Origin of the sequence: Acetobacter sp. DmW_043, assembly GCF_002153485.1 — a bacterium.
In the GTDB taxonomy this organism is placed as follows: Bacteria; Pseudomonadota; Alphaproteobacteria; order Acetobacterales; family Acetobacteraceae; genus Acetobacter; species Acetobacter thailandicus.
Window position 1 is genome coordinate 1 of sequence record NZ_JOMN01000013.1, and the last position, 57,671, is coordinate 57,671.

48 protein-coding genes and 1 pseudogene (1 of these 49 running past the window's edge) are annotated in these 57,671 nt (G+C 51.7%); 19 read left to right on the forward strand and 30 right to left on the reverse strand.

Annotated elements, in window-relative coordinates; all coding sequences use genetic code 11:
- Positions 1 to 167 precede the first annotated feature (167 nt).
- Positions 168 to 698: an HdeD family acid-resistance protein gene (locus tag HK11_RS04130; protein ID WP_086554085.1), complete on the reverse strand. Its 531-nt coding sequence runs from the start codon at positions 696 to 698 to the stop codon at positions 168 to 170.
- Between the two features lie 342 nt (positions 699 to 1,040).
- Here HK11_RS04130 and rpsD point away from each other — a divergent pair, with 342 nt between their 5' ends.
- Together rpsD and HK11_RS04145 are read left to right on the forward strand one after the other, a co-directional pair.
- On the forward strand, positions 1,041 to 1,658 hold the full coding sequence (gene rpsD / locus HK11_RS04140; protein WP_086554087.1) for a 30S ribosomal protein S4: 618 nt from the start codon (positions 1,041 to 1,043) through the stop codon (positions 1,656 to 1,658).
- 98 nt (positions 1,659 to 1,756) lie between these two features.
- On the forward strand, positions 1,757 to 3,307 hold the full coding sequence (locus HK11_RS04145) for a peptide chain release factor 3 (RefSeq protein ID WP_086554088.1): 1,551 nt from the start codon (positions 1,757 to 1,759) through the stop codon (positions 3,305 to 3,307).
- A gap of 220 nt (positions 3,308 to 3,527) precedes the next feature.
- On the opposite strand, the gene HK11_RS04150 is transcribed toward HK11_RS04145, so the two are convergent.
- The 5 genes from HK11_RS04150 to HK11_RS04170 all read right to left on the reverse strand — a co-directional run bounded on the left by HK11_RS04150 (position 3,528) and on the right by HK11_RS04170 (position 10,471).
- A complete protein-coding gene (locus HK11_RS04150) occupies positions 3,528 to 4,247 on the reverse strand; it encodes a phosphohydrolase (protein ID WP_086554089.1) in 720 nt (239 codons plus the stop codon).
- Positions 4,248 to 4,320: 73 nt separating this feature from the next.
- Entirely contained in the window at positions 4,321 to 5,352 is a 1,032-nt protein-coding gene (locus HK11_RS04155) for an isocitrate/isopropylmalate dehydrogenase family protein (protein WP_086554090.1), read from the reverse strand.
- Positions 5,353 to 5,451: 99 nt separating this feature from the next.
- Positions 5,452 to 7,230 carry an aminopeptidase P family protein gene (locus HK11_RS04160; RefSeq protein WP_086554091.1) on the reverse strand — a complete coding sequence of 593 codons (1,779 nt, stop codon included), beginning with the start codon at positions 7,228 to 7,230 and terminating at the stop codon, positions 5,452 to 5,454.
- Between the two features lie 86 nt (positions 7,231 to 7,316).
- Positions 7,317 to 8,237: a 50S ribosomal protein L11 methyltransferase gene (locus HK11_RS04165; RefSeq protein WP_086554092.1), complete on the reverse strand. Its 921-nt coding sequence runs from the start codon at positions 8,235 to 8,237 to the stop codon at positions 7,317 to 7,319.
- A complete protein-coding gene (locus HK11_RS04170; protein WP_086554093.1) occupies positions 8,237 to 10,471 on the reverse strand; it encodes an ATP-dependent helicase in 2,235 nt (744 codons plus the stop codon). The genes HK11_RS04165 and HK11_RS04170 overlap by 1 nt, the downstream gene beginning before the upstream one ends.
- A 112-nt stretch (positions 10,472 to 10,583) precedes the next feature.
- Here HK11_RS04170 and HK11_RS04175 point away from each other — a divergent pair, with 112 nt between their 5' ends.
- Both HK11_RS04175 and HK11_RS04180 read left to right on the forward strand, forming a co-directional pair.
- On the forward strand, positions 10,584 to 11,345 hold the full coding sequence (locus HK11_RS04175; RefSeq protein WP_086554094.1) for a RadC family protein: 762 nt from the start codon (positions 10,584 to 10,586) through the stop codon (positions 11,343 to 11,345).
- Entirely contained in the window at positions 11,345 to 12,076 is a 732-nt protein-coding gene (locus HK11_RS04180) for a RadC family protein (RefSeq protein ID WP_086554095.1), read from the forward strand. Before HK11_RS04175 ends, HK11_RS04180 begins: the two co-directional genes overlap by 1 nt.
- Before the next feature lie 8 nt (positions 12,077 to 12,084).
- On the opposite strand, the gene HK11_RS04185 is transcribed toward HK11_RS04180, so the two are convergent.
- Genes HK11_RS04185 through HK11_RS04195 form a run of 3 tightly spaced genes read right to left on the reverse strand, consistent with a single transcriptional unit; the run spans position 12,085 to position 14,032 of the window.
- Positions 12,085 to 13,254 (reverse strand): 5-(carboxyamino)imidazole ribonucleotide synthase, encoded by a 1,170-nt coding sequence (locus HK11_RS04185; RefSeq protein WP_086554096.1) that lies wholly within the window; start codon positions 13,252 to 13,254, stop codon positions 12,085 to 12,087.
- Positions 13,251 to 13,787 carry a 5-(carboxyamino)imidazole ribonucleotide mutase gene (purE, locus tag HK11_RS04190; RefSeq protein ID WP_255375960.1) on the reverse strand — a complete coding sequence of 179 codons (537 nt, stop codon included), beginning with the start codon at positions 13,785 to 13,787 and terminating at the stop codon, positions 13,251 to 13,253. The genes HK11_RS04185 and purE overlap by 4 nt, the downstream gene beginning before the upstream one ends.
- Positions 13,788 to 13,825: 38 nt before the next feature.
- Positions 13,826 to 14,032: a YdcH family protein gene (locus tag HK11_RS04195; RefSeq protein ID WP_086554097.1), complete on the reverse strand. Its 207-nt coding sequence runs from the start codon at positions 14,030 to 14,032 to the stop codon at positions 13,826 to 13,828.
- A gap of 236 nt (positions 14,033 to 14,268) precedes the next feature.
- Between HK11_RS04195 and HK11_RS04200 the strand changes: the two genes are divergently transcribed.
- On the forward strand, positions 14,269 to 14,433 hold the full coding sequence (locus HK11_RS04200) for a DUF465 domain-containing protein (RefSeq protein WP_086554098.1): 165 nt from the start codon (positions 14,269 to 14,271) through the stop codon (positions 14,431 to 14,433).
- 68 nt (positions 14,434 to 14,501) lie between these two features.
- On the opposite strand, the gene HK11_RS04205 is transcribed toward HK11_RS04200, so the two are convergent.
- The 3 genes from HK11_RS04205 to rpmE form a co-directional block, all read right to left on the reverse strand.
- Entirely contained in the window at positions 14,502 to 15,122 is a 621-nt protein-coding gene (locus HK11_RS04205; RefSeq protein ID WP_086554099.1) for a DUF1013 domain-containing protein, read from the reverse strand.
- Positions 15,123 to 15,334: 212 nt separating this feature from the next.
- On the reverse strand, positions 15,335 to 15,817 hold the full coding sequence (locus HK11_RS04210; protein ID WP_086554100.1) for an Hsp20 family protein: 483 nt from the start codon (positions 15,815 to 15,817) through the stop codon (positions 15,335 to 15,337).
- A gap of 187 nt (positions 15,818 to 16,004) precedes the next feature.
- Positions 16,005 to 16,232: a 50S ribosomal protein L31 gene (gene rpmE / locus HK11_RS04215; protein ID WP_086554101.1), complete on the reverse strand. Its 228-nt coding sequence runs from the start codon at positions 16,230 to 16,232 to the stop codon at positions 16,005 to 16,007.
- Between the two features lie 281 nt (positions 16,233 to 16,513).
- On the opposite strand from rpmE, the gene mscL reads away from it, so the two are divergent.
- Complete coding sequence (mscL, locus tag HK11_RS04220) at positions 16,514 to 16,975, forward strand: large-conductance mechanosensitive channel protein MscL (RefSeq protein WP_086554102.1); 462 nt, start codon at positions 16,514 to 16,516, stop codon at positions 16,973 to 16,975.
- Between the two features lie 82 nt (positions 16,976 to 17,057).
- The gene (locus HK11_RS04225) at positions 17,058 to 17,399 is read left to right on the forward strand and encodes a hypothetical protein (RefSeq protein WP_086554103.1); all 342 of its coding nucleotides are present in this window, start codon (positions 17,058 to 17,060) and stop codon (positions 17,397 to 17,399) included.
- 291 nt (positions 17,400 to 17,690) lie between these two features.
- On the opposite strand, the gene HK11_RS04235 is transcribed toward HK11_RS04225, so the two are convergent.
- The 3 genes from HK11_RS04235 to secD all read right to left on the reverse strand — a co-directional run bounded on the left by HK11_RS04235 (position 17,691) and on the right by secD (position 22,111).
- Positions 17,691 to 19,253, reverse strand: a complete 1,563-nt coding sequence (locus HK11_RS04235; RefSeq protein ID WP_233127784.1) for a hypothetical protein — start codon at positions 19,251 to 19,253, stop codon at positions 17,691 to 17,693.
- 347 nt (positions 19,254 to 19,600) lie between these two features.
- Positions 19,601 to 20,530: a protein translocase subunit SecF gene (secF, locus tag HK11_RS04240; RefSeq protein ID WP_086554105.1), complete on the reverse strand. Its 930-nt coding sequence runs from the start codon at positions 20,528 to 20,530 to the stop codon at positions 19,601 to 19,603.
- A 15-nt stretch (positions 20,531 to 20,545) separates the two neighbouring features.
- A complete protein-coding gene (gene secD, locus HK11_RS04245; RefSeq protein WP_198943220.1) occupies positions 20,546 to 22,111 on the reverse strand; it encodes a protein translocase subunit SecD in 1,566 nt (521 codons plus the stop codon).
- Positions 22,112 to 22,399: 288 nt separating this feature from the next.
- Between secD and HK11_RS04250 the strand changes: the two genes are divergently transcribed.
- The 3 genes from HK11_RS04250 to HK11_RS04260 all read left to right on the forward strand — a co-directional run bounded on the left by HK11_RS04250 (position 22,400) and on the right by HK11_RS04260 (position 26,568).
- A complete protein-coding gene (locus HK11_RS04250) occupies positions 22,400 to 23,380 on the forward strand; it encodes a Gfo/Idh/MocA family protein (protein ID WP_086554107.1) in 981 nt (326 codons plus the stop codon).
- Positions 23,381 to 23,644: 264 nt separating this feature from the next.
- Positions 23,645 to 25,516 carry a ribonucleoside-diphosphate reductase subunit alpha gene (locus HK11_RS04255; RefSeq protein WP_369822917.1) on the forward strand — a complete coding sequence of 624 codons (1,872 nt, stop codon included), beginning with the start codon at positions 23,645 to 23,647 and terminating at the stop codon, positions 25,514 to 25,516.
- 38 nt (positions 25,517 to 25,554) lie between these two features.
- Positions 25,555 to 26,568: a ribonucleotide-diphosphate reductase subunit beta gene (locus HK11_RS04260; RefSeq protein WP_086554109.1), complete on the forward strand. Its 1,014-nt coding sequence runs from the start codon at positions 25,555 to 25,557 to the stop codon at positions 26,566 to 26,568.
- 7 nt (positions 26,569 to 26,575) lie between these two features.
- Here the strand turns inward: HK11_RS04260 and HK11_RS04265 are convergent, their stop codons facing one another.
- On the reverse strand, positions 26,576 to 27,361 hold the full coding sequence (locus tag HK11_RS04265) for a tRNA1(Val) (adenine(37)-N6)-methyltransferase (protein ID WP_233127783.1): 786 nt from the start codon (positions 27,359 to 27,361) through the stop codon (positions 26,576 to 26,578).
- A gap of 249 nt (positions 27,362 to 27,610) precedes the next feature.
- Here HK11_RS04265 and HK11_RS04270 point away from each other — a divergent pair, with 249 nt between their 5' ends.
- Positions 27,611 to 28,558, forward strand: coding sequence for a polyprenyl synthetase family protein (locus HK11_RS04270; protein ID WP_086554223.1), 948 nt, complete (start codon positions 27,611 to 27,613; stop codon positions 28,556 to 28,558).
- 68 nt (positions 28,559 to 28,626) lie between these two features.
- Here HK11_RS04270 and HK11_RS04275 read toward each other — a convergent pair whose 3' ends face one another.
- Together HK11_RS04275 and HK11_RS04280 are read right to left on the reverse strand one after the other, a co-directional pair.
- Positions 28,627 to 29,505: a glutamate racemase gene (locus HK11_RS04275; RefSeq protein ID WP_086554111.1), complete on the reverse strand. Its 879-nt coding sequence runs from the start codon at positions 29,503 to 29,505 to the stop codon at positions 28,627 to 28,629.
- Between the two features lie 10 nt (positions 29,506 to 29,515).
- Entirely contained in the window at positions 29,516 to 30,268 is a 753-nt protein-coding gene (locus HK11_RS04280; protein WP_086554112.1) for an orotate phosphoribosyltransferase, read from the reverse strand.
- Between the two features lie 280 nt (positions 30,269 to 30,548).
- Here HK11_RS04280 and HK11_RS04285 point away from each other — a divergent pair, with 280 nt between their 5' ends.
- On the forward strand, positions 30,549 to 30,788 hold the full coding sequence (locus tag HK11_RS04285; protein WP_086554113.1) for a hypothetical protein: 240 nt from the start codon (positions 30,549 to 30,551) through the stop codon (positions 30,786 to 30,788).
- A gap of 435 nt (positions 30,789 to 31,223) precedes the next feature.
- Here HK11_RS04285 and gltA read toward each other — a convergent pair whose 3' ends face one another.
- The 4 genes from gltA to HK11_RS04305 all read right to left on the reverse strand — a co-directional run bounded on the left by gltA (position 31,224) and on the right by HK11_RS04305 (position 34,319).
- On the reverse strand, positions 31,224 to 32,534 hold the full coding sequence (gene gltA / locus HK11_RS04290) for a citrate synthase (protein WP_086554224.1): 1,311 nt from the start codon (positions 32,532 to 32,534) through the stop codon (positions 31,224 to 31,226).
- 153 nt (positions 32,535 to 32,687) lie between these two features.
- On the reverse strand, positions 32,688 to 33,209 hold the full coding sequence (locus HK11_RS04295; RefSeq protein ID WP_086554114.1) for a histidine phosphatase family protein: 522 nt from the start codon (positions 33,207 to 33,209) through the stop codon (positions 32,688 to 32,690).
- Positions 33,206 to 33,523 carry a chorismate mutase gene (locus tag HK11_RS04300; RefSeq protein ID WP_086554115.1) on the reverse strand — a complete coding sequence of 106 codons (318 nt, stop codon included), beginning with the start codon at positions 33,521 to 33,523 and terminating at the stop codon, positions 33,206 to 33,208. Before HK11_RS04300 ends, HK11_RS04295 begins: the two co-directional genes overlap by 4 nt.
- 52 nt (positions 33,524 to 33,575) lie before the next feature.
- Positions 33,576 to 34,319, reverse strand: coding sequence for a metallophosphoesterase (locus HK11_RS04305; RefSeq protein WP_086554116.1), 744 nt, complete (start codon positions 34,317 to 34,319; stop codon positions 33,576 to 33,578).
- 203 nt (positions 34,320 to 34,522) lie between these two features.
- Here HK11_RS04305 and HK11_RS04310 point away from each other — a divergent pair, with 203 nt between their 5' ends.
- Positions 34,523 to 36,037: a succinate CoA transferase gene (locus HK11_RS04310; RefSeq protein ID WP_086554117.1), complete on the forward strand. Its 1,515-nt coding sequence runs from the start codon at positions 34,523 to 34,525 to the stop codon at positions 36,035 to 36,037.
- A gap of 51 nt (positions 36,038 to 36,088) precedes the next feature.
- Here the strand turns inward: HK11_RS04310 and HK11_RS04315 are convergent, their stop codons facing one another.
- The 7 genes from HK11_RS04315 to HK11_RS04345 all read right to left on the reverse strand — a co-directional run bounded on the left by HK11_RS04315 (position 36,089) and on the right by HK11_RS04345 (position 46,501).
- A complete protein-coding gene (locus HK11_RS04315) occupies positions 36,089 to 40,612 on the reverse strand; it encodes an AAA family ATPase (protein WP_086554118.1) in 4,524 nt (1,507 codons plus the stop codon).
- Between the two features lie 14 nt (positions 40,613 to 40,626).
- Positions 40,627 to 41,286, reverse strand: coding sequence for a thioredoxin domain-containing protein (locus HK11_RS04320; RefSeq protein WP_086554119.1), 660 nt, complete (start codon positions 41,284 to 41,286; stop codon positions 40,627 to 40,629).
- 78 nt (positions 41,287 to 41,364) lie between these two features.
- Positions 41,365 to 42,303 carry a hemolysin family protein gene (locus HK11_RS04325; RefSeq protein WP_086554120.1) on the reverse strand — a complete coding sequence of 313 codons (939 nt, stop codon included), beginning with the start codon at positions 42,301 to 42,303 and terminating at the stop codon, positions 41,365 to 41,367.
- Positions 42,300 to 42,797 (reverse strand): rRNA maturation RNase YbeY, encoded by a 498-nt coding sequence (gene ybeY, locus HK11_RS04330; protein WP_086554225.1) that lies wholly within the window; start codon positions 42,795 to 42,797, stop codon positions 42,300 to 42,302. Before ybeY ends, HK11_RS04325 begins: the two co-directional genes overlap by 4 nt.
- A gap of 25 nt (positions 42,798 to 42,822) precedes the next feature.
- Complete coding sequence (locus HK11_RS04335) at positions 42,823 to 43,920, reverse strand: PhoH family protein (RefSeq protein WP_086554121.1); 1,098 nt, start codon at positions 43,918 to 43,920, stop codon at positions 42,823 to 42,825.
- Positions 43,917 to 45,308, reverse strand: coding sequence for a tRNA (N6-isopentenyl adenosine(37)-C2)-methylthiotransferase MiaB (gene miaB / locus HK11_RS04340; RefSeq protein WP_086554122.1), 1,392 nt, complete (start codon positions 45,306 to 45,308; stop codon positions 43,917 to 43,919). Before miaB ends, HK11_RS04335 begins: the two co-directional genes overlap by 4 nt.
- 176 nt (positions 45,309 to 45,484) lie before the next feature.
- Entirely contained in the window at positions 45,485 to 46,501 is a 1,017-nt protein-coding gene (locus tag HK11_RS04345; protein WP_233127591.1) for a 1-acyl-sn-glycerol-3-phosphate acyltransferase, read from the reverse strand.
- 378 nt (positions 46,502 to 46,879) lie between these two features.
- Between HK11_RS04345 and HK11_RS04350 the strand changes: the two genes are divergently transcribed.
- The 6 genes and pseudogenes from HK11_RS04350 (at position 46,880) to HK11_RS12720 (ending at position 57,178) form a co-directional block, all read left to right on the forward strand.
- A complete protein-coding gene (locus HK11_RS04350; RefSeq protein WP_233127587.1) occupies positions 46,880 to 48,826 on the forward strand; it encodes an autotransporter assembly complex family protein in 1,947 nt (648 codons plus the stop codon).
- Positions 48,826 to 53,091 (forward strand): translocation/assembly module TamB domain-containing protein, encoded by a 4,266-nt coding sequence (locus HK11_RS04355; RefSeq protein ID WP_086554125.1) that lies wholly within the window; start codon positions 48,826 to 48,828, stop codon positions 53,089 to 53,091. The genes HK11_RS04350 and HK11_RS04355 overlap by 1 nt, the downstream gene beginning before the upstream one ends.
- Before the next feature lie 297 nt (positions 53,092 to 53,388).
- A complete protein-coding gene (locus HK11_RS04360) occupies positions 53,389 to 54,771 on the forward strand; it encodes a family 2B encapsulin nanocompartment shell protein (protein ID WP_086554126.1) in 1,383 nt (460 codons plus the stop codon).
- Positions 54,755 to 56,347, forward strand: a complete 1,593-nt coding sequence (locus HK11_RS04365; RefSeq protein WP_086554127.1) for a cysteine desulfurase — start codon at positions 54,755 to 54,757, stop codon at positions 56,345 to 56,347. Before HK11_RS04360 ends, HK11_RS04365 begins: the two co-directional genes overlap by 17 nt.
- Position 56,348: 1 nt before the next feature.
- Positions 56,349 to 56,762, forward strand: a complete 414-nt coding sequence (locus tag HK11_RS04370) for a YeeE/YedE family protein (RefSeq protein WP_086554128.1) — start codon at positions 56,349 to 56,351, stop codon at positions 56,760 to 56,762.
- A gap of 11 nt (positions 56,763 to 56,773) precedes the next feature.
- A pseudogene (locus tag HK11_RS12720) lies at positions 56,774 to 57,178 on the forward strand (DUF6691 family protein).
- 31 nt (positions 57,179 to 57,209) lie between these two features.
- Here HK11_RS12720 and HK11_RS04380 read toward each other — a convergent pair.
- On the reverse strand, positions 57,210 to 57,671 hold the 3' portion of the coding sequence (locus HK11_RS04380) for an HTH domain-containing protein (protein WP_233133320.1). The gene runs 201 nt beyond the window's last position; only the last 462 of its 663 coding nucleotides appear in the window; its start codon lies off the right edge, out of view; the stop codon is at positions 57,210 to 57,212.

Here is a 57,671-nt window from a genome sequence, read left to right on the forward strand (position 1 = left end):
TGGCAACACGATACGACCGCTGCGCTCATACCTTCATGTCCGCAATCCATATCGCTGCAAGCTTTATCTTCTATCTCAAAGAATGAGTCCTGAGCCTAAGTAGTTTTTATGGAAAAAGACCTCTCATATTTAATGAGAGGTCTTTTTTTGTTCTGACTATTTTTAAATCAGGATGCTTGACTTCTGCGCAGTGCCAGGCCCAGCTGCAGCCAGCTCATGCCGCTAATTATCAGCTCAACAGCAACAAATGTGCCGATCAGCCACAACCCTGACCATGGCAGGGTGAAATACAGGCAAAAACCGACAACCAGACTGATGAGGCCACTAAATAAAATAATGCCCCAGCCATGTAGTGCGCGGTGCTTCACCGCCATAATGCAGCGCGTTATACCTGCGGCGATAAAACAGGCTGAGGCGAAAAGCGTGATCATTGTCGCGCCGGCAACGGGCTCCTGGATGATAAAAACTCCGGCGAGAATATAAAGAAGCCCTGCGATGAGTGAGAAGAAGAATCCTCCCCAGTCTTTAACTGCAAATGCGTGAAAAAGCTGTGCTGCTCCACCAACGATCAGTACGAATCCAATGAAAATTGTGCTGGCCAGTGTGACAAATACAGTGTCGATACAGGCAGCAAAGCCAAGTAAAATAAGGGAGATGCCTAAGCCGACAAATAGTCCCCATTTTTTGGTAACGGGCATACAAAGAGCTCCTTTGATTATAGCCGACAGCCTGTGTTTATAAGCTGGTTGCAAATATCACGTGGGCAGCCTGACTTACTTCTCTTTATATATCACCGAATATTTGTGTTAAGTATGCAAAGATAAGTTGACAGAAGAGGCACCTTTACGTAATGGCAACTCTCATTGTCGGGAATGTGGACAGGTCGGCTGCCGCGAACGGATTTATGCTCCCGTTTGCCAGTGATACGAGTTGTGCCCGCTCTGATCCGTGGGGGACAGAGACTACCGGTGTAATCGTCAGAGAAAGAAAACTGTGTTCAGTTTTTGTTTTCTGGCAGAAATGGAAGTGAAGAGCGCCAGATGTCTAAGCGCCTTGAGAGCAAGTACAAAATTAACCGCCGCCTGGGTGTAAACCTCTGGGGCCGTGCAAAATCTCCGGTTAACCGCCGTGAGTATGGCCCAGGTCAGCACGGGCAGCGTCGTAAAAGCAAACCATCTGACTTCTCAGTACAGCTGATGGCTAAGCAGAAGCTGAAAGGTTACTACGGTAACATCAGCGAAAAACAGTTCCGTCGTTACTACCAGGAAGCTGTTCGTCGTAAAGGTGATACATCAGAAAACCTGATCAACCTGCTCGAGCGTCGTCTGGATGCGGTAATTTACCGTATGAAATTTGCGATCACACCGTTCGCAGCACGTCAGTTCATCAACCATGGCCACATCACGGTTAATGGTCGTAAAATGAACATCCCGTCTTACCTTGTTAAAGATGGTGACGTTATCGAACTGCGTGAAAAATCAAAACAGCTTGCTATCGTTCTTGACGCGACGCAGACCAATGAGCGTGACGTTCCTGAATATATGGAAGCTGATCACCGCCAGATGAAGGGCACCTTCCTGCGTGGTCCTAAATTCTCTGACGTACCTTATCCGGTACAGATGGAACCAAACCTGGTCGTCGAATTCTATTCACGTTAATAGTTTCGTTTTTGATCAGCACAACGCCGGGTGGGGCTTTGCCTCTGCCCGGCGTTTGCCGTTTTACCCTGTTTTCTTTTCCAGCCGGATGAGCTGCCATGCCTGATGATATGCCCGTAACTGAACTGACCACGGAAATCGCGCGTCGTCGTACGTTTGCTATCATTTCCCATCCGGATGCTGGTAAAACAACCCTGACAGAACGTATTCTGCGTGCCGGCGGTGCTATTCAGCTTGCCGGTAATGTGCGTGCCAAGGGCGAACGTCGCAGAACCCGCTCTGACTGGATGAATATCGAACGTGACCGTGGTATTTCAGTTGTCAGTTCGGTTATGACGTTTGAATATGGCGGGTGTATTTTTAATCTGCTTGATACCCCGGGCCATGAAGACTTCTCTGAAGATACATATCGTACTCTGACGGCCGTTGATTCTGCTGTTATGGTTATTGATGCGGCCAAAGGTATTGAGGACCGTACACGCAAACTGTTCGAAATCTGCCGTCTGCGTGATATTCCTATCGTTACCTTTATCAATAAAATGGACCGTGAAGCACAGGACCCATTTGCTTTGCTTGATGAGGTTGGTTCGTCGCTGGCGCTTGACACAGCCCCGGCAACCTGGCCGGTCGGACGTGCTGCGGGCTTTATCGGTACGTATGATTTTTTAACGAAAAAGCTTCATACTCAGGAGGATATTCCTGAAACTGATCCCAGGCGTGTGCAGCTGGCAGAAGAGCTCGAGCTGGCAGAAGCCGCTTTACCTGAGTTTGACCGTGAGGCTTTTGATGCGGGTCATCTGACACCTGTTTTCTTTGGCAGTGCGATGAAAGAAATCGGTGTTCTTGACCTGCTGGATGCTCTGGTGGCGTTTGGTCCGTCTCCGCGCGATCAGAAGGCTGAAAACCGCACGGTCAGTGCTGCTGAGCCTGATATGACGGCTCTGGTGTTTAAAATCCAGGCGAATATGGACCCTAATCACCGTGACCGTATTGCCTTTGCCCGTATTTGTTCGGGCAAGCTGGTACGCGGTATGCGGCTGCGCCATGCCCGCACGGGTAAGAGCTTTGCTGTACATACGCCACAGTTCTTTTTTGCACGTGATCGTCAGCTGGCTGAAGAAGCTTTTGCAGGGGATGTGGTCGGTATTCCCAATCATGGTACCCTGCGCATTGGTGATACACTGACTGAGAATGAAGACCTGCAATTTACCGGGGTGCCGCATTTTGCTCCGGAGATTTTGCGTCGTGTCAGGCTTGATGATGCTATGAAAGCTAAAAAGCTGAAACAGGCGCTGATGCAGCTGGCCGAGGAAGGCGTTGTGCAGTTATTCCGCCCCCAGGATGGTGCGCAGCCGATTGTTGGCGTTGTTGGTACCCTCCAGCTTGATGTTTTGCAGGCTCGCCTTAAAGCTGAATATGGTGTGGCCATAGGCTTTGATGCAGTGCCGTTCTCGCTGGCGCGCTGGGTTTCCGGGCCACGTGATAAAATTGAATCCTTTGCTCAGGTGAACCGTAGCGCAATGGCGGATGACCTTGATGATCACCCTGTTTTTCTTGCATCATCCTCTTTCATGATGCGTCGTACGCAGGAGCAAAATCCCGATATCAGCTTCCATGATATCAGGCAGATTGGTCTCGAAGTGAGCTGAAATTCTTTAAAGATCGCCTCTGCTTTCAGAGGTGATCTTGTTTTTCTTCCTGCCAGACTGACAATAGAAAACAGGAAAAGTAACACAGCTGTTTTCTGAAGAGGGCAGATAAAATGTCCCGTGCCTTGGCATAGTTTACAGTTGAGGCAAGGTCAGGCCGCTATGTATGCTGTATACTATCCGGTGTTAACAGCGTATTTTATAAAAAAGCTTTAAAATATTATACAGCAGGACGGCAGTTCAGGAGCGCTTTGCTGGTTGGCAGAAGGTCGGGCCGTTTTGCCCATTGAGCAATGTGCTGGTCCGTTAACAAAATAAGCTGGTCATATTCTGTGTTGCCACTCTGCTTCCAGCATGTTTCGACCGCGTCGAAAGTCAGGTGGGTGGTCATATAGAGGCAGACATCGAGAATGCGGGTGCCAGGGTGCCTGACGATCAGTCGGGGTGAACTGACTTCGATGCTGTCCGGGGGAAGTCCGAGTTCTTCTTCTGCTTCAGCCAGAAGCTGTTCTTTCAGATTAACGGCGTCAGATGCCTCACGTTTTTCGATACTGCCAGCGGGTGGGCTTTGCCAGAAATTCCCCTGGTAAACGGAGGAGGGGTGTCTGCGCCCTAAAACGTACCCCTGCGGGGTGCGCAGCAGGCCGGTCACGGCAAGAGGGTTAAGCTTTAGCTTGCTGAAAAGAGAGGGATTTTTCATCTGTGCCAGCACCAGGCGATATTCTGTCCAGTGTCCGGTAATACAGGTGCGGCTGACATGGTCTGCAGAAAAAACACAGCCGTTAAATAACTCAGGCCGTGCTTCACAGGCTTTCGCCCATATATGGCTGGCTTCAGTCTGGATTTCTGGTGACAGTGTTCCAGGCGGTTGCGTTACTTTGATTTCACAGACTGGTAAAAGTGGCAGAACAGGCCACAGCCCGGGGAATAATGTGCTCATTGTTCTGTCACTCTTCCGGCACTGTGTCTGTTTGTAAGAAGAGGAGGAAAATCCTCCTCTTCGTAATATCAGATCAGGAAAGCTGCTGTTTCAGAGCTGCAGTCAGATCTTTTGTGGTTGCATTGCCACCCAGGTCTTTGGTGCGAATACCGCCCTCTGTGATGGTTTTTTTGATGCCATGGTTAATGCGGTCAGCCAGGTCCTGACGGCCAACATGCTGCAGCATCATAACTGCTGCCATAAGCAGGGCCAGCGGGTTGGCAAGGCCTTTACCGGCGATGTCAGGAGCTGAGCCATGAACAGCTTCAAACACAGCAGCTTTTTCGCCAATATTTGCACCAGGTGCCATACCCAGGCCGCCAATAAGACCCGATGCCAGGTCGGAGAGGATGTCACCAAACAGGTTCGTTGTTACGATAACATCAAACTGCCATGGGTTAGTGACAAGCTGCATTGCACAGGCATCAACAATACGGTCGTTGAATTCAACGCGGCCTTTATATTCTTCTGCAACTTTGCGGCCTTCTTCAAGGAAGATACCGGTCAGCAGTTTAAGAATGTTAGCTTTATGAACCAGCGTTACCGTTTTACGGTTGTTGGCAACAGCATAGTCGAACGCAAATTTAACAATACGACGACACTCAGCACGTGAGTTGTAGCCGGTGCTCAGAGCGATTCCTTTTGGGTCATCACCGACAGGAACATAATGTTCCATAGCAGCGTAGTAGCCCTCAAGGTTTTCACGGAACATAACGAAGTCAATATCTTCGTAACGGCCACCAGGAATGATGGTTTTGGTCGGGCGCATATTAGCGAACAGGCCAAACTCCTGGCGCATTGTGACGTTAATTGACTTGAAGCCACCACCAACAGGTGTTGTCAGCGGGCCTTTGAGAGCCAGAGACGTACGGCGGATACTTTCAATGGTCTGTTTGGGCAGTGGGTCGTTGACCGCATCTACTCCTGCCATGCCGGCGAGTTGTTTGTCCCATACGAACGGGGCACCGACAGTATCCAGAATCTCGACGACTGAGTCCATAATTTCCGGACCAATACCGTCCCCTGGAATAAGGGTTGCAGGAATAGTCTTGCTGTCTTTAGTCATACTCGAAGCTCCTTACGTTGCCCGCTCTTTTTGCGCCTGTTTACCGGTCGATGCGATTCCCATTTGCGTGACTATACCATTTTGTCGAGGCAGCTATACTCAGACGAGGGGAGCGCAGGCCTTCTCAAGCCATAAACGGGCTTCACCCTGCAGGCGGGGGCCAATCAGCCTGAGCACGCGGGCGTGGTAGGCATTGAGCCGTTCGGTGTCCTCTGCTCCCAGTGTTTTCAGGTCTGTCAGTGTGCGGTCAAATGGTACAAGTGTGAGTGTTTCAAACGACAGGAAGGGTTTCACGTTGTCGTTAGCCATGAAGGGCTGAGCCAGAATCAGCGTTTCAAGGCGTATGCCAAACGCACCGGTTTTATAATAACCAGGCTCGTTGGAGAGAATCATCCCTTCCTGAACAGCAATCGAGCCGGGCACTTTAGAGATGCGTACAGGCCCTTCATGCACAGAAAGAAAGCTGCCAACACCATGGCCGGTGCCATGGTCGTAATCAAGTCCGGCCTGCCACAGGTCAAACCGGGCCAGCGTATCAAGCGCGTGACCGGCTGTACCGGCCGGAAAGCACACACGCCCCAGGCGGAGGTTCCCTTTAAGTACTCTGGTAAATGTTTCTTTAAGCTGCTGTGGCGGGGTGTCAGGGCCGGTCCACACCGTGCGGGTGACGTCGGTTGTACCTTCGGGGTATTGCCCGCCGCTATCAATCAGATACACCTCATTTGCGTGCAGAGGGCGGTTGCTTTCTTTGGTGACGCGGTAATGAATGACAGCCCCGTTAGGCCCTGCACCAGAAATCGCATTAAAGGATTCCTCACAATACCCTTCCTCCTCAGCACGAAAAGAGTCGAGCTTTATTGCGGCTTCAAGTTCTGATGTGGTGTGTGCATGTTCATCCAGCCAGTGAAGGAAACGGCACAGAGCGGCACCATCTTTAAGGTGCGCTTCGCGCGCGCCTGCCTGTTCGGTGGCATTTTTCAGAGCTTTGGGAAGCAGGCATGGGTCTGAATTTTCTTTAATAACAGCATGATAATGCGTTAGTGTCTCTGCAAACCATACAGCGCTGGTTGCCGGGTCAACACTGACTGTTTTTCCTTTAAGGGTAGCCAGAACCTGCTCCATCTGCTCAGGAGCATGAATACGAACGTCATCACCCAGCCAGGTCTTAACATCTTCTGGCAGTTTGCTGCGCTCAATAAACAGGTCAACGCTTGCATCTTTATGCAGCAGGGCAAAGGCCAGGACCACAGGTGTGCACGGAATATCACGCCCGCGAATATTCAGCAGCCAGGCGACAGAGGCAGAATCGCTGAGCACAACAGCATCGGCTCCGGTTGCCGTAAGTTTTTGAGCCAGTCTCGTGCGTTTGCTGAGAGAGGCCTCGCCAGCATAAACAAGTGGATGAACGGCAGCAGGACCAGCGGGGAAAGCTGGCCGGTCAGTCCATAAACGGTCGATCAGGTTGCCGCTGGTGGCAATAAATTCGAGATGTGAGCTGGCGGCTTTAATAGCGCTGAGTTCAGAGTGGCTGATAGTGCGGGCATCATAGCCGATACGCTGCCCGGCTGAGGTATTCTGTGCCAGCCAGAGTGAGGGGGGTGTTTCGTAAATATGGTTACACTGCCAGCTGGCCTGATCAACCTGCTGATCCATTTGCGTAATATAACGTCCGTCAGAAAAGACAGAGGCTGCTGAGTTCAGGGCAATCGCCAGGCCGGCACTGCCGGTAAAGCCTGTTGCCCATGCCAGACGTTCTGCACAGGCGGGAATGTATTCTCCCAGAAACTCATCACTGTGCGGAATGATAAGTCCGTCAAGCTGCTCCTGTTTAAGAAGGGTGCGGAGGGCGGCAAGACGGCTGGCAGACGTGGAAGGCATAAAAGAGACCTCATAGTGAAAATAACAGATCAGAAAACAGGCAAGCTCCCATACTCAGGGGAGTATGAGAGCAGGTTATCAGATAATCATGATTTATGTGCGGGCAGGGCGAACGGCTTGCGCAGTACCAGAGTGGCCCAGTCACCTTCTGCAAAGGTTTTTTCTAAAACCAGCCCCTGACGGCGGTGAGCGCTTAGTACCATAGGAATCTGGGTGCGCAGCAGGCCTGCAAGAATGGCAGTGCCGCCAGGTGCCAGGTTGATCGCCATGTCTTTGGCCATCAGGCAAAGAGGGCGTGCCAGAATATTAGCAAAGACAAGATCATAAGGTGCCTGACGGCGAATTTCAGGGGTACGCCAGCCATTGCCCAGCCGGCATGTCAGGGCATGTGCCAGCCTGTTGCGTGCGGCGTTGGACGCTGAAACCCGCACAGACCAGGGCTCGATATCTACAGCGAGAACTTTACGGTGCAGCAGGGCCGCTGCAGCCATGGCCAGAATGCCCGAACCACACCCCAGATCGAGGATGCGGCGCGGTTTGCGGTAAGCCATCCATTCAAGGGCACGCAGGCAGCCACGGGTTGAGCCATGTTCGCCCGAGCCGAAGGCCACGCCGGCATCAAGTGTCAGCACGATACGGGTTTTATCAGGGGTGTCAGGCAGGTGTGTGCCACGAATAACGAAACGTTGCCCGACCTGTTGTTCGGGGAAAGATTCATAGGTGCGGGCAAGCCAGCCTTCAGCCTCAGTCGCTTCGCGGTGCAGAGGGGCGTCAACAGAGCTTATCAGACTGGCCAGAGCCAGAGCCGCAGCAAGTTCATCATCGCGATGCCCTGCATCTTTAACACCCTCAACACGCCATAGAGTGCCCTCAGGGTTAGCTTCAAACAGGCCAACCGTGGTGCATACGGTGCCTATGGCGTTTTCGTAGGCCTCGACAGCACTCTCCGGAATGGTAACCGAGACCGTTTCAAGAGCCGTAGCGTGTCTGCGGGAGGGAGCGGTCATCAGATTTTCTTTACAAAAGAGGAAAGGAGACGCTTTGTCTGGCCATTTTCAAAAACAATTTCAAGATGGGTGTGCTCTACATTCAGCACGATGCCATTGCCAAAGCGGGGGTGGGTGACCTGTTCACCAGGCTGGAAAGAAGGACCTCCGGAGGAGGCGGAGAAGGAACCCTGTCTGTGGCCATTATTCATAATACCCTGACTGAAAAGCGATTCATCACGCAGGCTTTTCTGACGTGGTATACCGTCATTTTTGCGGGTAACGTGCTCTTCAGGCAGTTCATCAAGAAAGCGGCTGGGCATGGATGGCTGCCAGCCTGTATAGGTGCGGCGCCGGCCGGCATGGTAAATCAGGGCATGCAGGCGTGCGCGGGTAATGCCCACATAGGCAAGGCGGCGTTCTTCTTCCAGGCCTTTCTGTCCACCGTCATCCAGAGTGCGCTGCGAGGGGAAAACCCCTTCCTCCCATCCTGGCAGGAAGACAATATCAAATTCCAGGCCTTTAGCACCGTGCAGTGTCATGAGAGAGAGTTTGGCTTCACTGGCGGTTTTGTCATCGTGCTCCATAACCAGAGCAATATGCTCAAGAAACTTTCCTAACGTGCCAAAATCTGTCAGAGCACGCACCAGCTCCTTCAGATTCTCCAGCCTCCCTGGTGCTTCGGGTGAGCGGTCATTACGCCACATATCGAGGTAGCCGCTGGCCTCAAGCAGATATTCGGCGGCTTGTACGTGTCCTTCGCGCTGAAGGAGGCTTTGCGTGCTGAGAAGTGCGCTGACAAAGCTGTTAAGGTGTTCTGCAATTTTTCCCTTCAGCTCTCCGCGGCTTAACATCATCTCCGTGCCGGCAAATAAAGGGACCTGTTCGCTGCGTGAGGCTGTATGAAGTTTTTGCAGGCTTGCCGGGCCAATGCCACGTTTTGGTACGTTGATAATACGTTCAAATGCCAGGTTATCTGCCGGGTTATGTAACAGGCGCAGGTAAGCCAGAGCATCACGAATTTCAGCCCGTTCATAAAAACGGGTGCCGCCGATAATACGATAGGGCAGCCCTGTCTGCATCAGTCGTTCTTCAAAGGCGCGTGTCTGAAAGCCTGCCCGTACCAGAATGGCCATTTCGGCCAGCGAATGGCCTTGTCTGTGCAGGGAATCAGCCTCTGTGCAGATAGCCAGAGCCTCTATCTCAGAGTCTTCCACTCCGGTCACAACAACCTTTGCCGCAGGCTGGTTATCATCGCGACCTGTGCGCAGTGTTTTGCCCAGGCGCTCTGTATTATGGGCAATAAGCCCTGCGGCTGCCCCGAGAATATGCCGGGTGGAGCGGTAGTTGCGCTCAAGACGTACAACCTGAGCTCCGGGGAAGTCCTGCTCAAAGCGGAGAATATTGGCTATTTCTGCACCGCGCCACGAATATATTGACTGGTCGTCGTCGCCTACACAGCAAATGTTAGAGACTTCACCCTGTCTGCGTGCCAGCAGGCGCAGCCAGAGGTACTGAACCGTGTTTGTATCCTGATACTCGTCGACGAGTATATAGCGAAACAGGCGCTGATAATGTGCCAGTATCTCAGGGTGAGTGCGCAGCATTTCTGTGACATGCAGCATCAGGTCGCCAAAATCACAGGCATCAAGTTCGCGCAGGCGGGTCTGATAAGCGGCATAAATGGCCCGGGCATGTCCGGCTGCAAAATCGCAGTCCTCTGCATCCGTCACAGCGGAGGGCGTCAGGCCACGATCTTTCCAGCGTTGTATAACTCCCATCAGACCAGGGGCCGGCCAGCGTTTGGTGTCAATGTACCATGGCTCCATCACCTGTCTGAGAAGGCGGAGCTGATCGTCTGTATCGAGAATGGTAAAATTATGTGTCAGGCCAGCGCATTCGGGGTGCTGGCGTAGCATACGGGTGCACAATGCATGGAATGTGCCCAGCCAGAGTCGTTCTGTTTCGGTACCTAAAATGGCATTAACGCGCTCGCGCATTTCGCGGGAGGCTTTGTTTGTAAAGGTGACCGCCAGAATCTGCCACGGCTTAGCTCGCCCGGTCAGCAGAATATGTGCGAAGCGTGTTGTCAGTACACGTGTTTTTCCGGTCCCGGCACCAGCAAGAACAAGAAGCGGGCCATCAGTTGTTTCAATGGCATTACGCTGTTCTGTATTGAGGCGTGATAAATAATCTTTATTATCTTCTGTATTTTCAGAAGAATAAGGGGGAGGAGAATACTCTGAAATTGTCATTTCTCCTGTTCTATATTAATAATTACTCTAAAGAGTAGTGGGTGGATAAGGTATAAGAGTTTGCTTGTAAGGTCAAAGGCATACATCAAAAAGATATAGAAAGGGAGCTGATTTGAGACAGGTTTTTGCCAGTACGGGGGGGGCTGGTCATCGTCAGCGCATGCGTGAGCGTGTTATGTCTCAGGGTGCTGGCACATTGCAGGATTATGAGGTGCTGGAGATGCTGCTTTTTCCTGGCGTGCCAAGGCGCGATACAAAGCCGCTGGCCAAGACCCTTATCAATGCCTTTGGTTCCTTGTCGGGGGTTTTGACAGCCTCAGAAAAAGAGCTGCGCAGGCATGGCGCAGGCCCTGCGGCTTTGCGGCTTCTGGCTCTTATTCCAGTCCTGAATGAGCGTTTAAGTTTTTCTGACGGGAGAGCAGAACGCTTTGATATCAGTAACTGGGATGCACTGATAACCTATTGTAATGTTACATTAGCGGGTCTGCCTGGCGGGCAGTTACATGCGCTTTTTCTTGATAGTAAAAATCAGATTCTGGTGGATGACATTATTGAAGAGGGAGGCGCTGCGGGCCTTACTTCTTCTGACCGGAGTGCTGCACTCGGGAGCCATGCAGCGTGCAGTATGGCTGTTGCGCTGCTGAGGCGTGCTCTGGCTTATCATGCGTCTGCATTGATTACGGTGCGACTTGCTTGTGACGATATATCCTCAGGCGAGCAGATGGAGAGGGAGAGGATGCTGATAGAAGAGCTGATGGCGGCGGCTCCGTTGTTATCAGTCGATTTCCATGATCATCTGGTTCAGGAAAAAAACGGCTGGCTGAGTTTTCGGTCGTGGAGGGAGAGTCTGGATTGTGAGAGCCAGGGGCTCTGATGATAGATAAAAAAATAAAAAACAGGGTAAAAGACAGATTTAGCAGAGAAGAGCATTATCCATTACGACCGGCAGCTGAAAGAGAGGCTGACTATCAGAGTTTTGCAGCTGCTGGTGGAAAGATTGATGATGCTCAGTTACTTCAGGCTTTTTTAAGAGCGATTGCTCCTGATTTACATGATAGCGAAAAGATAGTCGTACGCCTGATGGCTCGTTTTGGTTCTCTTGTCGCAATACTGAGCGCATCAGCTGAAGAGTTGTCAGAAGAGCTGAAAAAGCACACTTCACTGATCGTTTATTTTCAGCTGATCAGAGAGGCTGTACTGCGATCTCATTTATTTCATCTGAAAAAAGAAGGGATACGACACAATACCAGATGGCTGTATGCCTACCTCCGTGTGATGTTATCACAGGAAAAGAGAGAGCAGGCCCGTGTTTTATTCTTTGATTCGGCGAAATGTTTGCTTGCCGAAAAACTTATGGGACAGGGTACGGTAGATACGGCCCCTATTTATCCCAGAGAGGTCGTGCATGCAGCCGTAAACTGCAAAGCACAGTTTCTGGTGCTGTCGCATAATCACCCGAGTGGAGATCCTTCTCCTTCTTCAGATGACCTTGCGTTAACGCGCCATATTCAGGGCGCCGCGCGTCTGATGAATATTACTGTGCTTGACCATATTATTGTCGGTCAGAACAGCTTCTTCAGTTTTTGTGATGAAGGTCTGCTCTGACCATATATTCAGGCTGAATGTCTGGTGGCCGTTATGTCGGCAAGTGGGCCAAGTGCATCCTGCACACCAAATTCACCTGGCAGGCTGCCATAAGGGAACAGAATGTTGACATGCCCCATTTTACGCCCCGGGCGTGCCTCGGCCTTACCGTAAAGATGGGGGAGTAAAGCAGGCGCTGCGATAATCTGAGGCCACAGGGCCATATCATCAGGGCCAACCAGATTTTTCATAACTGCATCAGAATGTCTGCGCGCGGGGGGAAGAGGCATGCCCGTAACAGCCCGAATATGCATATCAAACTGATCGGCCGGGCAGGCATCCATAGTCCAGTGCCCTGAATTATGAGGGCGTGGTGCAATTTCATTAACCAGCAGATTTGCTTTATGGTCGAGAAACATTTCAACGCCGGTAATGCCTGTAAGATCAAGCTGTTCAGCTATCTGTGCAGCGAGTGCCTGTGCCTTATGTGCGACTTCTGCCGTGACAGGAGCCGGAGCCAGGGTCAGGTCAAGGATACCATTGACGTGGTGGTTCTGAGCCGGGTCAAAACAGCGAATGGTGCCGTCTGTGCCACGTACAACCATCACGCTGAGTTCGCAGGCAAAATTAACCATGCCCTCTGCCACCAGAGGGTGCGGCGATAATGTGCTGAGAGCGTTATCAAAGTCACCAGCACTGTAAATGCGGCACTGACCTTTGCCGTCATATCCCTCACGTGTGGTTTTCAGGATAAATGGAAAGCCAAGGGTCTCAGCAGCATTCTGCAATGAGGGCAGATCAGTAACAGAGCACCACGGGGCGACCGGAATGCCAGCGTTAGTCAGGAATGTTTTTTCGGCAATACGATCCTGGCTGATACGTAAAATCTGTCCTGATGGCCTGACAGGGCGATGTTTTGAGAGAAAATCAAGCGCATCTGCGCTGATATTTTCAAATTCAAATGTGACAACATCGACTGACTGAACAAAATTGTTCAGGGCGTCAAAATCGTCATAAGCACCGATTGTAATACCGTGAGAAACCTGAGCTGCAGGGCCGTCTGCCTCCTGTGTCAGAATATGCGTTCTGAAACCCAGTTTTGCGGCAGCCATGGCTGACATACGCCCAAGCTGCCCTCCGCCGATAATGCCGATGATAGAATTAGGCGCAAGAGGGGCGTTTGTGATGTGAGAGGTCATTCGTTTTCGGTCACTGGAGCATTGGCAACAGAGGCAGTTTGCAGAGCACGCCAGGCGTCAAGGCGTGCGGCAAGAGCCGGGTCATGTAAAGCAAGAACAGAAGTTGCAAGCAGGGCGGCATTTTTTGCGCCTGATGCACCGATAGCCAGGGTGCCGACAGGTACACCACCTGGCATCTGCACAATGGAAAGAAGGCTGTCCATACCTTTGAGTGCGCGCGACTCAACCGGAACCCCCAGCACCGGCAGGCGTGTCCAGGCGGCACACATGCCGGGCAGATGCGCTGCACCGCCTGCACCGGCAATAATGACACTCAGGCCGCGGTCTGCGGCGCTTTTGGCATATTCTGCGAGTCGGTCAGGTGTGCGGTGCGCAGAAACGATCAGTGTTTCATGCGGAATTTCAAACTCTGTAAGGATGAGGTCAGCATGACGCATGGTTTCCCAGTCGGACTGACTGCCCATAATAATACCAACTTTGGGCTGGGTATTCTGGTCGATGACTGAAGCGGCTAAGGCGGTTTTTTCGTTCACGGTCACAATCTGTCTGTCTCAGGCTATAGGAAATAAGATCAGGCAATATCATCAGGGATAAGCTGATTTTCAAGCCATGTAATTTTATCTCTCAGGAGAAGTTTACGTTTTTTCAGGCGTCCTGTCTGAAGCTGGTCGATAATGCCATCGCTGTGAAGAAGGCGGTTGATGATCGTGTCGAGGTCACGATGTTCGCTGCGTAACTCATGAAGCTGGCTCAGAAGAAAATTGCGGTCATTGAGCATAATACCGTGCCTCAGTCAGGATGAAGAAGGTCTGATTATGATCCGGAATATGAGCAGGGCGCCAGTTTTTTATGCGGTCTGATATCTGAAAAGCAGACCGGAATAACGTGATATCAGTGCAAAAGTTATGAGGTCAGAGCATGCCTGGACGATTAAAAATTAAAAAAAACATATAAAAAAAATTTCTTTTTGCGCTACGCTTCCTAAACCACCTGTTAATAAGTTGGAGGTTGCTAATGACTATTCTGTCCAGAATTGCGAATCTGAAATCGCGTCATTCACGCATCGATCAGCAGATTGAATCGGAGGATGGCCGTCCAAGGCCTGACCAGCGGGTTCTTACGACACTCAAACTTAAAAAACTACGCCTTAAAGAAGAAATAGAGAGACTTTCTTCCTGAAGATTTTTTTATTTACTCCGCCTTAAAAGACGAATCGCTGGCCATTTTGATCTGGCCAGCGATTTTTTTTAGTCTTCTTCGCTGTGTGTATGTGTCAGCTCAGCAGGAAAATGCAACTCTTCAGCACTTGCCGGTAAAGGCTGTGGAATTTCCTGGCCATCGCGTTCAAGGCGCAGCGTGGCTGCCTGCACAGCAGCATTCAGGTCAGCCTGGCGGCACAGACCAATAGTAACCGGGTCACGTGGTTTAATATTGGGTGTGTTCCAGTGCTGCTTGGTACGCACTTTGCTGATGGTGTCTTTAGTGGTGCCCAGTAGTTTAACAATTTCCTGGTCATTGAGCTGCGGAAAGTTACGCAGCAGGAATGCAATGCCGTCCGGGCGGTCATGGCGTTTTGCCACAGGAGTGTAACGAGCGCCTTTTGAACGCCGCTTAACCGGATTATTGGTTGGCAAAATTTTCAGTCTGGCATCAGGATTAGCTTCGCAGCGGGTGATCTCATCCTGTGTGAGCTGGCGGTTGGCAATCGGGTCATACCCGACGATGCCCTGAGCGACTTCGCCATCGGCAATAGCCTGGACCTCAAGAGGGTGCAGGCCGCAAAATTCAGCCACCTGAATAAAGCTCAGGGCTGTCTTTTCAATGAGCCACACAGCGGTGGCTTTTGGCATCAGCGGTAACGTTGTCATTGGTTTATCCTGTCGTCGGGCAGCGGCTTATGCAGGCACCGGTCAGTTTACGACGGTTCGGAGCGTTCCGAAGAGGGTGCGTGCGTGCCAGCGTACTATGCAGGCGTTGATATGGGGGAGGGGAGTGCGTGAGGTCAAGACGCAAATGCATCAATATAAAAAAAGGAGGGGTAAAAACCCCTCCTTTTTTCTAATCTTTAAGGCTGATGCAGCTATGCTGCTACAGTTGCGAGCTGTGTTGCCGCGGCTTCAACCGGCAGGGATTCGGAGGTTGCTGCTCCTGTACTAATGGCAATGCGACGCGGCTTGAGTGCCTCAGGCACGACCTGCCGCACAGAAACAGAGAGAAGGCCATTGTCCATTCTGGCTTCTATAACCTCAGCATGGTCAGCCAGGGCAAAGCGCCGCTCGAATGCCCGGCGTGCAATGCCCCGGTGTAAAACTTCACCTGTTTTTGGCTGCTCGCCAACACGGCCGGAGACAATCAGCGTGTTATCCTGCACAACGAGCTCAATATCGTCAGGGGAAAACCCGGCGACTGCCATTGTCAGGCTGTAACTGTCGTTTCCTGTTTTAGAAATATCATAGGGAGGATAGCTTGCGGTCGATGTATTGCGCGCTGCTGTATCCATCACCTGTGCCAGCCTGTCAAAACCAATAGCTGAACGAAACAGGGGGGCAAAATCGTAAGACATAAAAAAACCTCCTCATCTGGCAAGGTCAGACCGTCACTATGCTCCCGTGTGGCAAGCATAATCGGGTCATTGCGTTGTTTTATGGCAAAACCCCGTTTGGGCGTTTGTGCCATATACCAGACATGGAAAACCCCGCTCCCTCTTTCAAGGGGCGGGGCTGAAGCAAGTTCTGCCAGAAGGCAAAATTTTATTTCTTGCGAGAACCGATACCGGCAAAGCGTTTGTTGAACTTTGCAACCTGGCCCCCGGTGTCCATCATACGCTGAACGCCGGTCCAGGCGGGGTGAGATTTTGTGTCAACATCGAGGCGCAGTGTGCTGCCTTCTGAGCCATAGCATGAGCGTGTTTTGTACTCGCTGCCATCGGTCATGACGACGTTAATTTCGTGATAGTCAGGGTGAATGCCGGTTTTCATGTTAAAAATCTTTCTGTTCAGGCAAGGTTGTCCCGATGCCGACCGGGATATGCGTGCGTGTGCATATAGCCGTACGTTGCAAAGTGATCAACTGTTCTTATTCAAACTTATCATCAGACAGGTATATTTTATGTAAAACCAGGTCACAGATGAAGCGATAAAGAAAATTTAATCTTAAAAACAGATGTTAATTTAATCTTTTCTTTTCTAGTCTAAGCTGGCCATGCCGTAATTTATTCTTTAACTACGGCAGGTCTCTCATGTGATAACAGGGGTTTTTTATGGCTGAGTCCAAGTTGAAAGTGCATACGCCGGGCTGGGTTTCTGAGTTTCGTGCTTTTATTATGCGTGGAAGTGTTGTCGACCTGGCTGTTGGTGTCATTGTCGGTGCTGCTTTTACCGGTGTTGTAAACAGTCTGGTAAAAGATGTATTTAACCCCGTTATCGGTTTAATTATTGGTGGTATCGACTTTTCAAACGTTTTTATCACCCTTAAGGGCCCGCACGTTACCTCTCTGGCTGAAGCGCAGAAGGTTGGGGCTGTTACCATTAACCTTGGTATGTTCCTGAATGCGATTATTCAGTTTCTGATTACCGCTATGGTCATTTTCTGGGTGATTAAGGCTTTAACTAAAATGCATGTCCGTGAGGATGCAAAACCAGCAGCACCGCCGGCTCCGACCAAAACTGAGATTTTGCTTGAGCAAATTCGCGACGAACTGGCATCTAAACGCGCTGAGTGATAGGTGTTAAGCTTGTCGTGGATCAAAAAAGCCTGTGACAATGTTGTCGTAGCAGGCTTTTTTACCATATTGAGCAAGCTTAATGACTAATTTTAAAAAATATATTTCTACTTATTTTACAAAGCGCATCACAGTGGTGGTGCTTTTATCTGTGACCCTGCTGGGTGGCTGTCAGACACATCCCCGGGGGCTTGACCTGACGCCCACGCCACGCACGCTGGTATACTCTTATATTATTGCCAATGGGATGGCACGCGGACGTATTATGAGAGGCGCGGTCAGCCATGAGCAGCTTATAGCCCTGGCCAAAATTGATCGTCAGGCGTTGCTGAGTATTCTCATCGCGCAGAGATATCCTTCTCACAGGAATTTCCATCTGGCGGAAGATGCTGTCATTGCTTACCTGGCGGCTATTGAGAGTTAAATACCCTCAGCATATTCAGGTTAGTGGCCCGTTATTATAGTCAAATCAATGATATTTTCATCTGGCCTGAAACGGGTTCTGATAGAAAGAGCCTTGTGGTTTTTATGGTCGCATAGCCTCTTTGAGGCTGTATTTTTATTTGCCCGGGCCATTTCGTCGGTCGTCTCTTCGGGAGCAGCCGCACAATAATACACGGTTGTTTCCTGGTTGTTGTTATCTGATAAAAAAAGCTCTGCCGGCATAAAGCCGGCAGAGCCTGATCGTATTGAAACGCGAAAGAAATGATGTGTTTTACTGGAATGGCATATAGCGCAAAGAAACAAAGGCCATATTGTCGTCTGTATGCGGGCGGCCACCAATGCCAGAGAAACCGGCAACATCTGTGTGAGAGAACTGAGCGCCCAGAGCAAGTGTACCATAGGCTCCCTGGCTGTAACGCCACCAGAAACCAAGGGTGCCCTGAGCGACCCTTTTGATATTTGCATTACATGTCAGCGGGCTGTCCTCTATGTTACAGCCAGCCACATTAAACAGTGAGTTACCATAACCGTAAGCTTTACCGTTCACACTATATGAGCTGCGGCTCAGGATTTGCTCCATACCGCCATAAGCATAAACGTCGATGGTTTTGGTGGGGTGACCAATCAGGCCAACCAGAGCCTGGGCTTCTGGCAGAGGGGCTGGTGAGCCGTTCATGCGGGTTGTGGCATCTGGCAGGTTAGATGTACCATAGCGCCCGATACCGTAGCCGGCGAGGCCTGAAGCTTCGAAGTCAAATTTGTGCTTGATAATCGGGATAATCATACCACCGCCACCGCCACCGGCGACTGCAGTATTGCTTTTGCCGCCACCGACATGGCTAACGCGATCATGCAGGAAGCGCAGAAGACCATAAGCCTCAAAGTGACCAAAGCTTGGGTCAGCTGTTCCCTTCAGGATAACGTCGGGAGCAACATCGGTAGAGTAGGTTGTGGTTGAGTTGTAAACCTGACCACCGGCGTTGTTGTAAGTGATCTTCTTGCCTTCTGGCGTGTAGACCGTGCCTCCCCAGATAGATTGTGGGTTTTCGATCGAAAGACCAACATGATATTCGTGGTTGTGGAAGCCCTTAACAATGCGCACACCGGTATTTCGGGTCCAGGTAAAGCCAGGAATATACTGTGCGTCGATAACCAGCGGTACTTCTTCGCTACGTACAGCCATGCCTTTTTTAAACATGGTTGCCATAGACCATGACTGACCGCCCATAACATAGAAGTCGTTGCCGCGGTCTTCATAAACGCCATACATCAGGCGTGAGCGCAGAACGTAACTGTTGCTCTGTCGTGAGTTGGATGAAGAGCCTGCACCCTGGAAGTCAAGCTCGGTATAGCCTGAGACGCTTTTTGTGTCAGAGATATTGGCGCCCACAAGTGCGGAGAAACGGCTCTGACGTTCAGACTGATGATACTCATTAATATGAGCATTCGGGCTTTGTTTCCAGGGGATGGTAGCAAAGTTTGAACTGATATCGGATGTTTCGTTTCTTGAGCGGAACATGCCGGCCATTTCAACAAAGCCACCCAGGGTAATAGAGATACGCCCTACGTTAAACTGTCCTTTATGCAGAAAGTTTTTCTCAGAAGATGCTGCTGACTGAGGGACAGGCATACCGGTGATGCTGGCATAGCTGGTTGGAGAATTTTTTCTGTCAGATGGCCCGATTGTCAGGAAAGGACGTTTTGACAGTTCTGCGTTGTCGCTAAATCTGATTGGTCCGTCTATTTTTTCCTGGCCGACACGATGCATGTGTTCAGCGGTGATTTTTTTAAGCCTGAAAATCTCCTGGTCACGTTTGGCCTGGTGAACCTTCATTTGCTGAAGTTGGTTCTGCATATTTCTGATTTGCTGCTCCATCATTTCTATCTGAGATGGTGCTGCATAAGCACTGTGTGCTTCGAGGGTCAGACAGGATATAACCGAGGCAGAGATAAAAAGTTTATGTTTTAACAGCCGCGCGCCCAGCAATGTTGCTACTCCAGATCAGGGAAACTTCCTGCTCTGTTAGGCTATTTGTATCGCGTTGAATGAGAAGGTTTTATGACAATTATTCCGTAGTGGAAACGGAGTGACAGCGCTGTTAATTTATGAAAAATATTTACATAAAAATGGCCACGGCACAGGGTTTTTTGTCTTGTACCGTGACCTGAGAGCAACGTTTTTTATGATGGCGTGCTGGCACCACGTCTCAGGCGCTTTTCTCCCATAAACAGGAGAAGAGGGGCTGCAATGAAAATAGAAGAAGATGTGCCAACAACAATGCCAAAAAGCATGGTCCAGGCGAAGCCGGAAAGCGTGGCTCCGCCAAACAGGGCCAGAGGCAGTGTGGCCAGAAAAACAGTTGAGGATGTGCCCAGCGTACGGTTGAGCGTTTCATTAATAGAAAGGTCAAGCAGTTCTCTCAGGGGCATTGTGCGGTATTTGCGCAGGTTTTCACGTACGCGGTCATACACCACAACTTTGTCGTTCGTTGAATACCCCAGAATGGTCAGAATAGCTGCCACCATAACCAGGTCAAATTCAAATCCGGTAACGACCAGGAAACCAACTGTTTTTGTCAGGTCGAGCACAAGGGTAATAACCGCACTCAGCGCAAACTCCCACTCAAAGCGAACCCAGATATAAATCAGAATCATCCCAAGGCTGAGTACCAGAGCCAGAATGCCGTTGCGGAACAGCTCCGCAGAAACAGATGCCCCTACAGCATCAGCTCTGATAACCGTTGCGCCGGGCTGGGCTTCATTGATGGCATGGCGAACAGTGTCAACAACAGCTTCAGTTTTCTGACCTGCTGCTGTGTCGAGCCTGATCAGAACATCTTTGTCACTGCCAAAGGTCTGAATAGAGGCATGCTCAACACCAGAGCTGGCCAGCGCATGGCGCAGCCTGGCAAAGTCAGCATTGTCCGGGGTTTTTGCTTCAACAACAATGCCACCACGAAAGTCGAGCCCCAGGGTCAGACCCGGGTAAAAGAACAGCCCGAGTGATGCCAGTGACAACACGGCAGAGGTAATGAGGCCGGCGAAGCGCCCGCGCATAAAGTTGATATGAGTGTCTTTGCGAACAAAGCGCAGAAGAGGACGTCCGAACATATGATGCGCCTCGTCTCAGACCGGCAGGCTTGCCGGGCGCGTCAGAGCGTACCAGCGAACCATAAGCAGTCGGGAAAGGAAGAGAGTGGTAAACAGGGTGGTGACAATACCGATGGTAATTGTCAGGGCAAAACCTTTGACCGGGCCTGTGCCGAACACAAACAGCATGACGTGTGCCAGCAGGGCTGTCGCATTACTGTCTACGATAGTTGATGTAGCCCGTTCAAACCCGACCTGCATCGCGTTGAGAGGGCTGCGGCCCCGCGCCACCTCTTCACGTATACGTTCATTGATCAGGATATTGGCATCAACCGCCATGCCCAGGGTCAGAAGCATACCGGCCATTCCTGGCAGGGTCAGTGTGGCTTCAAACAGCGAGAGAATAGCCATCATCAGCACCAGGTTGGCCAGCAGAGCAATGTTGGCATACCAGCCAAAACGGCCATAAAACAGTGCCATAAACACAATAACCAGGACAAAGCCTGTTGCCAGGCTAAACATACCGGCACGGATAGAGGCAGCACCCAGTGACGGGCCAATGGTACGCTGTTCAACAACGGTCAGTGGGGCGGGCAGAGCGCCGGCATTAAGCATCAGAGCCAGGTTTGTAGCGCTGTCTTTATTAAAGCCACCGGTAATCTGACCATTTCCGCCAGTTATCGGGCCTCTGATAACAGCGGCTTCAACGACCTTATTGTCGAGCACAATTGCAAAGCGTTCGCCAACGTGAGCGCGTGTGATGTCTGAGAAAGCATGAGCCCCGGTTGAGTCGAGTGAGAAAGCAACCGCCCAGCCACCGCTGTCAGAATCAATTGTTGCTGCCGCATTTGTCAGGCTCGTACCGTCGACATCCACGTGGTCGTAGACCGGCAGAGTCGTGCTATCGTTTGAGTCATACATCGGCAGCAGAGTAACGCCAGGAGGCGGAGCCGAGGCGTGCATCGGGTTGGCATCAACCAGCCTGAAGGTCATTTTGGCTGTTGTGCCAAGCAGGTTTTTAATCCGTTCAGGATCACTGATGCCAGGCAGCTCTACTACAATACGGTCATCACCCTGGCGCGTAATTTCAGGGTCAATCGCGCCCGTTCCGTCGATACGGCGGCGGACAATTTCAATCGACTGGGCAATGGCTGAGCGCGCGCGCGCTTCCATAGCTTCAGGCGAGAGTGTCAGGGCAATGGTGCCGTTCGGCCCGGCTGTTACAGTAAATTCGTGTGGGGCGGCCTGAGGCATTTTACGCAGAACAGCCAGGTCAGCCTCAGTTTCTGAGGGCACACGTGGCGTAAACGTAACTGCGCTTTTGTCCGTGTCGACGGTGATATTGCGGTAGCCAAGCTGGGCCTGAAGCAATGTTGAACGCATGTTGTCGGCCAGTGCCTGTAACCGGTCGTGCGTCAGGCTTTTCAGATCGATCTGCATAAGCAGATAGGAGCCACCGCGAAGGTCCAGTCCGAGATGGACCTGGCGCCAGGGGATGGAGGGGACGGGCTTGCGCAGGCCATTGGGGAGGCAAAGCAGCAGACCTGCCAGGCACACACCTAAAACCAGGGCCATCTTAAGTCGGCTGTAGTACATTCTCACCTGAAATTGTCAGTTTGGGTTGGCGAAACATGCCGCTCTCTGCCAGATGATGCAACACTCGTCAGCCATAAACCCATCGTTTATGATATATTTTATGGTGAACTGTGTCTCGTCTGCCTGTTTTGTGCAGGCAGGGGAAATCTCAGGCTGGTGTGCAAAATGCCGTGCTGTGGTTTTATAAGGTGGTAAAATTAAGCCATAGTAGAATGGCAGATCAGGACAGGGCGCGTGGCAGGTGTTGCAAAGCCGCGATACAGGAGAGCACGCCCGTTGAGGCGGAGAAGAAAAGTGCAGAAAAAATTGCGGACAGGCGTTATCGGAGCCGGACATTTCGGGCGTTATCATGCACTTAAGGTCGGAAGTGTGGCCCGTGAGGTGCTGGCTGGTGTGTATGACCCGGATTCGCAGCGTGCTGCCCTGGTGGCTTCAGAGGCGCAATGCCCTGTGTTTGATACAGCAGAGGCCTTATTTGCTTTGTGCGATGCCGTGGTGATTGCTGCACCGGCAGAATTTCATTTCGACCTGGCTGTTAAAGCTCTGCGAGCAGGCAAACATGTGCTGGTTGAAAAGCCGGTTGCGGCTACTCTTGAACAGGCTGACCAGCTTGTGGCTCTCTCTGATGAGACGGGTCGGGTCTGTCAGGTCGGGCATTTGCTGCGTTATTCCGCTGAGCATGCCGCGATTACGCAGCGTATTACGCGCCCTCTTTACATAGAGGCGACACGTATCGCGCCCTTCAAACCACGCGGCACAGATGTATCCGTTATTCTTGACCTGATGATTCATGATCTGGATCTGGTGATGGCGATTGTCGATAGCCCTATCGCGCAGGTTGATGCCCTTGGGGCAGCGGTGAGCTCAGATCATGAGGATATCGCTAATGCGCGGGTGCGCTTTGAAAACGGCTGCGTCGCAACGATTACAGCCAGCAGAATTTCTCTCAAAACTGAGCGCAGAATGCGCCTGTTCTCGCAGGAGGGCTATCTGTCAGCTGATTTTGGTAAGCGCGAACTGGTGATGATAGGGCGCGAGCGTGGCCTGCCTTTACCTGGCACAGGGGGCTTCAGACGAGAATCGATGACCTGGAAGGAAAGTGATTCGCTGCACGCTGAGCATGAGGCTTTTGTTGCGGCCTGCCTGGATGGGGCTCCGGTCGTGGTTGACGCACGTGCGGGCCGGCGCGCGCTTGAGGCTGCGCTGCTGGTTGCGGAGGGAATTGAGACGACGCGGCGTCGCATGGAATTGTCTGGCCTGATTCAGGAGGGCTAAGAAGAGAGGTGACTTTTTTTTAATTTTCAGGAATCCGCTGAAAACCGCAGCAAAAGTGAGATGCAAGTTTTTTTCGTGGGCAATGTGTAAAAAAAACACTAGATATAGGGGGCTTCATCAAGCAAAAGCACGAAATGTGGTGTTGCTCTTGAAGCCCTGATATACACCCGTAGTGATTAACTATTAAAGCGGAGCCAGCGATCCATGAGTCTCGTCGACGTTCAGGAAGCAAAAACCTATTGTTCTGAGCCACGCGAGCCCGGGATGTGTGATATGTTCTCTCCCTCACAGCTCGATGACATGGTTCAGCTCCCGGGCTATCACCAGGTCCGTGTTGACCGTTCGCGTGATGCCCTTCTGACGCCGTTTGGCAAAGCAACGCTTGATAACCGTTACCTTCTGCCAGATGAGAGCTACCAGGATCTGTTCGGTCGTGTAGCCTCGTATTATGGCGCTGACGCTGCACATGCACAGCGTATTTATGATTATATGAGCCAGCACTGGTTTATGCCAGCAACACCTGTTCTCTCCAATGGTGGCACTTCGCGCGGTCTGCCTATTTCATGCTTCCTGAACGAAGCCAGCGACAGCCTGGAAGGTATTGTCGGTCTGTGGAATGAGAATGTCTGGCTGGCCAGCCGTGGTGGTGGCATCGGGTCGTACTGGGGTAACCTGCGCTCTATTGGTGAAAATGTCGGGCGTAACGGCAAAACCTCAGGCGTTATTCCTTTTATCCGGGTGATGGACAGCCTGACACTGGCGATCAGCCAGGGTTCGCTGCGTCGTGGTTCAGCTGCGGTTTATCTGCCTGTCTGGCATCCTGAAATTGAAGAATTTGTTGAAATTCGCAGACCCACAGGTGGCGACCCGAACCGTAAGGCACTGAACCTGCACCATGGTATTCTGGTCTCAGATGCCTTTATGCGTGCTGTTGAGACTGACAGTGAGTGGGGCCTGATTTCACCTAAAGATGGTACGGTTGTGCGTACCGTTTCGGCTCGTGGCCTGTGGATCCGTATTCTGACAGCTCGTATGGAGCAGGGTGAGCCTTATGTGGTTTATTCTGACCATGTGAATAATGCCCGTCCTGAACACCATAAGCTGGCGGGCCTTGAGGTTAAAACCTCGAACCTGTGCTCAGAAATCACGCTGCCAACCGGTATCGACCATCATGGCAAGCAGCGTACGGCTGTCTGCTGCCTGTCATCGCTCAATCTGGAAACCTGGGCACAGTGGCATGATAACCCGCAGTTCATTGAAGATGTTATGCTCTTCCTTGATAACGTGTTGCAGGACTTTATAGATCGCGCTCCGCCTGAAATGTCCACAGCAGCTTATGCTGCAATGCGTGAGCGGTCTGTTGGTCTGGGTGTTATGGGCTTCCATTCCTTCCTTCAGGAAAAGAAAGTCCCGTTCGAAAGCGTAGTTGCAAAATCCTGGAACCGTAAGATATTTAAACATATCCGTACCCAGGCGGATGCGGCATCCCGCAAACTGGCTGATCTGCGTGGCCCATGCCCGGACGCAGAAGAATATGGTGTGCACGAGCGCTTTTCTAACAAAATGGCAATTGCGCCAACGGCATCTATTTCAATCATTGCCGGTAATGCGAGCCCTGGTATTGAGCCGATTGCGGCTAACGTGTTCCTGCAAAAAACGCTTTCTGGTTCATTTACAGTCCGCAACCGCCATTTGCAGAAACTACTCGCCTCTAAAGGTAAGGATACAGATGAGGTCTGGTCACATATTACTCTGAATAAGGGCAGTGTGCAGGGTCTCGACTTCCTGAGTGATGACGAGAAAGACGTTTATAAAACAGCGTTTGAGCTTGATCAGCGCTGGATTGTTGAGCACGCAGCAGATCGCCAGCCGTTTGTCTGTCAGGCGCAGTCTGTCAATCTGTTCCTGCCGGCTGATGTGCATAAGCGTGACCTGCATCAGATTCATCATCTGGCATGGAAAAAAGGTTTAAAATCATTGTATTACTGCCGTTCGCTTTCTATTCAGCGTGCAGATACAGTGAGTGATGTACTGACAAAAGACAGTGTGCTGGCTGCTGATGCCGCTCAGCGTGATGCAGCAAGACCGGCTCCTGCTAATCCGACCGATTATGATGAGTGCCTTTCTTGTCAGTAATTGTTTGATTTTTAAGTTTTTATTTTTCAGGACGTATCATGAGCGAAGAAAAAACCGGGAATAATGGTGAAGAGCATTTTGACCTGCTCACCTCCAATCCAGTTTACAAACCCTTTCGGTACCCCTGGGCGTATGATGCCTGGCTGACACAGCAGCGTCTGCACTGGCTGCCTGAAGAGGTGCCTCTGGCTGACGACGTTAAAGACTGGCATCGTGTACTGAATGATACGGAACGCCACCTGGTAACGCAGATTTTCCGTTTCTTCACGCAGTCAGACGTTGAAGTGAACAACTGCTATATGAAGCATTACAGCCGGGTGTTTAAGCCGACTGAAGTGCTGATGATGCTCTCAGCATTTTCGAATATTGAGACCATTCATATAGCGGCTTACAGCCATCTGCTTGATACGCTGGGTATGCCTGAGTCAGAATATTCTGCATTTCTTAAGTATAAAGAAATGAAAGATAAATATGACTATATGCAGGCTTTTTCGGTCGATAGTAAGCACGAAATTGCCAAAACTCTGGCAGCCTTTGGCGCCTTCACCGAGGGACTTCAGCTTTTTGCTTCTTTTGCAATTTTGCTTAATTTCCCACGCTTTAACAAGCTGAAGGGCATGGGGCAGATCGTTTCATGGTCGGTGCGTGATGAAACACTGCATTGTCTTTCAACGATCAGACTGTTCAAAACCTTTGTGCACGAAAATCCGGAAATCTGGACAGATAAGCTCCGTGATGAGCTGTATGATATCTGCCGTGCAATTGTTGAACATGAAGAAGCGTTTATTGATCTTGCTTTCGAAATGGGTTCGGTTGAGGGGCTCGATGCGCAGCAGGTGAAGAGTTACATTCACTTTATTGCTGACCGTCGTCTGATTCAGCTGGGTCTTGAGCCAATTTATAAAACGCAGAACAACCCGCTGCCATGGCTTGATGATATGCTCAATGCTGTTGAGCATGCGAACTTCTTCGAAAACCGGGCAACGGAATATAGTCGTGCCTCGACCACCGGAACGTGGGAAGAGGCTTTCGAAGCCTCTGTTTTTGAATAAAATATCTTTAGCTGTTGCCCGGGTTCGCCCGGGTGGCAGCCTGCACCTGTTGCAGTGAGAGGCGCAGAGCCTCTCCCTCTTTGAGAATGCGACTGCTTTCAGGTGTAAAGCCGCCTTCGGGTGTGTGCAGGGTTAGCCCTGGCAAAATGCGTGATGGTCCTTTCACGCCATATCTTCCCTGAATGAGCATGAGGCGTGCTTCACGTCCGGTTTTTGGCCAGAGCGGAAAAAGTGTAACATCACCAAAGCGGTGTTCTGTCAGTGCTGTACAGGCGCGACTCATAAGAGAGGCCGGCAGAATGAGTGTCAGGCTGCCTTTATGTCTGAGCAGGCGCGTGCAGCCTTTGATCCAGCTTTCAAGCGTATCAGTCAGGGCACGACGGGCGAGGTCACGCTGAGCATGAGGTGAGGGTGTACCTTCGGTCGGATGCCATGGCGGATTCGCAAAACAATGGTCAAATCGACAGAAAGGTAGTGTCCCGGGCAAATCATAAGGGAAAGTGGCTTGTAATAATGTCACATTCTCGCGCTTATTGGCGGCAAGATTGTGGCGGGCCAGTTCAATCGAGGGGGCGTCTGCTTCAATACCCCATAAATCCAGCTCAGGCAGGCGCTGAGACAGGCAGAGCAGGCCTGCACCTGCGCCGCAGCCTATTTCAGCGACCCGCTGCTTTGCGCGTGCGGGCACAGCCGCCGCAATAAGGACTGGTTCAAGCCCTGTTCGGTTGCCGGAAAGAAACTGGTCATAAACTATTTTTCCGGCCATAAGGGTGCCAGACGAAAGAGAGGACATAAAAGACATACCCGGCTCTGATCAGAATTATCAGTTTATTGTAAAACGGTTGAAGCTTGACGCTGTTCTGGTGCCCCGCATATGAGAGTGCGTCAACTTATTCCATTGGCTGGGGGAAGTAGCGTTTGAATAGTATCATTAGTCTGTCGAAATTCGGCACGGCCACAAAGCCAGGATGGATTGAGTATTTCAGTGAGTAAGCCAGGAGAAGCGGGCTTAAAAGCCCTGGCTGATTATCTTGCCGCAGATATGCGGGCATGTAATCAGGTGATTATTGATCGTATGCAGAGTTCTGTGGCGTTGATTCCTCAGCTCGCAGCACATCTGGTCGCGGCAGGCGGTAAGCGCTTACGGCCTTTGCTGACACTGGCTTCGGCACGTCTCTGCGGGTATGACGCAGGGGATCAGAATTTACGGCATGTTGAAATTGCAGCATGTGTAGAGTTTATTCATACTGCGACTTTGCTGCATGATGATGTGGTTGATGAAAGTCAGCTCAGGCGCGGTCTTGCCAGCGCCAATGCTATTTTTGGCAATAAGGCCTCAGTTCTGGTTGGTGACTTCCTGTTTGCGCGTGCCTTTCAGATTCTGACAGCTGATGGCTCTCTCGGTGTCATGGCTATTCTGTCTGCTGCGTCTGCTACGCTGGCAGAGGGGGAGGTTATGCAGATGACCACCCAGAATGATCTGTCTACCTCGGTCGATCAGTACCTTCAGGTCATTTATGGTAAAACAGCGGCTCTGTTTGCCGCAGCCTGTGAGGTTGGCGCCGTTATTGGTGAGGTTCCGGCCGAAAAACGTGAGGCCTTGCGTCTGTATGGTGCAAACCTGGGTATGGCGTTCCAGCTGGTTGATGATGCTCTTGATTATGCAGCAGACCAGGCTCTGCTGGGTAAAGAAGTTGGTGATGATTTCAGAGAAGGTAAGGTCACGCTGCCTGTGCTTGCGGCCTATGAAGCCGGCAGTGAAGAGGATCGGGTTTTCTGGCGCCGTGTGATTGAAGAGACTGAGCAGCAGCCTGAAGACCTTGATAGAGCTTTGCGTTTAATTAAAGAGACTGATGCAATAGCAACAACGCTCAGAAAGGCAGAAGACTATGCCCAGAAGGCGCGGGCTTCTCTGAGTGTTTTTGAAGAAAGCGCTCTTAAAACGCTTCTGACGGAAACAGCAAGTTACTCAGCCAGCCGCGAAAGCTGACAGACTTTTACGTTCATTTTTTTGCAGGACTAACAGGCACTGACCGGAGATATTTCGGTCAGTGTTTTTTATTTTGCAGATTCTTTTATATCTGCCTGCAACATATGCGGTGCGTCATCTACCCAGTCTCTGATGTCAGAATAGCCATAATGCGTAAGGCGGGGCAGAAGTTTATCTGCCTGTAGTGGCGGGGCTGTAAACCACGCAGCAGGAGCCTGATCGGGTACAGGCCTGTCAGTGGGGGGAGGGGCAGCACGAAGCAGGGTTAAGGCCTGTCGTGCAACCGCCATGGCAGGGTCAAGCCAGGTAATGTGAGGTGGTGAAACGGCTTTTAGCTGGTCGAGTATGAATGTATAATGTGTGCAGCCAATGCCAATAGTATCAAGTCGGTCACTGTCTTTATGTGTAAATAAGCCAGCAATTTCCTGTCTCACAGAGTCTGCAGAGACATCATCACCACGGAATGTTTTCTCTGCCAGAGTAGCGAGACCCGGCGCGGCATGCGCAATGAGAGTACATTCAGGAGCATAAAGTGCGTGCAGCCGCCCCAGGTAAGGGCGTCGTGTCGTTGCACGGGTGGCAACAAGGCCGATAACACCGGTCTGTGTTGTGCGGGCAGCCCATCTGATGGGGGGCACGCAGCCGACAAACTGCATATCCGGTCGCGCTGCGCGCAGTGCATCAAGAGCGAGAGTGCTGGCGGTATTGCAGGCAATAACCACAAGATGCGGGTTCAGCCTGTCGATCGCCTGCGAGATAAGCGTAACAATACGCTGCGTTAAAAATAAATCATCCTGTTCGCCATAAGGGAAAACAGCTGTATCTGCCAGATAGTCAATGGCCAGAGTCGGGCTGAGTTCTCTTATGGCCTGCACGATACCAAGGCCACCTATTCCTGAATCGAAAGTCAGAATACGGGGTAACCCTGAACGTGCAGTAAGGCTCATAGTATCTGTTTTATCCCTGACGGGCTTTATAAGCAGCTGCTTCTTCAAGAGTCGCAACCCCACCATGTCGGGCTGACCACGCACATGGGTCTTCAAGGAAGCGACGTACTTCTGAGGCAGCACTTTCTGAGAAGTAAGGGTGTGTTGAGCAGGCTTCAAGCACATCCCACCAGGTGCACAGAGAATGCAGGGTAACATTCATATCAGCAAGGGTGCGGTGCACACCAGGGAAAACGCCATAGTAGAAAACAACAAAAGCATGGTTAACGACAGCACCCGCTTCACGCAGGGCATTCGCAAACTTTACTTTTGAACCGCCATCAGTCGTCAGGTCTTCCACCAGCAGGGTGCGCATGTTTTCAGGCACATCACCTTCGATCTGAGCATTGCGACCAAAACCTTTAGGCTTTTTACGCACATATGCCATTGGCAGCAGCATGCGATCAGCCATCCATGCAGCAAAGGGAATACCAGCAGTTTCGCCGCCTACAACGGCATCCAGGCTTTCATAGCCTACATGACGGCCAATTTTTTCAACACCCAGCTCCATAATCTTTGTACGGGCGCGAGGGAAGAAAATGATGCGACGGCAGTCGATATAGACGGGTGACTTCCAGCCAGACGTCAGGGTGTAAGGGTCTTCAGGGCGAAAATTGACGGCTTTGATTTCTAAAAGCAGACGTGCTGTTGTCAAAGCGGCATCGTGATCCCAGCTGCTGGCCTGGCCAGAATAGGACGAAGCCAGATTTTCTGGTGATGTCATGAGCACTTCCTCACACGATAAAAGGAGTTAAACTGATGCTGGCATAGCCGCTGACAGCGCGAAAATCCATTCTTCATTGCATTTCTGGTCTTATTTTTCAGCCAGAAAATAATTTGATTTTCACTCTGTTCTTTTATGCAGTAAACATAACGGGTAATTAAGATAAAACTGATGTGTAAAACAGACGTGAAGGTTTGTAATATTTTTGCTCTTGCATCTGGCCATAATCTGGCCTTTAATCAGCGAAAGTTAAGAATGTTTATCAACTAGGAGAAATGTCGTGGCTACCGGAGCGAGTCGGATTACCCGCAAGTGCGAACGGGCCGTCATTACGGCATATCAGGAGCTGCGTGAGGTTGGTACACAGGATCTTACTGCTTTCAACGCATGCACCACTCTGTATCGTATTCACCACCCTGAAGCATCGCTGAACGAAGCGCGGCGCCTTGTTTCAGAGTGGATTGATCATCATATTGTACGTAAGGCTGACGGGGTGACCAACGGCTGCGACTGTCCCTGATAGCGTATCAACAGTTTTAAAAAATAATTTTATATCAGGTGCAGGGCTGGCTCTGCGCCTTTTTTGTTATGTCTCATTATCTGATGGAATGTGCGCCACTTAGGCTCAGGACCTGTTAATTTATTGCCGTGAGAGAGTTGTTGTGATTCAACGGGCTTACCGATGGAGGTGAGCCTGTGAGTGATGTATTTTTGTTGTCTAAACGTCAGATGGAGCGGGTTGAGCCGTTTTTTCCTCTGGCGCACGGCGCGTGCCATGCGTGGCGACAAGATACGATCGCTGGGCTCATACTTTCATGTCCGCAATTCATATCGTCGCAACCGTCAGCTTCTATCTTGAAGAATGAGGCCTGAGCCTGAGTATTTACTGGCGTGATATCTGTAAGGACGGGGCAGATATAAAAAAGGCCGGAAAAATTTCCGGCCTTCAGTATTTTCAGCGTTCGCTGAATGGAACAAATGCTCTGGGGGCTGCCCCGGTATAAAGCTGGCGAGGGCGACTGATACGCTGTCCTGGTTCTTCAACCATTTCCAGCCACTGGCTGACCCAGCCTGTTGTTCTGGCAAGAGCGAAGAGCACAGTGAACATGCTTGTTGGAATACCCATAGCTTTAAGAATAATGCCTGAGTAGAAATCAACGTTAGGGTAGAGTTTACGCTGAACGAAATACTCGTCAGTGACCGCAATTTTTTCAAGTTCAATGGCCAGGTCGAGCAGCGGGTCGTTTTTAATACCCAGTTCGTCAAGCACTTCGTAGCAGGTTTTCTGCATAATCTTAGCGCGCGGGTCGAAGTTTTTATAAACACGATGCCCAAAGCCCATAAGCTTAACGCCGCTGGTTTTGTCTTTAACCTGTTTGATAAAGGCCGGAATATTCTCTTTAGTGCCGATTTTTTCGAGCATTTTCAGCACAGCTTCGTTTGCACCACCATGTGCGGGTCCCCACAAAGCAGCAATACCAGCAGAGATGCAGGCAAATGGGTTTGCACCGGTTGAACCAGCCATTCGTACGGTTGAGGTCGAAGCATTCTGTTCATGATCAGCATGAAGGATAAGAATGCGGTTCATTGCTCGTGCAAGCACCGGATTGATTTTGTAAGGCTCTGATACACGTGTGAACATCATAGAAAGGAAGTTCTCAGCGTAATTCAGGTCATTACGAGGGTAAATCAGGGCCTCACCCAGGCTGTATTTATAAGTCCATGCGGCGATGGTCGGAATTTTTGCAATTAAACGCATTGCAGCCAGCTGGCGGTTGGCTTTGATTGCGATGTCACCGGCATCAGGGTAGAATGCTGCCAGAGCTCCCACAGTGCCACACAGCATTGCCATTGGATGAGCGTCACGACGGAACCCGTTGAAAAAATTGCGAATCTGTTCGTGCAGAAGGGTGTGATTAGTCAGTGTGTGTGTGAATTTTTTATATTCATTCTGGTCAGGCAGCTCGCCGTTCAGAAGAAGGTAAATGACCTCTTCAAAAGTTGCGTTCTCGGCCAGCTCAGCAATTGAATAGCCGCGATGAAGGAGAATGCCCTTATCGCCATCAATAAAGGTTATTTTGCTGTTGCAGGATGCGGTTTCCCCATATCCCGGATCAAATGTAAATGCGCCAAGCTGCGCAGGTAACGTGCGGATGTCGATAACATCCTGGCCCAGGGTGCCTGACAGGACAGGAAATTCGGCTGTTTTACCGTCGAGCGAGAGGGTAGCGGTTCTCTGCTTACCTTCGTTTTGCGATGCGCTCATAATCGTTCCTTTGATGCTTTTAATATCGTGCTGTGATCCACGATCAGATTTGCGGATCATCTTTCCCTGATCTTGCAGGAAACGAAAAGGAGCTTCACGGTAAAGCGGTCGTTATCGCAGAATGCGTTCCCGGAAAACTGCGGTTTTTCGGTGTCAGGGTCGCGAGAATGTGTCCAGAGAAAGGCTTAGTGCATCACAGTCTGACCAGCCCAGGGAGACCGGAGAGCTATCGCATTTCCACAAAGAGAATATGGCAAGTGCGCCAGGTGTGAAGTCGCATTCTGTTCGGCTGTCGCGGGAGGCAAGAATGCGGGCCAGCTCAGAAATGCCAGGGTTGTGGCCAACCAGCAGAATAGTTTGTGCATAATCCGGTGTGGCCTGAATGTTCTGAAGCAAAGACTGCCATGAGGCATTATAAAGCTGTGCTGAGAAGATAACCGGTTTATGAGGTTGTGGCACCACGACTGAGAGTGTCTGGCGCGTGCGTTGTGCGGGGCTGCAAAGAATATAATCCGGCACAGGCATCCGTTCCTGCAACCAGAGGTGACAGCGTCGTGCCGTTTCTTCCCCCCTCTGTGTCAGAGGGCGGGCAAGGTCAGCAGCTTCGCTAAAGTCACCAAAGGGTGCCGGAGCTGCTTCAGTATGTCTGAGCAGTATCAGGCGTCGTGCGGTCACGCTGATGTTTTATCAGTTTCTGAACGGGCAATAGCCTCATGGTGACGAATAACTTCATTGATAATGAAAGTCAGGAATTTTTCTGCAAAATCCGGGTCCAGACGCGCTTCTTCAGCCAGCCTGCGCAGACGGGCAATCTGGCGTGTTTCACGCGCAGGGTCAGCCGGCGGCATATGGTGGCGGGCTTTAAGGGCGCCTACGGCCTGTGTGCAGCGAAAACGCTCAGCCAGCATAGAGACAAGCGCAGCATCAATATTATCGATGCTGTGACGAAGGGTGAGGAGGGCTTCAACGGGGGTGGGCTGATCTGACACGCTAAACTCATTTTTTGAAAAGGGGCAGGGAGGCAGTATATCGTGATTGTTGTCAGGAAGGAATGTTTTCGAGCTCCAGTGCTTCTGCCGGCAGGTCAATCCATGCCAGATGGCCGCCTTTGCCGGCACCGGTGTCTGTAAAAACGGCCTGCCCGCCAGCCCGGCCAGGCAGTGTCAGCGGGCAGCCGTTAGTTGAGCGCTGGTCGTGACCGCAATAAACAGTATAGCCGGTTGGAATGTAGTTAACCCAGTTCAGGCATCGTTCGGGGTATCCGTCTTTCTGCACACGGTTGGTGGTTTCACCAAATAATGCCCGTGAGAGCAGAAAGGTGACACGCCCGAGCGCAGGCGGAGGTGGTTCAAGCAGCATGCGCAGGTCGAACGCACCATGGACAAAGGCTTTTTGCCCCAGAACGGCCCATGCCGGTGCGTCTTCCAGATAGGGCAGGATACGGTCGAGGACATCTTCGTTTTCGGGGCGGTTCAGCTGAGCGAGAGTTTTTTCTAAAGGTGGATCAGAACGTAGCTTACGCCCCATAAGCGCACGGCCCAGCTTACGGTCATGGTTGCCGATCAGAAAAAAACCTTTTCCTTTATCAATAATGTCCATCATGACGCGCAGCACACCGGCACTTCCCGGGCCGTAGTCAATGAGGTCTCCGAGCTGAATAATATAGCGATCAGTTGAAACTGCGTGACGGAAAGCTTCAAAATCCCCGTGTACATCACCGATAATGCGGAGTCCTTTTTTAAGTGCAGGGTTCACTTTTCCGTCAATATAAAAACCTCGGGGCATTAACATTTATCCGCTTTATCAGTCTTACAGTGGGCTCTGGCTACGGCTGCATAAAAAGAGAGAACACATTTTGTACATAATTGCCTGATGCACAAGCATGTGAAAAGTCAGAGAGGGCGTTTTCTGCCTAAACTAGCTTAAATTACGGCGTTGTAAGATGTCGTGCTGAAAAACATAAAAGTAGAAAAACAGGAAGTTCTCTCATGAAAGAGCGCATTCGTAACGTATCACTGCGCAGTAAAGTTTGTTCGGCTGAAGATGCCGCAGCCCTGATCCGTCATGGTCATGTTGTTGGCACAAGTGGTTTTACCGGCGCAGGGTACCCTAAGAGTGTTCCGGGCGCTCTGGCTAAACGTATGGCGGAAGCTCAGGCAAAAGGCGACGAATATCGTATCAGCCTGATTACAGGTGCATCAACAGGCCCGCAGCTTGATGGTGAGCTGGCAAAAGTAAACGGTGTGTCTTTCCGTTCACCGTTTAATACAGATGCGGGAATGCGTAACCGTATTAATGCAAATGAAACAGACTATTTTGATAACCATCTTGGTCAGGTAGCAGCCCGGGCTGAGCAGGGAAATTACGGTAAGTTTGATATTGCAGTGGTTGAGGCAACGGCCATCACCGAAGACGGTGGCATTGTGCCAACCTCGTCAGTTGGTAACTCTCAGACCTTTCTCGATCTTGCTGATAAAGTCATCATCGAAGTGAATGAATGGCAGAATGCAGAGCTTGAGGGCATTCATGATATCTGGGATGGCAATGTCAGTGGTGCGCCAGGGCGTGATATTATTCCGCTGCGCCGGGCAGATGACCGGATCGGTGGTTTGTCACTGCGGCTCGACCCCTCTAAAGTTGCTGCTATTGTCAGAACAAATGATTCTGACCGTAATGCTCCTTTTGCAGCCCCGGATGCCGCAGCTAAGGCGATTGCAGGGCATTTGCTTGAATTTTTTCAGCATGAGGTAAAAACCGGGCGTTTGCCTCCTTCACTCCTGCCATTGCAGTCAGGCGTTGGTAACGTTGCCAATGCGGTGCTTGACGGCCTGAACGAAGGCCCGTTTGAAAACCTGATCGGCTACAGCGAAGTGATCCAGGACGGCATGCTGTCTATGCTGGATTCCGGCCGTATGCGTATTGCCTCAGCGACATCGTTCTCGCTGAGCCCGGAAGCTGCGACTGAAATTAATAACCGGATGGATTTCTTTAAAAAGAAACTCATTTTGCGTCAGCAGGATATCAGCAACAATGTTGGTGTTATCCGCCGTCTTGGCTGTATTGCTATGAACGGTATGATTGAAGCTGATATTTACGGTAACGTGAACTCAACGCGCGTTATGGGTTCAAAAATGATGAACGGTATCGGCGGCTCAGGCGATTTTGCCCGTAATGCTTACCTGTCCATCTTCCTGTCACCTTCTACGGCTAAAGGCGGTTCAATTTCTGCTATCGTGCCTATGGCAGCGCATGTTGATCATATCATGCAGGATACGCAGATTTTTGTAACAGAGCAGGGCCTTGCTGACCTGCGTGGCATGTCACCTGTTAATCGTGCACGCACAATTATTTCGAAATGTGCTCACCCTGATTATAAGCCAATGCTTCAGGATTATTTCGATCGCTCTCTCAAAGAATCTTTCGGCAAGCACACACCACACTTGCTGAAAGAAGCTCTGTCATGGCATCAGCGCTTTATTGATAACGGCACAATGAAACTCTGACTGAAGGATGTAAAGGCAGGGCGGTTTATGCCGCCTTTGCTTTTATAACAGCTATGCTGACTGTTGCTGTATAAGCTGGGTCAGGTCAACTGAGAGCACCCGGCTGACCCCTCGCTCCTGCATGGTGACACCAAAAAGATGGTCCATATGGGCCATCGTCAGCTGGTGATGTGTAACGACGAGAAAGCGTGTTTGCGCTTCAGTTACCATATCTCCCATTAACCGGCTGAAGCGTTCAACATTCGCATCATCAAGCGGGGCATCGACCTCATCGAGCACGCAAAGCGGTGCGGGGTTACAGCGAAAAACTGCAAAAACCAGTGAGAGCGCGGTTAACGCCTGTTCTCCGCCTGAAAGCAGAGACAGAGTTGAGAGCTTTTTGCCCGGAGGCTGCGCATAAATCTCCAGCCCTGATTCAAGCGGGTCATCACTGCCAACAAAGCCAAGATGCGCTTTTCCTCCTTCGAACATGCGGGAGAATAAAGCCTGAAAATGCTGATCAATCTGCGCAAAGGTAGCCAGAAGGCGCTCTCGGCCGGTTTTATTGAGCGAGCCTATTGAACCTCTGAGGCTTGCTATTGCTGACCTCAGGTCTGAAATTTCGGTCGTGAGTGTTTCAAGCTGTGTTGATATTTCCTCAGTTTCCAGCTCTGCACGTAAATTGACCGGCCCCATATCCTCACGCTCACGGGTCAGTCGTGCTATTTTACGGCGCAATGCCGTTTCAGCTGCTTCGGTGAGGTCTTCTCTGGCCAGCGTAGTAGTGGAGGGAGGGCGCTCAGCAGGCAGTGCGGCAATAGCAGCCTGTGCCTGCTCGTTCTTCGCCTCAGCTTTAAGTAAGGCTTCACGATGTTCTGCAAGAGCAGCCTCAGACTGACGGCGGAGGGTAGCAGCCTCAGCAAGCCCCTTCTCAGCACGCTCACAATACCCCTGCGCCTGTGTGAATAATGCCTCTGCCCTGTCGCGTTCAGCGATGAGTTTTTGTTCCTGTCTTTCCGTCTCAGCCGGAAGCTCGGCAGCGTCCTGATATTCCTGCTGTGCCAGTTTGAGTCGTTCGGCGCACTGTTCCAGCTCGGTTTGTGTTGTGTCTGCCCGTGTTCGCCAGTCTTCTATCGAGACAGCAAGTGTGCTCTGACGGCTGGTGAGGGTAGTCTGCTCAACCTGCAAAGCAGTACGGGTTTCGCGTAATTGTTCGGTTTCAGTAAGAAGGTGTGCTTTGAGCTGCTGCAGCGCGGTCACATTATCTGCAGCAGAGGAGGGAATAGCAGTAACCGCTTCATTCAGTGCTTTTTGTGCAGCTTCAAGCTGATATGTACTTTTTTCAGTTTCTGCCTGTAGAGGAGTGTGCTGTGCCCGCAGGGTTTCAAGTTTTGAACGGAGGGCTATGGCCCTTTGTTCAAGTTGCTGGCCGGCCGCTACGGCATTTTCATAAGCCGTTTCAGCATTGGTTGCCGCGTGTCGTGCAGCCTGAAATGCAGCCTCGGTTTCAGTGCATTGTTGTTGTGCCGTGCTAAAAGCCTCTTCAAAGAACGAGAGGTTACTGGTGGATGCGCTCTGATCTTCCAGCTCTTTCACACGCGCTGTTTCTGCAGCCACTGCCTGCTTTAACCGCTCAGTTTCAGGCTGCATGCTTTCAAGGCGTGCCAGAGCTGCTGAGTGCTGGTTTTCTTTGAGGGTGAGTGCTGCTGTCGTAGTACGTCGCTTTTCTTCCGCAGTCTGAAGGGCACGCCGTGCTGCCTGTTCTGCTTCCTGCGCGGTCTGATTACGCTGCTGTGCGTCTTGCAGGGCCTGCTGTGCTGCTTCAGGCGACGGCAGGGCTTGTTCAGCATTTTTCTTGTCAGATAGCAGTGCCTCTGCGGCTTCACGTGTCTGCACAGCAGCATTCAGCTGTGTAGTGAGCAGTTCAAGCTGTGTCTGTGCACTGATATAGGCCCGCTCGGTCGTTGCTTCCTGTGTTCGGGCCAGTTGCAGGGCCTGTTCTGTTGCTGCACGACGGGTCTGGAAAGCTGCAACCTGCTGCTCATGCGCATGCAGAGCTTCGAGGGCGGTTGTAAGTGTGTGTTCGGCAGTTTCAAGCTCTTGTTTTATTTCACCGATACGCTGTTCGGTTTCTTTAAGAACGCGCTGACGGATAAGGTGACGGGCAGCCTGATTCTGCTTGTCTGCCCTTGTATAGAACCCGTCCCATCGCCAGAGGTCGCCCTGCAGAGATACCAGGCATTGTCCGGGTAGTAATTGTCCCTGAAGAGCATCGCCGGTTTGTGTATCAGCGACGAGCCCAATAAAGCTGAGCAGTGTTTCAATAACATCCGGTGCTTTGATATAATCTGCCAGAGCGGTCACATTTGCGGGCAAAGCCGGCGCTGACCTGTGTGTTTTATGTGCACGCCAGCCCTGAGGCGTATCACCGGCAAGAGGGGCATCAAGGCCTTTTGCCAGAGCAGCAGCCAGAGCCTGCTCATAAGCTTCCGGGATGGTCATCAGTTCAGAGACAGGCTCATGCGTGGCGGCATAATCCTGATCAGCAGGCTGCGTCAGACCTTCCGCCTGCGCCTGCAGACGTGAAAGCTCAGCCCGTAAGGCGTCACGCTGTGCTGTGGCGCTACGTTGTGTCGCGCTGAGCGTGGAGTGTGCGGCCTCGCGTTCTTTTAATGTCTCTGAAAGGGTTGTCAGTTCTGTTTCAAGAGTACTGCGTTTTTGCCTGATATCATTGAGCACTTCATCTGCAATGACGGTGCGCCGGGTTTGTTCTGATTTATGGCGTAAGGCAGTTTCTTCCTGCCTTGCCTGAAGCAGGGTAGCTTCGGCGGTAAGGCAAGCATCCTGTGCTGTTTTGTGCTGTAGTGTGTTTGTCTGCGCGATACGGCTGGCTTCGGTGAGAGCATCTGTAGTCTGCTGCCTGCTTTGCTGACAGGTTTCGGCTGTGTTTTGTGCCGTCTGATGCGCATGTGTGGCTGAGGCTGCTTCAGTGCGGAGGGCCTCAAGCACATCCTGAGAGAGCAGGCTTTTTTGTGTGCTGGTATAATTATGTTCAAGCCTGGTATAATTCTGAACAAGTGTGTTCAGGCCTGCGCGCGCGCGCGCCAGAGCTGCCAGCGTTTCCTGCTGTGTTTTACGGGCATTTTCTGCATTGTTTTGTGCAATAGACAAAGCGAGCTGAGCGTCAGAACGTGAAGATTCAGCCTGCCTGAGGGTGTGTCTTGCATTGTCACGCTCTGTTGCGCAGTGCGTTATACGGCTTTTGGCTTCTGTCAGTGCCTCTTCAGAGGGGAGGTCATTTTTTACAGACAGGGTCTCAGCCTGAACTCTGCTGAACGCTTCAGTATTGCGGTTATGCTGTACCTGGCTTTGTTCAAGCTGCTCCTGAGCACGGTCACGGTTCAGACCAGCTTTGTAGAGCGTATCATTAAGAGCTGAGAGAGTCTGCTCAGTTTCACTCAGACGGTGCGTTTGTGTGTGGTAAGCATTCTCGGTCTCAGTGATCCGACCCGGCAGAGTGCTCAGAGAGATTTCAGCCGCTTTTTGTTCTGCAATCAGCTGTGTAAGCGTTGTTGCGGCATCTTCAGCTCTGACACGGGCTGCATCTGCATCAGCCTGTTGCTGATGCAGGCGTCCGGCAGAGGCCTGTGCCTGCGCTGTGGCCTTCTCTTTCTCGCGGGTTATGCTTTCAGCCATAACGCGGCAGCGTTCAAGGGCTGTGCGGGTCGTATCGACCTCAGCACGCAATGCTGGCAGGCGCTGGGTAAGTTCATATTCTGTCAGAACAGCGGTTTCAGTTACTTCCTGCTGTCGGGTCAGGGCAAAGCGTGCTTTGCTGACAGCCGTTCTGGCATTTTCTGCTATATTATGCGCGCGCGCATAGGTGACAGTGAGAAGATCGGTTTCAGCTTTGCGTAAATGAGCTGAAATTTCCCGGTAGCGCGTTGCTTCCTCACACTGGCCTGACAGATTTTCAAGGCGGGATGATAATTGCTGACAGAGATCTTCTGCGCGCAGGAGATTATTCTCTGTGGCTCTGAGTTTTAGTTCTGCTTCATGACGGCGGGCATGCAGGCCGGTAATGCCGGCTGCTTCTTCAAGCAATACACGGCGTTCTTCAGGTTTGGCGCTGACAAGGCGGGCAACACGCCCCTGGCTGACCATTGCTGATGAGCGTGCACCTGAAGCAATATCGGCAAACAGAATTTGTACGTCACGTGCACGGGCAGTTTTGCCGTTAATGCGATATTCGCTGCCCGCACCACGCTCGGCTCTGCGGGTAATCTGCACCTCAGTCTGTCCTGTCAGTAAAGGCAGGCCGGGGCTTTCGACACCTTCGAGTGTGACAGTGACTTCAGCAAACGAGCGGGCAGGGCGACTGGTGGTGCCGGCAAAAATCAGATCATCAAGCTCACCCCCACGGAGTGAGCGTGCTGAGGATTCTCCCATGACCCATCGCAACGCTTCGACCACGTTCGACTTGCCGCAGCCATTCGGCCCGACAATGCCTGTGAGGCCGGGCAGAATATCTACGCTGACCGGGTCAGCAAAGCTTTTAAAGCCTGCAATATGCAGGCGTGTGAAGCGCGCAGCCACAGAGAGAGGCTATGTTAGTGTGAAGCAGCTTCACCCTGTTCAGATTCATCAAGATGTTTGACGAAATCTGCATAGGAGAGCTCGCTGGAAACAACTTCTTTCTTATTAAAGCGGAAAGAGGGGGTCGCGTTGATCTGGTATTTTGCTTCAGCATCTGACTGTTCATTCATAATAAACTGCATCAGCTGCTGATCGTTGAGAACTTTCTGGAAAGTGTCACCTGACATGCCTGCAAAAGCGGCCATTTTTTGCAGGGCATCAATAGGGCTGCTGTCTTTTACATAAGCCCAGCGATCCAGGTTGGAGAGCAGAGAGTTGACAAAAGGCTCATACCGCTCCGGGGGGAGGGAGCGTGCAACCATAGCGGCAACAGTCGCCAGCTGATCGGTTGGAAAGTCATGGAAAATATAAAAGACTTTGCCTGTGTCGATCAGATTTTTTTTAACCTCAGGCAGTGTCTCCTGTGCAAAGCCTGCACAGTGAATGCAGGTGAGAGAGAACCATTCTTCAACAACAGCTTTTGCGTTCGGGTTGCCCAGTGTGCGTGGGGTGAAGCGTGTATCTGTTCCCGCAGAGTTTGCTGCACTGCTCTGTGCCAGTGCAGCGCGGCTGGCTGCCCCGGTGAGAAGTGCTGTGGTCGTGGTGACCAGAAGAGAGCGGCGGGAAAAAAGCATGGACAATCCTTCTTCGTCAAAAATCAGGCGATGTTGTTACGTATCATATAACAACATCATGGTGTCAGCTACCTGGTTTTATGAGGCTTCCTGAGTCTTGTTATCTGTTACAGTCGTGTCAGTCTCTGGTATTTTACGTACACGAACCCGGCGGATATGTCTTGCATCTGCGTCAAGTACTCTGAAGATAAACCCGTTTTCATGAGTGAGTACTTCACCCCTGATCGGCACATGCCCTGCAAGACGAAAGACCAGACCGCCAAGGGTTTCAATTTCAGCTTCACGCTCTGAAGGGGTCAGAATAGCGCCTATTTTTTCTTCAAACTCACCAACAGGGCAGCGTGCGTCCACATCAAAGGTTCCGTCAGGCCGCTCAGTGATCATGGTCACGGCGGGCTCATCATGTTCGTCTGAGATATCGCCAACAATAGTTTCAATCAGATCTTCGATCGTCACCAGGCCGTCTATTCCGCCATATTCGTCAATAACCAGCGCCATATGTGTCTGACGCTGGCGCATTTGCAGCATCAGGTCAAGCACACGAATTTGCGGTGCAATCATAAGAGGCTGGCGCAGCAGGGCCTCAAGGTTAAAAGCTTCGCTGGTGCCGACATAAGCGATCAGATCCTTAACGTGAATCATGCCGATAATATTATCGAGCTGTTCACGGTAAACCGGCATGCGTGAGTGATTTTCACGGCGCATCATGCTCAGTGCCTCATCAAGGCTGACCGAGACCGGCATGGCTATGATGTCAGGCCGGGGCACCATGACATCATCAGCTGAAATCGTACGCAAACGCAGAATATTGGCAATTAATGCACGTTCCTGACGGTCTAGCTCGGGTTGCTCACCATCTGTTCCGTTTTTTTCTGACTCGTCAGCCGCCTGCTGTACAAGAGCAGCGATGGAGCTGCGTAACCCGGGGGAGTTTTTTCTGCGCCCCAGAAAAGAAAACAGCCCGCGCCTGGGAGGTGTCTGTGCAAAATCCTGCGCTTGCGGATCATACTCGTTCATGAACGCGGCTTCCATGGGTTGGAGATGCCAAGGCGTGAGAGAAGGAGAGATTCCCGCATTTCCATTGTACGGGCCTCTCCCGGGTGATGATGATCATAACCGGCGAGATGCAGATTGCCGTGAATAATTAAATGAGCGAGGTGATCCCCGACAGGTTTTTTAGCCCGGTGTGCTTCACGTACAACTGTTTCAAGTGCAAGAATAATGTCGCCGCCAGGAAAGCCCGGTGGCGGGTCAAATGTCAGAACATTGGTGGGGCGGTGTTTACCCCGGTGAATGCCGTTCAGGCGTTTAACGACCCGGTCGCAGGAGAGTACGACACTTCCTGGCTGATGGCCTGTGTCAGCACATTGTGCAACAGCACGCTGTATTAATGTTGTGACCCTGGGCACATGACAGTGCCAGCGTTTGTCCTCAATAAGAATTTCAGACTGGGTTTCAAACAAATGCGAAGGAAAGGCCCCAGAAAAATGAGGCTCTTCTTCAGAGGTCATGCCCGTTTCATGAGCATGACCGCTACTACCTGGCGGTTCCATTGTTCTCCTGAGTGCGCGTGCTGCGAATATTCGTTTTTTCCGCAGCTGTTTTCGTATCATAGGCTTCAACAATGCGGGCGACAAGCTTATGTCGCACAACATCTGCTGCTTCAAAACGGGTTATGCTGATGCCGGGGACATCTGATAATGTCTCAATCGCATCCCGCAGGCCGGAGGTAACGCCGGAGGGCAGGTCGATCTGTGTCAGATCTCCCGTGACGACCATGCGTGAGCCTGGCCCCAGTCGCGTCAGAAACATCTTCATTTGCGCGATAGTGGTATTTTGTGCTTCGTCGAGGATAACGAAAGCATGAGAAAGTGTACGGCCACGCATAAACGCCAGCGGAGCGACTTCAATCTCACCTGTTGCCATACGGCGCATCACCTGGTCGCCCGGCAGCATGTCATGCAGCGCATCGTAGAGAGGGCGAAGGTAAGGGTCGATCTTATCTTTCATATCACCGGGCAAAAAACCCAGGCGCTCACCGGCTTCAACAGCCGGGCGTGAAAGAATGATGCGTTCAACAGAGCCGGCCTGCAGCATGGCGACAGCCTGAGCAACAGCCAGGTAGGTTTTGCCGGTCCCGGCAGGCCCGATTCCAAACACGAGTTCTTTACGTGCAAGAGCACGCATATAGCCAGCCTGCCCGGCTGAGCGGGGTTCTATCGCACCGCGGCGTATTTTTAATGTGGGGAGGCGTGCATCCTGCGTCTGGTCAGAGGCATTGCCGGCCCCATGCTCAGAGTTTGCCGGGCGTTTTGTATCAGAGTGGAGTGTTGTCATACGTACCGCTGCCTCCAGTGTGCTGATGTCTACCATGCCGCCCGAAGACAGCCTCAGGTATAACTGCTCGAGAGCTGCACGTGCTGTAGCAGCCTCTGGTGCAGCTCCTTTGACGGATATACGGTTGCCACGGCGGGCAATATTAACGTCCAGTGTTTCTTCAAGGTGCTGCAGATGACGATCATGGTCTCCGACCAGTCTGGCCAGGAGTGTATTATCTTCGAACTGCAGCGTAAGGGTCTTTTCTGCTTCGTTCTCTGAAGTCAGCTCAGATAAGGACTGGCGTGTTGTATTCAAGCGTCAACGGTCTCCTTTACCATGATACCATTGAGTGAGTTGGTAAGGCGTTCGGTGATTGTAACAGAAACAGTCTGACCAATCAGCTCTTCTGTCCCTGTGATGTGCACAGGCTGTAACCATGGTGATCTGCCTGTGATCTGCCCGGGTTTACGGCCTTTGCCGGTCAGCAGAACAGAGATAGTCTGACCGATAAGGGACGCAGCAAAGTCATCCTGCTGCTGACGAAGCAGGGCCTGCAGAGCCTGGAGACGGGTATCCTTCACGTGCTCAGGCACCTGGAGAGGGGCGCCGGCAGCCGGTGTGCCAGGGCGCTGCGAATATTTAAACGAATAAGCCAGTGCAAAGCCAACATCACGCACAAGCTGCATTGTCTGTTCAAAATCTTCATCAGTTTCGCCTGGATGGCCGACGATAAAGTCTGATGAGAGTGCCATATCAGGACGTACATCACGAAGCTTTTTAATGATCTCGCGATATTCGTCAGCGGTATGACCACGGTTCATTGCAGTAAGAATACGGTCAGAGCCCGATTGTACCGGCAGATGCAGGAAAGGCATGAGCTCAGGCAGGTCACGGTGTGCATTAATCAGAGAAACATCCATATCGCGAGGGTGCGATGTGGCATAGCGAATGCGCGTAAGACCGGGGATTTTTGCCAGTTCATACGCCAGGTCAGCCAGCCCCCAGGTTTTACCATCGGGGCCTTCACCGTGGTAAGCGTTAACATTCTGACCCAGCAGACTGATTTCCTGCACGCCGCTTTCCACCATACGTCTGGCTTCTGCTATGACAGAGGTTACCGGCCGGCTGCTTTCAGCACCACGGGTATAAGGGACCACGCAGAAAGAGCAGAATTTGTCACATCCTTCCTGAATGGTCAGAAAAGCTGTGAGGTTGCCAGCTGTCTGCGGGGCGGCAGAATCTGGCAGAAAATCAAATTTCTGTTCTGCAGGAAAGTCAGTTTCGATGACTGCACCACCGGCGCGCGCTGCGCGCGCCACCATTTCTGGCAGGCGGTGGTAAGTCTGCGGTCCCATAACGATATCGACGTAAGGTGCACGTGACAGGATCTCCTGTCCTTCAGCCTGAGCCACGCACCCTGCAACAGCAATAACGGTCTGCTTCCCTTCTGCTTCACGGGTATTTTTGATGTTTCGCAGGCGGCCAAGTTCAGAGAACACCTTTTCAACGGCTTTCTCACGAATATGACAGGTGTTGAGAATAATCATATCTGCGTGGTCAGGCGCATCAACAGGCTCATAGCCCAGCGGGCGCAGCACATCGCTCATACGTGCACTGTCATAGACATTCATCTGGCACCCCCATGTAATAACATGCAGACCCCGACGGGTGCTGGTGCTGGTGGTGGTGGCAGATAAGGTCATGATTCTAAACACTCGTATATGCTGCGGGTCTGTCCCGTGCAGCAGAAATAAAGGACAAAGCCAGGAAATGTGGAAGTCCGGGTCATTTTCTCATATGACGCGGCGTTTTTCCAGTTCTGTGTTCTGGCTGGCTGCAAAAAAGATAATGTGCCGGAGATTTTTTGTTATGATGTGTCTTAATGGCGGCGGGTCTTCTGGCGACTTGCACTGAGACGCCGACTCATTTTGTCGAGCTTTCCTGCCAGCCCGCGAAGTGTGTCGCGGGGCAGAGACGTCGGGGCGTGCTTTGCCGGCTCGGGTGCTGCATCGGGGTTGTTTTGTCTCAGATCTGCAGCCCCCTGTGCAACGGCCTTCCATGTGGCCTGGGCAAGGGCTTTGCGGCTCGGGTAAAGCTCAGGGTCCAGAGGTTCGTGGAAAATAACGCTGGCCCGTGCCTGTTTCCATTGCGTCAGCTGCCACAGATGCGGGCCAAGCTCCATCTCCGCATACCATGCAAAGACGGGCCGTTTCAGGCGCTGTACGGGCAGGCCGTTGAGCTGATCATAGACAAGGGAAACAGGTTGTATGATAGGGGTCATGCCCGGGGCAAATGTTGCGCCGGAGAGGGGCGGTGCGCCATTCGTTTTTGCGCTGCCACGCAGCTGAGGTGGTTTGGCAATTGCAAAAAAGGTGGACATGAAAGGCAGAACCCGTGAACCGTCTGAAGATGTTCCTTCAGGGAACAGCACCATATTGTTGCCTTCGTTCAGGGAGCTGAACATTTCGTCGCTTTCACGTCCGGTAGAACTGCGGTTGCGACTGACAAAAATTGTTTCGCCAATTCTGGCAATCAGCCCCATTCCGGGCCAGCCCAGAATATCACTTTTGGCAACGAAAACTGTGGGCAACACTTTGCCAAGCACCAGTACATCAAGCCATGAAGAGTGGTTTGAGATGTAGATGACCGGCCGTTCGCCTCTTTTTCGGGCTCTCCTGCCTCCTGTTGTGCCGGCTCTGTGCCCTATGGTCCGGACGCGGATGCCGAGCAGACGGCAGAGCGTGCTGAAAATGACACGGCTCCATCTGATTTTAGCGGTGCCGGGAACCCGCAGCAGAAGCGCCCGGAAAGCAACAGAACCCGGGATCCACACAGATATGGCGACCAGACGCCTGGCGCTGCGTACACGCTGCTGAAGCACGCACAAACGTTCCACCCATCGTGGGAGAGGGGAGAGAGACCCCGGGGGCGCAGCATCTGAATAATCGGAGCTGAGCGGGCGATGAGATGAGCGAGCGCGGCGTTTAGTCACAGATGATAACCTGTCCGACAAAAGAGGAACAGAACATGATATACAGGCGGCATGACATATTTCCACACATAACGCGAACTTACACTTTTGGAAATCGTGTATGTACGCAGTAACGACGTGTTCTGATGTTCTGATGTTCTGATGAAAGGATATTCAGGGCAGAAAGCGTGTTTCGCCCTGTTTTTGTCATGCTGACAGGGTATAAGTGTGAAACGATAAAGATATTATGAGTACAAACAGGTGGAAGAGGCGGAGCGTGACAGGGCGGTCGGGAAGCAATCAGTGAGTTGGAAACAATGCTGTGTTCAGAAGTTACAGCTCCTTGCGGCGAATCGTGTTCTGGCGGGCCTCTCGTTCATGCTGTTGTACCCGGGTAATGCAGCAAGAGCAGCTGACCCTCAGCCTTATACTGTCAGTCTGACCTCTACAGGTGATGCCGGGCTGGATGCAGCTCTTAATGCATCCTCCAACCTGGTCAGTCTCGAGAATACAAATCCGGTTGGCCCGTTTGCACTGGCCGGGCGTATTCGCGGTGACTATGAGCGGCTTCAGGTTGCCCTGGAAAGTTACGGTTATTACGGCGGCAAAATTATTATCACCCTTCACCGTGCCAAAGGGTCTGATGCTCCTGAGATTGATGGTGAGTCTTCCTCAGTTGCATCGTGGATTGATACGGTTCCGGCAAAAGAAAAAATCTCAGTCAATATTTCGGCACAGAGAGGGCCGCTTTTTCATTTGGGGCGTATCAGTGTCATTGAACCCTCTTCTGGTAAGGAGCTGCATCTTACCGCAGCGCAGGAGAAGGCTTTTGATCTGCACACAGGTATGCCTGCTGTCGCCAGTCAGGTGCTGGGGGCTCAGGGGCGCTTAACCCAGCTTCTGATGGAAGAGGGGCATGCGCTGGCGACGATAGCGGCACCAAAGGCATATTTGCACCCTGAAAGCCATACTCTGGATATTGTTTATGATGTTGTGCCCGGCCCGGTTCTGAATATTGGTATGATCACCCTGAGCGGACTGAAGCATACAAATCCCTCTTTCATACGTCGTCGTCTGACTATACATCCCGGCCAGCTTTATCAGCCCGGCAAGATCGATGCCGCGCGTCAGGACCTTGTTAATCTGGGTATTTTCTCAAATGTTGCTGTCCGAGATGCCTCGCAAAAAGCGGTGGCTGGCACAATGCCGCTTGATTTTCACTTTGCTGAAGCAAAACGTCATCAGATTGGTGCTGAAGCAGGTTACTCAACAGATCTGGGTATACGCGGCGGGGTGAACTGGACACATTATAACCTGTTCGGTAATGCAGAGAGACTTAAGATTGCCGCCCTTGTTGCGGGTATCGGTGCGTCAGCTCAGCAGGGGCTGGGCTATGATTTCTATGCGGATTTTCTTAAGCCTGATTTTTTTGGTGACCGGCGTAATCTGAGTGTGCGTGTTGAAGGGCTGAAGCAGCTTTTCTGGTCTTATCGTCAGACCGCTTTGCTGGCACGCGTGGGCGTGGCGCAACAGCTTGGCAAGCACTGGAATCTTAATTATGGCGTGGCTGGCATTCAGGAGAAAGTCGAGCAGTTTGGCGTAACGCGTAACTATACAATCGCGTCTCTGCCAATATCAGCTTCGTTTGATAATACGGGTGTATCAAATCCGATTATACCGGCCACTCATGGTTTCAGGCTCAATATGGGGGCAACACCTTCTTTGTCTTTGGGGAGCAAAGGTGTAGGCACCTCGTTGTTTACCATTTTTAATGCAACAGCTTCTACCTATTTTGATCTGGCTAATTTTGGTATCAGCCAGCCGGGGCGCAGTGTGTTTGCCTTCCGGGCCACGCTGGGTACTATTCAGGGAGCCGGTACTTATGACATTCCGCCAGATCAGCGGTTATATGCCGGTGGCAGTGCGACCGTGCGAGGGTATCGCTGGCAGGGTGTCGGGCCTCAGTATGGCAGAACACGTTACGCTATAGGTGGTACATCGCTTGATGCCGGTACGATCGAGTACAGGCAGCGTGTGCTTTCAAGCTTTGGTTTTGCAGGCTTTATCGACGCTGGTCAGGTTGGCAGCAACAGCGCACCCTTTGTTGGCACAGTACGGGTAGGTACCGGCGGAGGGCTTCGTTATTACACGCCTATTGGCCCTGTGCGTCTTGATATTGGTGTGCCGCTTAACCGGCCCCCGCGCGGCAGCCGGTGGCAGCTTTATATCGGTCTGGGAGAAACATTCTGATGTCAGCGCAAGGTCATGAGGCGCGTTCAGTGCGTCGTTCGTTCCTGCGTCTCTCCGGGCGTATTGCTGCGTATGCGGGCGCAGGTATCCTGGCGCTTTTTATCTTTGTGCTGGCTGTTATTCTGATAGGGGCAAATACCGGCGCGGGGCGCCGCCTTATCATGCAGCAAACGGCTTCGCTGACAGGCAACACGGTTCTTCTCAGCGGGCTTGGGGGGCGGTTTCCTGATAACCTGCGCCTTGAAAAAATTGAGATCAAAGATGCTCAGGGTGTCTGGTTAAAGCTGACACATCTGCACCTTAACTGGTCTCCTCTGGCTCTGGTAAGTCGCACAGCAAAGGTTTACACAGCCACGGCCGATCAGCTCGATATCCCGCGACTGCCTGTTTCTGATGGCAGCACCTCAGAAAGCTCAGATACGCCATACAATCTTGGCATTAAAATAGACATACAGAGCCTGGCTCTGACGCGTATAAATGTGGGTGCGGCTCTTGCAGGGCAGGCTGCCAGTTTTGGCTTGCAGGGGCATGCCCGTTTATCATCTCTCGATGCTGTGCTGAACGGATTATCGCTTAAACATCTGCCTTCTTCAGTAATTGACCTGCATGTTAAGCGGCTTGATCAGGTCGGGCAGGTTAACCTTATGACGACAACCGATGACGGCAAACTTGCGCTGCATCTGGATGCTCACGAAGATAATGAAGGTTTTACGGCGAAGCTCCTTAAACTGCCGCAACTCACGCCGTTGTCCGTGGTAGCGGATATGAAGGGACGCACAACGGCTGAAGCGCTTACGCTTAATGTCGGGGCGGGGCCGGTTACGCTGAAAGGTGAGGGTACACTGGACCTTGTCACAAAGCGTTTTGTTTCCCTCCAGGCCGGGCTTGATGCCCCGCAGATGACCCTGCGCACTGATATTGGCTGGGGTGGTATTCATCTTGATGCGCAGCTTCAGGGTGACATGATGGCACCTGATGGTCATGCTACTCTGGAAGTGGACCGTCTGGCCGCCGCAGGAGCCGGGGCTGGCACGCTCAGGGTCGATTTTTCAGGGCAGACTGGTCATAAAGGTCAGGAAGATCTTTTGCATCTTTTACTGACAGCTCAGGGTATTCGCCTGCCAGGGCCGGCACCTTTGCTTCTTGCATCTGCGCCTTTGCGTCTTGATGCCAGCCTGCACCCGGGTGAATCTGGTAAACCGCTGGACTTTGATCTTTCTCACCCTCTGCTGCACCTGAACGGGCATGTTATGGTTGCGGCCCCGCAAAAAGGCACGCTGACACTTGCGCTGCCCGACCTGAAACCTCTGGCGCAGATTGCTAAAACTCCGCTGGAGGGGCATGCCGGGGTTGATGCAGGGTTTGCTCTGCCTGCAAGCCCGGAGGGTGACACACATATTAATGCCAAAGGCCAGCTTGCTGTTACAGGCGGGCAGGCGCAGGCAGTCGGGCTGATCGGGTCTGAAGGCACTTTTGCCCTGGATACGATTTTAAGGTCGTTCAAACAGGCCGTGTCTGACAAAACGGAGGAGAAACCTCACGTTAAAGCTGATAAGCAGAAGGTTGCGACAACGCAGGTTAAAGAGGGCACACAGGTTGATGTGCAGCATTTTTCTCTTGACGGACAGGCCCTTCACCTGACGGCTCAGGGGCTGGTGAACCTGGGGCAGGACATGAAGGTAACGGCCAGCCTTGCTCTGACTGACCTGAAAAAAATTCTGCCTTCACTGCGAGGTGCTCTTAAGCTGGACCTTAATACCGAAGGGCCGATGGATGATTTTGGGGCCGGTATTCATCTTGAGGGCACTCCAGGTACTGCTACAATGCCACCGGGGCCGGTTACACTTGATGCCCGGCTGGCACATTTACCTTCAGCTCCTGAGGGTACACTGACGGCACAGGGTTCGGTAGATAAAGCACCTCTCCTGCTTGATGCAGCATTTTCTCAGGCTGCTGACGGCGTGCGTGAGCTGCATCTTAACAAACTCTCCTGGAACAGCCTTCAGGGTAAAGGGGATCTGTCTCTGCCACAGGGTGCAGTCCTTCCACTGGGTGACCTGACATTAAAAATAGACCGCCTGGCAGATTTCAGAAATATGACCGGCCAGCAGATTACGGGTACCATTGCAGCCGGTGTGCAGACCACGCAGGAGGGGGCAGCTCCGCGAGTAGCGCTGAAGGTCAATGGCCACGTTACCATGCCGCAGGTTACGGTTGGTAATCTGTCTCTTGCCGGCTCGGTACTTGACCCTGTGCAGCACCCTGATGCTGATTTGACGTTAAAACTCTCAGGGCTGGCTGCCAGTGGTGTAACAGGGCAGGCTGCTGTGACAGCAAAAGGGCCTGAAAATGCCATGCTGATTACGGCCCTTGTGGGGCCGGCCAGCTGGTCCAAAAGCCCTCTCGCGCTTGATGTTTCGAGTGTGCTTAACCTGCCGGCAAAGCAGGTGCGTATTCAGAGATTATCAGCAACAGCAAAAGAGGAAACACTGAAGCTTCAGGCACCGGTGCAGGTTTCATTTGGTGATGAGGTCGGGGTAGACCGCCTGCGTGCGATACTTACAACACCGGGCGCAAGCCCTGCTACGATTGATGTTGCCGGGCGCGTAAAACCTAAAATTGCGATGACGGCAAATATTCAGCATCTGACACCGGCCCTCGCGCATCCCTTTATGCCTTCTTTGCATGCGCAGGGTGATATAGCCCTTTCTGCTGTTGTGAACGGAATGCCCGGTAATCTGACAGGGCGCGCTCAGCTGACAGGGCGTGACCTGCGCCTGCAGGGGAGCTCAGCCCTGGCGTCGCTTCCCGCTCTGGCAATTGATGCGAAAGCAGAAATGGCCGGCGATGGCGCGCATGTTACGCTTACAACCTCAGCGGGATCAAAATTTCAGCTTGGCCTTACAGGTACCGCACCGCTCTCATCGACTGGTTCGGTTGATATGAGGGCGAACGGAAGGCTTGATTTGTCTATCGCTAATGGTGTGCTAGGCGCACAGGGGCGTGAAGCCCGGGGCGTGATGCAGCTTGATATGCGTGTGGCCGGACGCTTACCATCACCTGTCGTGACAGGCGCAATTGATTTGCAGAAGGCTGAATTTCAGGACTTTGCACAAGGTGTACGCCTGTCTGATATAAACGGCCGTATTGTCGGTGAGAAAGACCATATTGTTATTCAGAGCCTGACCGCTAAAGCTGGCAAAGGGACAATAGGCGTTGCAGGTTCGGTTGGGGTGCTCGCTCCGGGTATGCCGGTTGATGTGCGTATTACGGCAAAGAATGCCAGTCCGGTTGCGAGCGACCTGCTTACGGCTGCGTTTAATGCTGATATTGCGATTAAAGGGCAGGCGACGACACGTATCGATGTTGACGGTAACGTTAACCTGCAAAAAGTAAATGTGAATATTCCCAGTTCACTGCCAACCTCCGTTGCACAGCTTGATGTTATTCGTCCAGGCCAGCAGGCAGCAGCACCGGCAGAGCATACGGAAGAAGCTCATGCGGTGGTGATCGGTCTTGACCTCCAGGTTATATCACCGGGTATGTTTTATGTGCGAGGTCATGGTCTTGATGCAGAGATGGCAGGTAATCTGCTGATTAAAGGTACGGCGAGCAACCCGAATATTACCGGTGGTTTTGACCTTAAGCGTGGTAACTTTGATCTGGCTGGTATTTCCCTCAATTTTACGCGCGGCCGTGTTGCATTCAATGGCAGTGGGGTGAGTCATAAGCTTGACCCCACTCTTAATTTTGAAGCTGACAGGTCGGTGCAGGGGCGTGTGGCGATGCTGAAGGTTGAAGGCTATGCCAGTGAGCCAAGAATTAGCTTTTCATCGACCCCTGAACTGCCGCAGGATCAGGTGCTTGCCTTGTTACTTTTCGGGACAGATGGTCACGCTTTGTCCTCCGCGCAGATGATTGAGCTGGGTGCGGCGCTGGCGACGCTGAGTGGTGTGACCACTTTTGACCCTATGGGCATGCTGCGTAAAACGTTAGGTCTTGATCGCCTGGCTATTGGCGGCGGTTCGGGGGTTGGTAATGGTGGTACCACCGTTGAGGCCGGAAAATATGTGATGAAGGGCGTATATGTTGGTGCCAAGCAGTCAACTTCAGGCGCAGGTACTCAGGCTCAGGTGCAGGTTGACCTTACAAAACACCTTAAGCTTAATACGACAGTTGGTACCGGCGGGAACGTAACAGGCTTTACTACCCCGGAAAATGATCCGGGCAGTAGTGTTGGTCTGTTGTGGGAGTATCGTTATTAGTTATAACTTCGCTTCACTGATGTGTGGAGCGAAGCCAATATTGCCAGCTATCGGTCTGAATATATATAATTTACTTATTTATATATCTGAAAATAAGTATTCGCCCCTTTTGTTTTATTGACATTTTGTAATAATATACTACGCTCATTTAAAGAATCCGGATTTAAAATAATCTGGTAAATAAAGGGAGCGAAAAAATTGGTTTATCCGGTTCGTCCTGAGAGTCGATGTTGCTGATTGATTAATATAAACATTCATTAATCTGACATCTATTTAAAAATGCAGGGTTTTTAGATCATGACGGAAATACATCCTGCAACCTCAGCAGGAGCTTCAGCACTTGATCGTAACCTGTCTGCCAGACAGCTTTCGACAGCACATGTTACGCAGGTTCAGAATCTCGAACGTACTCCACGCTGGCTGCATCGCCTTTTGCCGTGGGTGAATGTTGGTGGTGGCGTGTTTCGTGTTAACAGACGCCGCATTATCTCCCCGTGGTTTGCTGGCGTTGTTTTTAGCGGAACTGGCGACAGGCTTCACCCGACGTCAGAAAGCCTTGCTGTGTTTCCGGGCTTTTCAGCTCAGAAGTATGCGGAAATTGAGAAAGTTGTGCAGGCTTTTAAAACCCGTAATATTGCCGCGGGTGAAGAGTTTTCTGTTGATAATGGCAGCCTGCTGATTGTTGCCGAAGGTCAGGTGCAGCAAAAGATAAAGGCTGCGCAGGGGCGTTATATCCGGCATCTGCTGCTGGCGCCGGGGCAGAGTGGCCTTGTCAGGCATAATGAAAAATATGGTGTGCTGATTGCTGTGGGTGAGACGAAAGTCGTTACGCTTTCACCTGATACCGTTCACGAGCACCCCTGGCTGGCAGAGACATTCAGTCATTTCGGGCATGGTAATACAGGTGCATCCGGCATTAACCAGTATGGTGAGGCCGCGGTTCAGGTTCTCTCAAGCGTTGATGGTGAGCCCAGGCTGCCGACAACTTTTGTTGATTATCAGGACCGCCCGCGTGAGTATTACCTCCATTCTTTACAGACAGTCCTGCGTACGCACACACGTGTCACAGATCTTTACAGTAATGAGTTTGATCAGCTGCGTGAGCAGGTAAGGGTAGTCATAGATGTTATTCGTGAGCGCGAGGAGTGGGAGCTGCTGAATAACCCTGAATTTGGGTTGATGCGCGAAACAGCAGTTGCACAGCGTATCCCGACACGGAGTGGCCCGCCGACACCGGATGATCTGGATGAGCTGATTAGTAAGGTCTGGAAAAAGCCGGCTTTCTTCCTGGCTCACCCTAAAGCAATAGCTGCGTTTGGTCGTGAAGCCACGCGTCGCGGTGTGCCGCCACCAACAGTAACGTTATTTGGCTCACCTTTCCTTACGTGGCGTGGTATCCCGCTGGTGCCATCTGATAAAATTCCGGTTTCTGAAGCGGGTGAGACAAGCATTCTCCTGCTCCGTGTGGGTGAAGAAGAGCAGGGCGTTATCGGATTGCATAACACCGGTATTACCGGTGAAGTCGAGCCTGGTCTTTCTGTACGCTATAGCGGCACAGATCAGTATTCTGTCGCGTCACACCTGATTACACGTTACTTCTCAGCTGCTGTTCTGGTTGAAGACGCTATTGCCCGGCTCGATAACGTGTTGATTGGAAACTATTATGACTACACGACCTGATGTTGATAATGCACCGGGTCTTAAAGCGCATCAAAATCTTATAGCGCAGGCTCTGAGAGATGTGCTGAGCGAGGGGGCTGTCAAAACAGCCTCCACTGCTCATTCTTCCCCGGTTACGTCGCCTTTGCCAGTGGTTTCGGGGGCAGAGGCTTCGGTTTATGAGCCTGTGTGGTCTCGTACACCGGTTTCTGCGCCGGCTGATAATGGACTGAATAATTTTTCAGAGGAAACAGTCTCTCCGTTTTTTACCGGTCATTTTTCTGTGCCGGGAAGCTTACTTAAAAATGAACCTTTACCTGAAAATCTGCCGTATTTTCTGCGGGGGCAGCAGGCACAGGCAGCTGTCCGGGAAACAACCCTGACGCCGCATGATATCGGGCATATCAGAAACGATTTCCCGGTGCTTCATCAGTCTGTTAACGGGCATAAGCTGGTGTGGCTGGATAACGCGGCAACAACCCAGAAGCCACGCACTGTTATTGATGCAACATCGCGTTTTTACGAGCATGATAATTCAAACATCCATCGTGCGGCCCATACACTGGCTGCACGCTCGACGGATGCTTTTGAAGGAGCGCGTGAGAAGCTGCAGCGCTTTATTGGTGCGCGTGAAGCCGCAGAAATTGTTTTTGTCAGAGGGACGACAGAAGCCATAAATCTCGTTGCCCAAAGTTATGGGCATGCGAATATTGGGGCTGGTGATGAAATTTTAATCACAACAATTGAGCACCACGCCAATATTGTGTCATGGCAGCTCCTGGCAAAACAGACCGGTGCTGTTTTGCGTGTTGCTCCGGTCAATGACAGAGGTGAGCTGCTGATGGATCAGTTTGCATCGCTTCTTTCTGGTCGTACAAAAATTGTCGCGGTGACGCATGTGGCAAATGCTCTGGGCACAATTAACCCAGTTGAGCAGATTATTGCTCTTTCGCACGCTTATGGTGTGCCGGTTCTGGTCGATGCAGCACAGTCCTCGCCGCATCTGCCGTTAAATGTTGCTGCCCTGGATGCTGATTTCCTGGTGCTCTCAGGCCACAAAATTTATGGGCCGACCGGCATTGGTATTCTTTATGGCAAACGCTCTTTGTTAGAGGCGATGCCCCCATGGCAGGGGGGCGGGCATATGATACGCGACGTGACATTTGGTCATACAGAGTTTCAGGGGCTGCCTGAGAAATTTGAAGCTGGTACGCCTGATATTGCCGGTGCAGTCGGGCTGGGTGTGGCAGTTGATTATCTTGAGCAGATTGGTTTGCCTGTTATTGCTGCGCACGAACATGCCTTGCTGGAATATGCAACAGCAGAGTTTGCACGTCTGCCGGGAGTGAGAATTATCGGTACGGCTGCGGCAAAGGCCAGTGTTCTGTCCTTTGTTGTTAAGGGTTATGATGTGACAGATGTGGCAAAATATCTTGACCAGCACGGCATCGCTGCGCGTTCTGGTCATCATTGTGCGCAGCCGGCGCTCAGGCGTTTTGGTGTGGAGGCAACAGTAAGAGCATCTTTCGGGCTGTATAACAGTTTTGAAGATGTCGATGCTCTGGTCTCGACATTAAGAAAGCTCGTCAGACAGTAATATGACGTTAGCCATTCTCAGTGCGCTTGGCGGCGGTATCCTGATCGGGGGTGCCGCCGTTTTTATGAAAGCTGCGACAGGGCATATTCCCGGTGTTAGTGGCATTATGGGGCGCGCGATCATCTCGCCTCCGGCTCTCTGGTGCTGGGCTTTTCTCGCCGGTATTGTCGGTTCAGGTGTGATGGCCCGGTTTGTCTGGGGGTGGAGTGTGCCTGTTTCCTTCAGTCAGTCGGGCTGGCCGCGGCTCATGCTTTCAGGTGTGCTGGTTGGTGTGGGTACCAGGCTTGCCAGAGGGTGCACGAGTGGTCACGGGGTTTGTGGGCTGGGGAATTTGTCAGGTCGTTCTCTGATCGCTGTTTTATGTTTTATGGTGACAGCCGGCCTTGTTGTCTTTGCACGACATTACACAGGTTGAAACTAAAGCATATGAAAAGTCTGTTTGCTTTTATCAGTGGTTTGGTTTTTGGGATCGGGTTGCTGGTTTCCGGTATGGCTGATCCGGCGAATGTAATTGGATTCCTTGATGTTGCCGGCCGGTGGACACCGTTTCTGGCATACGTAATGGGAGGGGCTGTGTCTGTTACACTGCCAGGCTTCTAGTGGCTGCGTCGTCGGTCTGAGAGTGCGCTGCAATGGCCTGATCGGTGGCCGCCTGATGTCGCACTGATGGCCGGGTCTGTAATTTTTGGTTTTGGGTGGGGGCTGACAGGTGTGTGCCCAGGGCCTGCCCTGGTGCTACTGGGGCTTGGTGCCCCGCAGGCGGTGTTATTTGTGCTGAGTATTCTTGTCGGGTGGAAGGCAATACAATTATTTTCTGAGCGCAGGCAGTAGTGGCCTGCACTCAAAACGCAATATGCCTTGCTTAATTTCCGGTAATTTTTTCACGCAGGGCATCTAATTGCGCAAGCAGCCCTTCGTGCTCTACTCGAGGATCTTTGACCTGTAAAAATTCTGTAGCGTTAAAATCGTCGCCTCTTTTGCGATTTTGCGGGGGCTCCAGCCCCTCAATGAGCAATGCTTCCAGTGTCTGTATCAGCACAGAGCTGTCAAAGTCTGGCTGGTAATGGGTATTTATGCTGGCTCGTGTGTTATCGCTGTTATCTATTGTGGGGAAAAGACCAAACCAGGAAAATCGGTTCCACCGTCTTTGCAGGCGGTCCGTCGTGTGTTGAAAAAGATGAGTGCCAAGCCCCTGGTTAATGGCCCGGCCAACATAAACCACCCTAAATCCATCATACAGCAGGTAAACGCCGATTTGTTTGCAAAAATCAACAGTGAGGGATTCCTGCTTTTGGCGTCCTAAAAGCCTGGGGGTGGCTGCCCA

Excerpts from the sequence above, each read along its gene's own strand:
- HK11_RS04130 (WP_086554085.1), bottom strand. The coding sequence starts at position 698 with ATGCCCGTTACCAAAAAATGGGGACTATTTGTCGGCTTAGGCATCTCC.
- rpsD (WP_086554087.1), top strand. The coding sequence starts at position 1,041 with ATGTCTAAGCGCCTTGAGAGCAAGTACAAAATTAACCGCCGCCTGGGT.
- HK11_RS04145 (WP_086554088.1), top strand. The coding sequence starts at position 1,757 with ATGCCTGATGATATGCCCGTAACTGAACTGACCACGGAAATCGCGCGT.
- HK11_RS04150 (WP_086554089.1), bottom strand. The coding sequence starts at position 4,247 with ATGAGCACATTATTCCCCGGGCTGTGGCCTGTTCTGCCACTTTTACCA.
- HK11_RS04155 (WP_086554090.1), bottom strand. The coding sequence starts at position 5,352 with ATGACTAAAGACAGCAAGACTATTCCTGCAACCCTTATTCCAGGGGAC.
- HK11_RS04160 (WP_086554091.1), bottom strand. The coding sequence starts at position 7,230 with ATGCCTTCCACGTCTGCCAGCCGTCTTGCCGCCCTCCGCACCCTTCTT.
- HK11_RS04165 (WP_086554092.1), bottom strand. The coding sequence starts at position 8,237 with ATGACCGCTCCCTCCCGCAGACACGCTACGGCTCTTGAAACGGTCTCG.
- HK11_RS04170 (WP_086554093.1), bottom strand. The coding sequence starts at position 10,471 with ATGACAATTTCAGAGTATTCTCCTCCCCCTTATTCTTCTGAAAATACA.
- HK11_RS04180 (WP_086554095.1), top strand. The coding sequence starts at position 11,345 with ATGATAGATAAAAAAATAAAAAACAGGGTAAAAGACAGATTTAGCAGA.
- HK11_RS04185 (WP_086554096.1), bottom strand. The coding sequence starts at position 13,254 with ATGACCTCTCACATCACAAACGCCCCTCTTGCGCCTAATTCTATCATC.
- HK11_RS04195 (WP_086554097.1), bottom strand. The coding sequence starts at position 14,032 with ATGCTCAATGACCGCAATTTTCTTCTGAGCCAGCTTCATGAGTTACGC.
- HK11_RS04200 (WP_086554098.1), top strand. The coding sequence starts at position 14,269 with ATGACTATTCTGTCCAGAATTGCGAATCTGAAATCGCGTCATTCACGC.
- HK11_RS04205 (WP_086554099.1), bottom strand. The coding sequence starts at position 15,122 with ATGACAACGTTACCGCTGATGCCAAAAGCCACCGCTGTGTGGCTCATT.
- HK11_RS04210 (WP_086554100.1), bottom strand. The coding sequence starts at position 15,817 with ATGTCTTACGATTTTGCCCCCCTGTTTCGTTCAGCTATTGGTTTTGAC.
- rpmE (WP_086554101.1), bottom strand. The coding sequence starts at position 16,232 with ATGAAAACCGGCATTCACCCTGACTATCACGAAATTAACGTCGTCATG.
- mscL (WP_086554102.1), top strand. The coding sequence starts at position 16,514 with ATGGCTGAGTCCAAGTTGAAAGTGCATACGCCGGGCTGGGTTTCTGAG.
- HK11_RS04225 (WP_086554103.1), top strand. The coding sequence starts at position 17,058 with ATGACTAATTTTAAAAAATATATTTCTACTTATTTTACAAAGCGCATC.
- HK11_RS04235 (WP_233127784.1), bottom strand. The coding sequence starts at position 19,253 with ATGAAGGTTCACCAGGCCAAACGTGACCAGGAGATTTTCAGGCTTAAA.
- secF (WP_086554105.1), bottom strand. The coding sequence starts at position 20,530 with ATGTTCGGACGTCCTCTTCTGCGCTTTGTTCGCAAAGACACTCATATC.
- HK11_RS04255 (WP_369822917.1), top strand. The coding sequence starts at position 23,645 with ATGTGTGATATGTTCTCTCCCTCACAGCTCGATGACATGGTTCAGCTC.
- HK11_RS04260 (WP_086554109.1), top strand. The coding sequence starts at position 25,555 with ATGAGCGAAGAAAAAACCGGGAATAATGGTGAAGAGCATTTTGACCTG.
- HK11_RS04265 (WP_233127783.1), bottom strand. The coding sequence starts at position 27,361 with ATGTCCTCTCTTTCGTCTGGCACCCTTATGGCCGGAAAAATAGTTTAT.
- HK11_RS04270 (WP_086554223.1), top strand. The coding sequence starts at position 27,611 with ATGCGGGCATGTAATCAGGTGATTATTGATCGTATGCAGAGTTCTGTG.
- HK11_RS04275 (WP_086554111.1), bottom strand. The coding sequence starts at position 29,505 with ATGAGCCTTACTGCACGTTCAGGGTTACCCCGTATTCTGACTTTCGAT.
- HK11_RS04280 (WP_086554112.1), bottom strand. The coding sequence starts at position 30,268 with ATGACATCACCAGAAAATCTGGCTTCGTCCTATTCTGGCCAGGCCAGC.
- gltA (WP_086554224.1), bottom strand. The coding sequence starts at position 32,534 with ATGAGCGCATCGCAAAACGAAGGTAAGCAGAGAACCGCTACCCTCTCG.
- HK11_RS04305 (WP_086554116.1), bottom strand. The coding sequence starts at position 34,319 with ATGCCCCGAGGTTTTTATATTGACGGAAAAGTGAACCCTGCACTTAAA.
- HK11_RS04310 (WP_086554117.1), top strand. The coding sequence starts at position 34,523 with ATGAAAGAGCGCATTCGTAACGTATCACTGCGCAGTAAAGTTTGTTCG.
- HK11_RS04320 (WP_086554119.1), bottom strand. The coding sequence starts at position 41,286 with ATGCTTTTTTCCCGCCGCTCTCTTCTGGTCACCACGACCACAGCACTT.
- HK11_RS04325 (WP_086554120.1), bottom strand. The coding sequence starts at position 42,303 with ATGAACGAGTATGATCCGCAAGCGCAGGATTTTGCACAGACACCTCCC.
- ybeY (WP_086554225.1), bottom strand. The coding sequence starts at position 42,797 with ATGACCTCTGAAGAAGAGCCTCATTTTTCTGGGGCCTTTCCTTCGCAT.
- miaB (WP_086554122.1), bottom strand. The coding sequence starts at position 45,308 with ATGACCTTATCTGCCACCACCACCAGCACCAGCACCCGTCGGGGTCTG.
- HK11_RS04355 (WP_086554125.1), top strand. The coding sequence starts at position 48,826 with ATGTCAGCGCAAGGTCATGAGGCGCGTTCAGTGCGTCGTTCGTTCCTG.
- HK11_RS04360 (WP_086554126.1), top strand. The coding sequence starts at position 53,389 with ATGACGGAAATACATCCTGCAACCTCAGCAGGAGCTTCAGCACTTGAT.
- HK11_RS04365 (WP_086554127.1), top strand. The coding sequence starts at position 54,755 with ATGACTACACGACCTGATGTTGATAATGCACCGGGTCTTAAAGCGCAT.
- HK11_RS04370 (WP_086554128.1), top strand. The coding sequence starts at position 56,349 with ATGACGTTAGCCATTCTCAGTGCGCTTGGCGGCGGTATCCTGATCGGG.